46 protein-coding genes and 1 tRNA gene (1 of these 47 cut by a window edge) are annotated in these 57,671 nt (G+C 41.5%); 28 read left to right on the top strand and 19 right to left on the bottom strand.

Annotated features, from left to right (window positions below; translation table 11 throughout):
• Positions 1–12 precede the first annotated feature (12 nt).
• From G2999_RS12880 to G2999_RS04370, 4 genes are all read left to right on the top strand, one after another.
• A complete protein-coding gene (locus G2999_RS12880; protein WP_156780212.1) occupies positions 13–147 on the top strand; it encodes an NADP-dependent isocitrate dehydrogenase in 135 nt (44 codons plus the stop codon).
• 239 nt (positions 148–386) lie between these two features.
• Positions 387–3,971, top strand: coding sequence for a glycosyl hydrolase (locus G2999_RS04360; protein ID WP_010179127.1), 3,585 nt, complete (start codon positions 387–389; stop codon positions 3,969–3,971).
• A 76-nt stretch (positions 3,972–4,047) separates the two neighbouring features.
• A complete protein-coding gene (locus G2999_RS04365; RefSeq protein ID WP_010179128.1) occupies positions 4,048–6,171 on the top strand; it encodes a S9 family peptidase in 2,124 nt (707 codons plus the stop codon).
• 86 nt (positions 6,172–6,257) lie between these two features.
• Complete coding sequence (locus tag G2999_RS04370) at positions 6,258–8,063, top strand: SWIM zinc finger domain-containing protein (RefSeq protein ID WP_010179130.1); 1,806 nt, start codon at positions 6,258–6,260, stop codon at positions 8,061–8,063.
• Between the two features lie 89 nt (positions 8,064–8,152).
• On the opposite strand, the gene G2999_RS04375 is transcribed toward G2999_RS04370, so the two are convergent.
• The gene (locus G2999_RS04375; RefSeq protein ID WP_010179132.1) at positions 8,153–8,665 is read right to left on the bottom strand and encodes a DUF3087 domain-containing protein; all 513 of its coding nucleotides are present in this window, start codon (positions 8,663–8,665) and stop codon (positions 8,153–8,155) included.
• A 126-nt stretch (positions 8,666–8,791) separates the two neighbouring features.
• On the opposite strand from G2999_RS04375, the gene G2999_RS04380 reads away from it, so the two are divergent.
• The 7 genes from G2999_RS04380 (at position 8,792) to G2999_RS04410 (ending at position 16,537) form a co-directional block, all read left to right on the top strand.
• Complete coding sequence (locus G2999_RS04380) at positions 8,792–10,015, top strand: NADH:flavin oxidoreductase/NADH oxidase family protein (protein WP_010179134.1); 1,224 nt, start codon at positions 8,792–8,794, stop codon at positions 10,013–10,015.
• A gap of 389 nt (positions 10,016–10,404) precedes the next feature.
• Positions 10,405–11,103 carry a bacteriorhodopsin-like gene (locus tag G2999_RS04385; protein ID WP_010179136.1) on the top strand — a complete coding sequence of 233 codons (699 nt, stop codon included), beginning with the start codon at positions 10,405–10,407 and terminating at the stop codon, positions 11,101–11,103.
• Positions 11,104–11,160: 57 nt separating this feature from the next.
• Positions 11,161–12,039 carry a polyprenyl synthetase family protein gene (locus G2999_RS11830; RefSeq protein ID WP_010179138.1) on the top strand — a complete coding sequence of 293 codons (879 nt, stop codon included), beginning with the start codon at positions 11,161–11,163 and terminating at the stop codon, positions 12,037–12,039.
• On the top strand, positions 12,036–13,559 hold the full coding sequence (crtI, locus tag G2999_RS04395) for a phytoene desaturase family protein (RefSeq protein ID WP_010179140.1): 1,524 nt from the start codon (positions 12,036–12,038) through the stop codon (positions 13,557–13,559). The genes G2999_RS11830 and crtI overlap by 4 nt, the downstream gene beginning before the upstream one ends.
• Entirely contained in the window at positions 13,546–14,484 is a 939-nt protein-coding gene (locus G2999_RS11835) for a phytoene/squalene synthase family protein (protein WP_010179143.1), read from the top strand. The genes crtI and G2999_RS11835 overlap by 14 nt, the downstream gene beginning before the upstream one ends.
• 2 nt (positions 14,485–14,486) lie before the next feature.
• A complete protein-coding gene (locus G2999_RS04405) occupies positions 14,487–15,680 on the top strand; it encodes a lycopene cyclase family protein (RefSeq protein ID WP_010179145.1) in 1,194 nt (397 codons plus the stop codon).
• Complete coding sequence (locus G2999_RS04410) at positions 15,668–16,537, top strand: Brp/Blh family beta-carotene 15,15'-dioxygenase (RefSeq protein WP_010179147.1); 870 nt, start codon at positions 15,668–15,670, stop codon at positions 16,535–16,537. Before G2999_RS04405 ends, G2999_RS04410 begins: the two co-directional genes overlap by 13 nt.
• A 65-nt stretch (positions 16,538–16,602) precedes the next feature.
• Here G2999_RS04410 and pdsS read toward each other — a convergent pair whose 3' ends face one another.
• Both pdsS and pdsR read right to left on the bottom strand, forming a co-directional pair.
• The gene (gene pdsS, locus G2999_RS04415) at positions 16,603–18,816 is read right to left on the bottom strand and encodes a proteobacterial dedicated sortase system histidine kinase (protein ID WP_010179149.1); all 2,214 of its coding nucleotides are present in this window, start codon (positions 18,814–18,816) and stop codon (positions 16,603–16,605) included.
• Positions 18,813–19,520: a proteobacterial dedicated sortase system response regulator gene (gene pdsR, locus G2999_RS04420; protein ID WP_010179152.1), complete on the bottom strand. Its 708-nt coding sequence runs from the start codon at positions 19,518–19,520 to the stop codon at positions 18,813–18,815. The genes pdsS and pdsR overlap by 4 nt, the downstream gene beginning before the upstream one ends.
• A 209-nt stretch (positions 19,521–19,729) precedes the next feature.
• On the opposite strand from pdsR, the gene pdsO reads away from it, so the two are divergent.
• The 3 genes from pdsO to G2999_RS11845 are packed head-to-tail and all read left to right on the top strand — an operon-like array spanning position 19,730 to position 23,326.
• Positions 19,730–20,479, top strand: coding sequence for a sortase-associated OmpA-like protein PdsO (pdsO, locus tag G2999_RS12595; protein WP_010179154.1), 750 nt, complete (start codon positions 19,730–19,732; stop codon positions 20,477–20,479).
• Between the two features lie 16 nt (positions 20,480–20,495).
• On the top strand, positions 20,496–22,769 hold the full coding sequence (locus G2999_RS04430) for a marine proteobacterial sortase target protein (RefSeq protein WP_010179156.1): 2,274 nt from the start codon (positions 20,496–20,498) through the stop codon (positions 22,767–22,769).
• Positions 22,766–23,326: a class GN sortase gene (locus G2999_RS11845; RefSeq protein WP_010179158.1), complete on the top strand. Its 561-nt coding sequence runs from the start codon at positions 22,766–22,768 to the stop codon at positions 23,324–23,326. The genes G2999_RS04430 and G2999_RS11845 overlap by 4 nt, the downstream gene beginning before the upstream one ends.
• A gap of 24 nt (positions 23,327–23,350) precedes the next feature.
• Here G2999_RS11845 and G2999_RS04440 read toward each other — a convergent pair whose 3' ends face one another.
• Positions 23,351–24,106, bottom strand: coding sequence for an RNA methyltransferase (locus G2999_RS04440; protein ID WP_010179160.1), 756 nt, complete (start codon positions 24,104–24,106; stop codon positions 23,351–23,353).
• Positions 24,107–24,234: 128 nt separating this feature from the next.
• On the opposite strand from G2999_RS04440, the gene rlmE reads away from it, so the two are divergent.
• Positions 24,235–24,855 (top strand): 23S rRNA (uridine(2552)-2'-O)-methyltransferase RlmE, encoded by a 621-nt coding sequence (gene rlmE, locus G2999_RS04445; protein WP_010179162.1) that lies wholly within the window; start codon positions 24,235–24,237, stop codon positions 24,853–24,855.
• Between the two features lie 41 nt (positions 24,856–24,896).
• Here rlmE and fdxA read toward each other — a convergent pair whose 3' ends face one another.
• Positions 24,897–25,223 carry a ferredoxin FdxA gene (gene fdxA / locus G2999_RS04450; protein ID WP_010179164.1) on the bottom strand — a complete coding sequence of 109 codons (327 nt, stop codon included), beginning with the start codon at positions 25,221–25,223 and terminating at the stop codon, positions 24,897–24,899.
• 194 nt (positions 25,224–25,417) lie between these two features.
• On the opposite strand from fdxA, the gene G2999_RS04455 reads away from it, so the two are divergent.
• The gene (locus tag G2999_RS04455) at positions 25,418–27,040 is read left to right on the top strand and encodes an NAD(P)/FAD-dependent oxidoreductase (protein WP_010179166.1); all 1,623 of its coding nucleotides are present in this window, start codon (positions 25,418–25,420) and stop codon (positions 27,038–27,040) included.
• Positions 27,041–27,115: 75 nt separating this feature from the next.
• On the opposite strand, the gene G2999_RS04460 is transcribed toward G2999_RS04455, so the two are convergent.
• From G2999_RS04460 to G2999_RS04475, 4 genes are all read right to left on the bottom strand, one after another.
• Positions 27,116–29,167: a S9 family peptidase gene (locus tag G2999_RS04460; protein ID WP_010179168.1), complete on the bottom strand. Its 2,052-nt coding sequence runs from the start codon at positions 29,165–29,167 to the stop codon at positions 27,116–27,118.
• Between the two features lie 50 nt (positions 29,168–29,217).
• Positions 29,218–31,404 (bottom strand): YjbH domain-containing protein, encoded by a 2,187-nt coding sequence (locus tag G2999_RS12600; RefSeq protein ID WP_010179170.1) that lies wholly within the window; start codon positions 31,402–31,404, stop codon positions 29,218–29,220.
• A gap of 96 nt (positions 31,405–31,500) precedes the next feature.
• The gene (locus G2999_RS04470; protein WP_010179171.1) at positions 31,501–32,556 is read right to left on the bottom strand and encodes a hypothetical protein; all 1,056 of its coding nucleotides are present in this window, start codon (positions 32,554–32,556) and stop codon (positions 31,501–31,503) included.
• Between the two features lie 232 nt (positions 32,557–32,788).
• The gene (locus tag G2999_RS04475; protein ID WP_010179173.1) at positions 32,789–34,057 is read right to left on the bottom strand and encodes an MFS transporter; all 1,269 of its coding nucleotides are present in this window, start codon (positions 34,055–34,057) and stop codon (positions 32,789–32,791) included.
• A gap of 199 nt (positions 34,058–34,256) precedes the next feature.
• Between G2999_RS04475 and G2999_RS04480 the strand changes: the two genes are divergently transcribed.
• From G2999_RS04480 to G2999_RS04490, 3 genes are all read left to right on the top strand, one after another.
• Entirely contained in the window at positions 34,257–34,652 is a 396-nt protein-coding gene (locus tag G2999_RS04480; protein WP_010179175.1) for an adenylyltransferase/cytidyltransferase family protein, read from the top strand.
• Positions 34,653–35,675, top strand: a complete 1,023-nt coding sequence (locus G2999_RS04485; RefSeq protein ID WP_010179177.1) for a CDP-glycerol--poly(glycerophosphate) glycerophosphotransferase — start codon at positions 34,653–34,655, stop codon at positions 35,673–35,675.
• Between the two features lie 166 nt (positions 35,676–35,841).
• The gene (locus tag G2999_RS04490; protein ID WP_010179179.1) at positions 35,842–36,789 is read left to right on the top strand and encodes a PfkB family carbohydrate kinase; all 948 of its coding nucleotides are present in this window, start codon (positions 35,842–35,844) and stop codon (positions 36,787–36,789) included.
• A gap of 110 nt (positions 36,790–36,899) precedes the next feature.
• On the opposite strand, the gene G2999_RS04495 is transcribed toward G2999_RS04490, so the two are convergent.
• Positions 36,900–38,321: a sugar porter family MFS transporter gene (locus tag G2999_RS04495; RefSeq protein WP_010179181.1), complete on the bottom strand. Its 1,422-nt coding sequence runs from the start codon at positions 38,319–38,321 to the stop codon at positions 36,900–36,902.
• 200 nt (positions 38,322–38,521) lie between these two features.
• Here G2999_RS04495 and G2999_RS04500 point away from each other — a divergent pair, with 200 nt between their 5' ends.
• A complete protein-coding gene (locus G2999_RS04500) occupies positions 38,522–39,577 on the top strand; it encodes a metal-dependent hydrolase (RefSeq protein ID WP_010179183.1) in 1,056 nt (351 codons plus the stop codon).
• On the opposite strand, the gene G2999_RS04505 is transcribed toward G2999_RS04500, so the two are convergent.
• On the bottom strand, positions 39,574–39,963 hold the full coding sequence (locus tag G2999_RS04505) for a hypothetical protein (RefSeq protein ID WP_232222418.1): 390 nt from the start codon (positions 39,961–39,963) through the stop codon (positions 39,574–39,576). The two genes, G2999_RS04500 and G2999_RS04505, sit on opposite strands and share 4 nt — an antisense overlap.
• Positions 39,964–40,329: 366 nt before the next feature.
• Between G2999_RS04505 and G2999_RS04510 the strand changes: the two genes are divergently transcribed.
• The 4 genes from G2999_RS04510 (at position 40,330) to G2999_RS04525 (ending at position 43,173) form a co-directional block, all read left to right on the top strand.
• Positions 40,330–40,406 (top strand) — tRNA-Arg (locus G2999_RS04510).
• A 72-nt stretch (positions 40,407–40,478) separates the two neighbouring features.
• Positions 40,479–41,633 carry a DUF6538 domain-containing protein gene (locus tag G2999_RS04515; protein WP_010179187.1) on the top strand — a complete coding sequence of 385 codons (1,155 nt, stop codon included), beginning with the start codon at positions 40,479–40,481 and terminating at the stop codon, positions 41,631–41,633.
• Positions 41,634–42,149: 516 nt separating this feature from the next.
• Positions 42,150–42,689: an outer membrane beta-barrel protein gene (locus G2999_RS04520; protein ID WP_010179188.1), complete on the top strand. Its 540-nt coding sequence runs from the start codon at positions 42,150–42,152 to the stop codon at positions 42,687–42,689.
• Between the two features lie 16 nt (positions 42,690–42,705).
• Complete coding sequence (locus tag G2999_RS04525) at positions 42,706–43,173, top strand: DUF2846 domain-containing protein (protein WP_010179189.1); 468 nt, start codon at positions 42,706–42,708, stop codon at positions 43,171–43,173.
• Positions 43,174–43,270: 97 nt separating this feature from the next.
• Here the strand turns inward: G2999_RS04525 and G2999_RS04530 are convergent, their stop codons facing one another.
• Both G2999_RS04530 and G2999_RS04535 read right to left on the bottom strand, forming a co-directional pair.
• Positions 43,271–44,503 (bottom strand): hypothetical protein, encoded by a 1,233-nt coding sequence (locus G2999_RS04530; protein WP_156780214.1) that lies wholly within the window; start codon positions 44,501–44,503, stop codon positions 43,271–43,273.
• Positions 44,504–44,659: 156 nt separating this feature from the next.
• Positions 44,660–45,241, bottom strand: a complete 582-nt coding sequence (locus G2999_RS04535; RefSeq protein ID WP_010179193.1) for a hypothetical protein — start codon at positions 45,239–45,241, stop codon at positions 44,660–44,662.
• Between the two features lie 94 nt (positions 45,242–45,335).
• Between G2999_RS04535 and G2999_RS04545 the strand changes: the two genes are divergently transcribed.
• Positions 45,336–46,501 (top strand): IS3-like element ISApr1 family transposase gene (locus tag G2999_RS04545; RefSeq protein WP_076611658.1). Its coding sequence is split into 2 segments (ribosomal slippage): positions 45,336–45,582 and positions 45,582–46,501, totalling 1,167 coding nucleotides; the frame shifts between segments, so codons are not numbered across the junction.
• Here the strand turns inward: G2999_RS04545 and G2999_RS04550 are convergent.
• Both G2999_RS04550 and G2999_RS04555 read right to left on the bottom strand, forming a co-directional pair.
• The gene (locus tag G2999_RS04550; RefSeq protein WP_010179196.1) at positions 46,484–46,930 is read right to left on the bottom strand and encodes a hypothetical protein; all 447 of its coding nucleotides are present in this window, start codon (positions 46,928–46,930) and stop codon (positions 46,484–46,486) included. The genes G2999_RS04545 and G2999_RS04550 overlap by 18 nt on opposite strands.
• A 233-nt stretch (positions 46,931–47,163) precedes the next feature.
• Positions 47,164–48,261: a hypothetical protein gene (locus G2999_RS04555; RefSeq protein WP_010179198.1), complete on the bottom strand. Its 1,098-nt coding sequence runs from the start codon at positions 48,259–48,261 to the stop codon at positions 47,164–47,166.
• An 805-nt stretch (positions 48,262–49,066) separates the two neighbouring features.
• Here G2999_RS04555 and G2999_RS04560 point away from each other — a divergent pair.
• The 3 genes from G2999_RS04560 (at position 49,067) to G2999_RS04570 (ending at position 52,911) form a co-directional block, all read left to right on the top strand.
• Positions 49,067–51,865, top strand: a complete 2,799-nt coding sequence (locus G2999_RS04560) for a bifunctional aconitate hydratase 2/2-methylisocitrate dehydratase (RefSeq protein WP_010179200.1) — start codon at positions 49,067–49,069, stop codon at positions 51,863–51,865.
• 234 nt (positions 51,866–52,099) lie between these two features.
• On the top strand, positions 52,100–52,522 hold the full coding sequence (locus G2999_RS04565) for an FKBP-type peptidyl-prolyl cis-trans isomerase (protein WP_369769856.1): 423 nt from the start codon (positions 52,100–52,102) through the stop codon (positions 52,520–52,522).
• A 32-nt stretch (positions 52,523–52,554) separates the two neighbouring features.
• Entirely contained in the window at positions 52,555–52,911 is a 357-nt protein-coding gene (locus G2999_RS04570; protein WP_010179203.1) for an MGMT family protein, read from the top strand.
• A gap of 47 nt (positions 52,912–52,958) precedes the next feature.
• Here G2999_RS04570 and G2999_RS12605 read toward each other — a convergent pair whose 3' ends face one another.
• From G2999_RS12605 to G2999_RS11860, 4 genes are all read right to left on the bottom strand, one after another.
• Entirely contained in the window at positions 52,959–54,893 is a 1,935-nt protein-coding gene (locus G2999_RS12605) for a hypothetical protein (RefSeq protein WP_156780215.1), read from the bottom strand.
• Positions 54,894–54,938: 45 nt separating this feature from the next.
• Positions 54,939–55,241, bottom strand: a complete 303-nt coding sequence (locus G2999_RS04580; protein ID WP_029257382.1) for a hypothetical protein — start codon at positions 55,239–55,241, stop codon at positions 54,939–54,941.
• Positions 55,242–55,340: 99 nt separating this feature from the next.
• A complete protein-coding gene (locus G2999_RS04585) occupies positions 55,341–56,504 on the bottom strand; it encodes a heme biosynthesis HemY N-terminal domain-containing protein (protein ID WP_010179209.1) in 1,164 nt (387 codons plus the stop codon).
• A gap of 2 nt (positions 56,505–56,506) precedes the next feature.
• A protein-coding gene (locus G2999_RS11860; RefSeq protein ID WP_010179211.1) for a uroporphyrinogen-III C-methyltransferase crosses the window boundary here: on the bottom strand, positions 56,507–57,671 show its 3' portion. The gene runs 92 nt beyond the window's last position; only the last 1,165 of its 1,257 coding nucleotides appear in the window; its start codon lies beyond the right edge, outside the window; its stop codon occupies positions 56,507–56,509.

The following is a 57,671-nucleotide window of genomic DNA, read 5'->3' on the forward strand; positions in this document are numbered from 1 at the left end:
ATATGAGCAGCGATTGTATTTGAACTAAATGATGCTCAAGGCCCTGCTATGGATATCAATGGTTATTACTTTGCAGACGCCGAGCTTGCTTCAAAAGCGATGCGTCCAAGTGCAACACTTAACGGCATCTTAGCGCAATTAAGCTAATGATTAATTAAGTGAGTTTGATATCGAAAAGCACCCTACGGGGTGCTTTTTTTATGTGTAATGCCTGATGCTTAACTTATATATTTGGTTTAAGTGAATGTATAGAAGATTTGACAAAACGGTTAAATAAATGTAAATTGAAATGTAAGCGCTTACATTTCTTAATAAATTACTCTTTTCATTAATTGAATTTATAAGATTAAGTCAAAAAATCCATTTAAGATAAGAGTTAAAACGTAATGAAAAATTCTATTTCACGCCTATCGGGTCTAGCATTAACCGCATTGATATTAAGTGCTTGTGGCGGAGGTGGTGGTAATGATGCACCTTCAGTACCACCGGTGAGCACCCCAACAGATAATACCGCACCAGTGATTACCATTGAGGGTGGACAAACAACTATAGAAATCACCCAAGGAGATAGCTTTACTCAGCCAACAGCCACTGCCAATGATGCAGTAGATGGTAATGTTACGGTGTCAGTATCTGGCAGTGTAGGCAGCGCAGTAGGTAGTTATACTTTAACGTACAGTGCTTCTGATAATTCAAATAATACGGCTACGGCGACAGTGACTGTCAATGTCATTGCTGCTCCAGATACTACTCCGCCAGTGTTAACGATAGCCGGCTCTCAACGTACTTTTGAAATCACTCAAGGTGATTCGTTTACACCTCCTAGTGCGACAGCGACCGATAATGTCGATGGCACTATCTTAGCGATTACCAGCGGTACCGTTGGTAGTGATGTAGGTAGTTATACGTTAACTTACACCGCGACAGATAACGCAGGAAATGCTACGACCGATTCCATTACCGTGAATGTAGTCGCGCCTGTTGTCACACCACCCACCAATACAGAAAATGACTTAAGCGTGTTTAAAAACGGCTCTGTAACAAGTACTTGGGATGGAGGCATTAATGCCTTTGACGAAGCTATCAACTATGGTGAATGTAATAACGATGGTGGTGCAGCATGTCCAAGCATGAATTGGTCAGTCGTGAGTGATACCGATCGTGGTGATGTATTACAAGTTGAGCATACTAGTGCCCAATTGGCTGGTCTGTTTTTCAAAAGTAATACCCCGCAGAATTTAGCGGCCTATGCCAACGGCGGTATTGCCTTTGATATTAAATTGGTATCGGGTACTGGCAACATCATTATGAAGCTTGATTGTGTCTACCCTTGTACATCGGGGGATCAAAGCTTAAGCCAAGTGGCGACGAACGAGTGGACCACAATGACAGTCGCGATGAGTCAGTTGCAGACAGCCGGTTTAGATATTACTAAGGTCAATACGGGCTTAGTTATTTGGGCGGCAAATCGAACTAATACTACGTTTTTAATCGACAACGTTCGTTTCGTTGATACGGTTGATGACTCGGTGACTACGCCTGTTCCGCCAACGAATAATGTTCAATATACATTGACAAAACTCGGTAAAGGTAGCTATTCAGATACGATTAACCCTGCTAGTTATCGCTGCGTGTTTGATTATGGTAATTGGATCTACAGTGCTGGTGTCGTTCAACCTGGCGTGAGTGATTGTATTACTGCTACGAAAACACCTGTGGGTGACCCAACACCGTTATCGCCACAAGTGGTAGATGAAGCAGCTGCGCAGCCTTTGGCAACCCATCGCTGGTGGGGTTCTGTTGCATTTTTAGGTGAGATGCAACTTGGCGATCCGAATAGCGCAGCATATATCACGCCGGATCCAATTACTGCACGTGTCAATAACCGTGGTGTACGTATTATGGGTATTCCATCAGGCCTTAATACCACTTCAGACGGATTTATGTATGCTATTCCTGACCCATTCAGTGAGGTCTTTGATGGTATGGCAGTTGGTAGTTCAATTAACACTGACTTACAAGCGTTTGCTAAAGATCATTCTGATGGTTCAATCACTGTCCAATGGCAAAGCAATAACGAACCTGTACTAGAAGCAACGTTTGTGCATGGTTCACCTTATATTTATTTCAAAGCCTTAGAGGGTGATTTAGTTCTCAAAACCTTACGTGAAAACAGTGGTGAGAAAGGGGTATTTTATAACGCTGAGAACTCGTTAGGTGTGTGGACAAGTGTGGCGGGTAATCATAACAACTTCTTGATCACGGGTGAGGGTAACACTACCTTTACTAATGTCGATGGGAATACGATTACGGCCAGCAATACCGCCGGTGAGTTCACTGTCGCATTATTACCGCAAACTGCCGGTGAACCAAATACTGCGATGACCACCTATTTTGCTCAATACGCACGTAATGTAGTGGATAGTGTGCGGGTTGATTACAGTATCGATCGCAGTGATAACTCTGTCAGTGTAACGCATGCGTATTTGAATCGTGATGGTAATGAAATTGAGACATTAGCAGGCATGTTCCCGCTGCATTGGAAAAACTCTACGACAACGACTTCTAACTATAAAGTACGTAGTGCTCGAGGGATGATTAAGTTTGCTCCAACGACGAGCTTTAGTTATGAATTACCGTATATCGGTGTATTACCGACGATGCCGACCTTGCCTGATAGCATGGATACAGCAAAGTTGACACAGCTAGTTAATGAGTTTGTTAATACCCCAGAGAGCACCTGGAATACACGTAATGGTGAAACACAACGAGATGCGTATTGGTCAGGTAAAAACTACGCTAAGGTGGCTGAACTGTTAGCAATCGCAGATACTGCAGGGTTAACGGTACAAAAAGCGCAGTTACTCACTTATCTTAAAGCAGAACTGGAAGACTGGTTTACAGCAGAGACCGATGGCGCGTTAGATAGCGATAAATACTTCATGTATGACGAGCAGTGGAATACGGTGCTCGCCATGGAAGAATCGTTTGCGTCACATCAACAGCTCAACGATCATCACTTTCATTATGGATATTTTGTCCGCGCGGCTGCAGAGGTCTGTCGACATGATGCGCAGTGGTGTAGTGATGATGAATATGGGGCGATGGTCAAACTATTGATCCGTGACTATGCAGCAGATAGAGATGATCCACAGTTTCCGTATTTACGTCATTTTGACCCAGCTAATGGCTTCTCATGGGCTTCTGGTACGGCCAACTTTGCTCGAGGGAATAACAATGAATCTACTTCAGAGGCAGCCAACGCCTATGGAGCGATGGTGTTATTTGGCTTACATACTGGAGATCAGGATTTAGTAGATCGCGGGATTTATCTGCATGCATTAACGGGCGCAACGTATTGGGAATATTGGAATAACATTGATGGCTATAATAATGTCAGCAGTGATGCAGATAATTTCTTACCAGGTTATAACCAGATCACTACTTCGATTATTTGGGGTGATGGCGCGGTATTTTCTACTTGGTTCAGTGCTGCTTATGCCCATATTTTAGGTATTCAAGGTTTACCGACGAATCCATTAATTTTACATGTTGGCTTGCATAAGCAATACATGGCTGACTATGTACAAGTCGGTTTAACCGAATCAAGTAATAATATGCCTTCAGGATTGATACCGGATCAATGGCGTGATATCTGGTGGAATCTAATGGCAATCAATGATGCGCAGGCTGCTATTGATGATTACAACACCGTCACTAGCTACGTGCCAGAGCAAGGTGAAAGTAAAGCTCACACCTATCATTGGATCAACACGTTTAATGCCCTGGGCACAATGGAAACAGGTTTAGGGACGTTGACAGCAGATTATCCTGCGGCAATGGCATTTATCAAAGATGGCGTAATGAATTATGTAGTATATAACTTTGGTACGAGCCCACTTACCGTGACGTTTAGTGATGGGGTGACTGTCACTGCCGCGCCAAATACCTTTGGTATGGAGAGTCGCTAACCTAGCATTTTGAACCAAAACCGTTCACTTCTGCGTATATAAATTAAATAATTTAAATACAATGGAGTGAGCGTGTATGCTTTTTATCCCTACTAAACGTAACTTACTAGCCAGTGCTTTTACAGCACTGTTTGCTATCTCTGCTAGTCCAGCACTGGCACACAATCACAGCGCTAAATCTGCTGATAAGGCCCCCTTCACGATTGACCACCTAGCCCATATGGCAAACGCCGGCAATATCACGGTGTCCCCGGATGGCAGTGTTACTGCGTACACCGTATCTAAACCACGCAATCTTAAGGCAGGCGATGATAACGGTAGTCCAGATACGCATTTATTTGTTATCCGCACAGTGAACGGTATCCAAGGTGAGCCGGTACAATTCATTGGCACCCAAGGAAGCGTATCAGCGTTAACATTCAGCGGCGATGGGCAGCATATCTTCTTTAAATCAAAGCGTGATGGCGATGAAAATACGTCGCTTTATTCGATTGCGTTAGCTGGTGGTGAAGCGACTAAGCGATTTGAATATGACACCAGTATCGGTGATTATGCCGTGTCTGATGATGGTAATACCTTGTATTTTGTCGCGCGTCCCAAAGACGAGACACCGGATCTAAGTAAAAAAGGGTTTGCCGCCTATGCATATGAAGAAGACGTCCGGTTGGCGTCATTATGGCAAGTTGCGTTAAATGAAAAAGATGCTCAGGCGACCGTCCTATTAGATGGTGGGCATGTATCAAATTTTGAGTTATCCAATGATGGCAAACATATTACCGCTGCGGTCGCACCAACAAACCTCGTCGATGATTCATTAATGCGCCGTGATTTAGTGATATTGGAAACGGCGACGGGTAAGGTCAAACAACACATCGATATTCCTGGTAAATTAGGTGCTTTTGAATTTTCTGATGATGACAAGCACTTGGCCTTTTTGGCCGGTACCGACGTTCATGATACGGCGACGGGTGTGTTATTTATCGCGAAAACCAACAGCAACGAGTTTACGCGCTTAACCCCAGATACATTGCAACACATTCAAGATATTGATTGGTACAACGGCGATATTTTGGCTGTGGCTCATCGCGGTGTAGAAACTGAGCTAGTCGTGTATGACACCAAAGGCAATGAAAAAACCATCTTGCCTACACCTGATGATATTGCGGTGCGTGCTGCTGATATTGGTGGGACAGGTTCAAGTAAAGTCATTCGTTTCATCGCTGATAGCCCTAAACATCCTCGTGAAGTATTTGCTGTGACTGCCAATGGCACAGAGAAATTATCTCATCATAATGTGTGGTTAGATGGTGTGAAACTCGCTGAACAAACTACCTTTAGCTATGAGGCGCGAGATGGTCGTAATATTGAAGGCTTATTAATTACGCCACATGGCGATGTGCCTAAAGGCGGATGGCCGTTAATTTTAACGGTACACGGCGGGCCAGAAGCGCACTTTAGTGATGGTTGGATCACGCGTTATTCAAACCCTGGTCAGTTTGGTGCCACCCAAGGGTATGCGGTATATTACCCGAACTATCGAGGCTCTACCGGCCGTGGTGTTGCCTTTGCTAAAGAGCATCAAAACGATTATGCCGGTAAAGAGTTCAATGACTTAGTAGACGGTGTGGATGCGCTGGTGAAAGCGGGGATAGTGAATCGTGATCGCGTCGGCATTACCGGTGGTTCGTATGGTGGGTATGCATCTATGTGGGGAGCAACGGCACAAAGCGAGCATTTTGCTGCATCGGTTGCCTTTGTCGGTATTTCAAACCAAGTCTCTAAATTTGGTACTTCGGATATCCCGAATGAGATGCACTTAGTGCACTCATTGAAGTGGCCTTGGGAAGATAACTGGATGAACTTGATGAAGCGCTCGCCACTATATCATGTGGGTAAATCCACGACACCGACGCTTATTTTACACGGTGAAAAAGATACCCGTGTCCATCCAAGCCAATCAATGGAGCTGTTTCGTTCGATGAAAGTGCGCACGCAAACCCCAGTAAGGTTAGTCTTTTATCCGAATGAAGGGCATGGTAACCGTAAAGCCGCGTCACAATATGACTATGCACTGCGTCTTATGCGATGGATGAACACATATTTAGCGGCTGATGCGTCTCGTACTGATGCAATGCCTGAGTTTGATTTGGATATTGAGTCGTTATTAAATGGCGATGATGAAGAAAAATCTGACGATTAAATAGTTTGTTGTTAGAGTAAATAGCGCGGCCTGATATGATTGGGTCGCGCTTTTTTATTTATATCAATTACTTCGAGATACTTATCATGATGGATGCGGCATCGGCACTAGCAATAATTGAACGCCTAGCGGGACCTGCGACATTTGAGCGTGGTCAGGCCCTGTTCAACGATCAAGCTATCCTGAGTTATGCCAAAAACCGTAACACCATTACTAGTAAGGTACAAAGCGCCTCATCGCTAGGTGGAAAACATTATAATGTTGAGCTTACCGTGAATCCCAAAAGCTATGATGGAGGTTGTGATTGCCCTGCATCTGAGGGGTTTGATTTTTGTAAGCATTGTGTAGCAGTAGCGCTACATCATGCAGATAAACTGAAACAGCTTGAAAACGCTCAAGGTGGTTCAGCGGTAGATGTCATTGCTGCATATATTGAGAATATCGGTGAAATTGAAGCGAAACAGGCTTTGCTCAAGTTAATTGCTACCGATGAAGAGCAGCTCACCAAGTGGCAGTTATTGGCACAAATCACCTCGGAATTTGGCGTAATCAACGAAGATGGGCACCATTCGGTGGTCAATATCCCCGTTCCGGTGAGTCGCTCAGGTAAAAAAGCGTCAGTGATGACGCCGCTTAAAGCTATGATCACTAAGGCGCTACCTAGCCGCGATGTTTGGCAATACAATAAAGTTCGCGCCTATTTCCAGCAAGCTCAACAAAAACTCTCTACATTGTTTGAGTTATTGCCACATTTGCCATCTGAACAAGCCCATGCGTTGTCTTATCAAATTATCAAACGTTACGACGGGATCATTGAACGAGTTGATGATAGTGGCGGGTTTCGGTTTGTGTTGGAGCGGGAGATAGAAGATGCGTTTGCCCGTAGTGTACAACGTTTGGAATGGCCTGCTCAGACTAAGGCGCAATACTTGTTACAGCTTTACACGCCTGAGCTAGATGTGCATGAGTTTAAGAATATACCAGAGCGGTTTTTAGTATCAGCATCCAGTGAATATGACGATGCGGTGCGAGAGGCGTTCTACCAAGGCTTAGCAGAAAGTGTCACGCGGAATGACCTATCTGATGATGTGATACAAGAACAACTCCAACATTTATGTGCTTACTATGAGTCTCAGGGAGAATACCAACAGGCTATTTCCGTATCTGTATCACTGGCAAAACATCCACAAGACTTCCTTGCGCTGATAAAATGGGCATTAGCGTTAGGTGACGCGCAACGCGCAACAGAGTTTTTGAAGCAGGCAAAACAGGTCGACACAATGTCTCGATGGACCGCGGAATGTTTGCAACTAGAAGTACAAATCGCCCAGCTTAATGCCACTCCCGACACGGCAATAGAATTACAGTGGCATGCTTACATGCACTCGTTGGTGTTGGATGACTATATTCAAATGAATGTGTTGATTGAGCAAACAGTGAAAAAATCACAATTAACTGCTACGAAAGCTAAGTGGTTAGAGATAACTCTAGTGCAGTTAGAGGCGAAAATGGCCGAGAAAAAACTCACCGGTGATGCGCTTGTCGAACTGTGTCTATATAGTGGCGAGCTAGAAAAAGCGATGCAGCATGCCAACACTTTCCCGATTGATCGCGAACTGCTTCACCAAGTCGCTAAAGTCAGTGTCAAACAAGCGCCTGAACGGTGCTTTGAATTCTATGAACGCTTAATCAAAATTTGGGTCAAAAGTGCCAAAGCAGCCGATTATAAACGGGTGATTAATTTAATGATGGAATGCAAAGATATATTGCATTTCTTACCAAAGCGTATCAAAGCCGAAGCCAAGTTCGAATTTTTGATCAATGAAATCGCTTATGATTATGCCCGTAAACGTCAACTGCAAAGCATGATCAAAAAGCATTTTGTAGTGTGAACATCCAGTGATTTTTCACTACATCATCGTTATTCTTGTGTTTGCTAAACAAATGAACAAAATGACGATTAATTAATGGTAAGTCGAGGTTATTCGGGGATCTTATCTAATGTATCACGTGAATAATCGGCCACATCAACACTGATGTTGTATTGGGTGAGTAAGGCATCGAGTTTAGCTTGTTCTACTGCCAGCTCATCCATAATGATCGTATTATCATCTAGCTCCCATAATAAACGCGACCCGGCATAGTTAAATTGCAGAGCCAGCAGAGCATCATAGTTACCGAGTTCGGCGGCAGCTTTGACCTTCTTCATTGAACGTGTCACGCGATTTAAGGCTTGTTTTAAATCCCAAACATACACCACTTCAGTCATAAAAGCATGGTGTCTTATTTTGACTAAACCAATTCCGATCATGATACTGGTGATGATGACACCGGTTAAATTCCAATGGAAATGACTGCCACTCGGATCAGGGTAAAGCTGAATTAATGTTTGTGAGATCCCTAGGCAGCCTGAAATCAGCAGAACAATACATATCATAATCACGATATTTAAATGTTTACGATAGCGAGCTTTATCGATTTGGATGAGCTGCATGTAATTTAGTGTCCTATTCAGAGCAATTATGTCCGTTAATATTGTAACAAAATTGGAGCAAGATACAGACTTTTCCCTAAACGAAAGATATGATGATTTTACAATAACAACAAACCAGGTTACCCCATGTCTCAACCTTACACCGCATTCACTTTTCCTAACGGACAAACAGTCAAAAACCGTATCGTTAAAGCGGCAATGGAAGAAAATCTCTCTGATCCACAGTTGCAACCTAGTGACACCTTGATCCAGTTGTATCGCACATGGAGTGCCGGTGGTACGGGATTATTATTAACCGGTAATGTCATGGTTGATGCCCGAGCGATGACTGGACCTGGCGGGGTAGCATTAGAAAAAGATACGCCACTTGAGCGATTTATTATCTGGGCCAAAGCGGCACAAGCTAATGACACCAAAGTGTGGATGCAAATTAATCACCCTGGTCGTCAAGTCTATGCCAATATGAATGGTGTGGTGTATGCGCCTTCTGCCATAAAGGTGGATTTAGGTAAATTATCCAAATTGTTTGGCGAGCCTGAGGCTATGACTGAGACGCAAATTGAAGACGTGATTACACGTTTTGGTGATACGGCAGTCAACGCACAGCATTCGGGCTTCAATGGAGTACAAATTCATGCTGCTCACGGATATTTGCTAGCCCAGTTTTTATCACCATTGGTAAACCAACGCACCGACCAATGGGGGGGCGATTTGGTTAATCGTGCCCGTTTGTTAATGCGGATTGTCGATGAGATCAAAGCACGAACGGCCCCTAATTTTGCGGTAAGTGTGAAACTGAATTCTGCTGATTTTCAACGCGGTGGCTTTGATGAAATCGATGCATTGGGTGTGGTACAGATGTTGGAACAAAAAGGCATTGATCTGGTGGAGTTGTCGGGTGGCAGTTACGAAGCACCAGCAATGCAAGGGATGACTAAAGATGGACGCACTCTAGCGCGGGAGGCCTACTTTTTGGCGTTTGCTAAAACGATCGCCCAACAAACTTCCCTACCTATCATGACAACAGGCGGGATTACGCAACTTAAGACAGCTCAGCAAGTATTAGCGGATGGGGTGCAATTAGTCGGTTTAGCGACCGCTTTGGCTATGCGTCCCGATTTACCGAATCATTGGCAAAATGCCCCCGCCTATCAAGCACCGAAACCTCAAGTATCATGGCGCAATAAGAGCTTACAAGCTTTAGCCGTCATGGCGATGATTAAGCGTAACTTACAGCGTATTGGCCGAGGTAAAGCGCCTAAAGTGTTCATGTCACCAGTGTTAAGCTTAATAAAGGATCAGTTACGCAAGGCAAAACTAACGAAGCGATATAATAAGAGACAAAGATAATGTCATTGAAAACCTTATCTGTTCAAAGCACCTAAATTACCTTTGAAGTGTACGTTATTTTCGAAATAATTATTTGTAAATAATTGATTACAAAAGATGATTATTATCAGATTTTTACCTAAATAAATGAAAATATTTATAAATAATAAATACTGCTTAACCCTATTATTTATATGGGTTTTGCATATTTAAATGTAAATAGATTGTAACATTTGTAAACAAATAGTTGATCTAACATAAAAATGACTCCGTAAATACAATATCATTTCATACATATATCGGAATGATAACAGTAATATCAGTAGATGTTTTTTGTCTACATGTTCTCCGTAGTTTCGTGTAAATAATAATAACGAAATTCGGATTCACTAAGATTATCTGGAGTTAATATGAAAGATGTAATGTTGAATCCAACCGACTACGTAGGTATGTCGTTCTGGATTATTTCTGCCGCGATGCTTGCTGCCACATTCTTTTTCTTTATGGAAAGAGACCGTGCTGTAGGTAAGTGGAAAACCTCATTATCAGTAGCTGCATTAGTTACCGGTATCGCTGCACTTCATTATTTTTACATGCGTGAAGTGTGGATTATGACAGGTGAAAGCCCAACCACATTTAGATATGTGGATTGGCTATTGACTGTTCCACTACAAATCATCGAGTTTTACCTGATCCTCACTGCTATTGCGGTAGTGCGTGCAGCATTATTCTGGAAGTTGTTAGTAGCTTCATTAGTGATGTTAATATTTGGTTATTTCGGTGAAATTGGCACAATGAATGTGTGGTTAGCATTCGTTATTAGTATGGCTGGTTGGTTATATATCATCTATGAAGTATTTGTGGGTGAAGCCAGTAAGATCAGTGCTGCGAATGGCACGGCCGCCAGTAAGAAAGCCTTTAATGCGTTACGTTTAATTGTGACTATTGGTTGGTCAATTTATCCGATTGGTTACGTATTAGGGTATACCGCTGAAGGTACCGATGATGCACTTAACTTAGTCTACAACTTAGCAGACTTTGTCAATAAGATTGCATTTGGTGTTGTCATCTGGGCAGCCGCCACATCTGGTTCTGAAGAGAAAGCCTAATGAACGATGGCAAAAGGAGTATTGTCTCCTTTTGCCATACATACTGAGGTGAAAACTATGCATGTTTGCTCAATAATAAAAAACCACATTGGCGATGCGTTAGCATTAGTCCAGCATAACATGAGCACAATAGATGAAAGCCACGATGACCGACTTTTATCTCAAATGATTCAATATCACGGGACTTCTCAGGGTAATGCGACACGTGCATTAATCAGTTTATATGCCAGTGATGCATTACATTTACGCCAACAAGACGCTGTTGCAGCTGCCTCGATTGTAGAAACTTTACATACCGCATCTCTCATTCATGATGATATTCAAGATCGAGAACCACATCGCCGCGGTAAGCCTTCTCTGTGGCATCAATTCGGGGAAGGGCCTGCGTTGTGTGCAGGTGATTTTTATTTATCAAAAGCGTATTCACATTGTGCTGATATTTCACAGCCAACCCAAATTCAACGATTAATACAATTAGTGCATCAGTCTATTACTCAAACGATTAGCGGACAAACGAGTGATATTACCAGTACTGATATTCGAACTACTTCTCAAGATTATGAAACCATTGCGATTAATAAATCGGGTCCACTACTTGGATTAGCCCTTCGCATTCCTTTGTTGTTAGCAGGTTATGACGACGATGAAACACAAGTTTGGATGAAACAATGCATTGAACCATTTGCACTTAGTTACCAAATTGTGGATGACTTATTTGATACACAAATTGATGCTGAGCAAGGTACGTTAAATCTCGTTAATTTATTAATGAGAGATATGTCTTCTCAAGAAGCGAGCGCATACGCGAAATCGCGAGTCGAATTATTATTAAGCCAAGCGCGTGCTAACTTAGCATTAGTGCCTAACTATGCTGGTATATATATTGATTATTGCATTGACCAATTACAACTTAAAGCGCAGCAGGTGAAGATATGAAACAAGCAGTCGTTGTAGGTGCTGGTTTCGGTGGTATAGCCGCTGCGTTGCGCATGCGAGCGAAAGGTTACGATGTCACATTGTTGGATAAACAAGGGCAATTAGGTGGCCGAGCGCGAACTTTTGAGAAAGAGGGTTATCTATTTGATGCCGGTCCAACGGTAGTAACGGCCCCATTTTTATTTGATGAGCTTTTTACGCTATTTGACAAATCCAGAGAAGATTATATTAAGTTTGTGCCTGTCGAACCTTGGTATCGGTTTGAATATCCTGATGGTGACCATTTCAATTATGGTGGTACAGTCGAAGATACATTAGCTGAAATTGAACGCATTGCGCCTGAAGATAAAGACGGATATTTACGTTTGCTGACCGCGTCTAAAGATATTTTTGATGTAGGATTCACAGAATTAGCAGATAAGCCGTTTCATGAATTCTCATCCATGCTGTCCCAAATTCCAAATTTAATGCGTTTAAAAAGTTACAAATCGGTTTGGCAACTTATTTGCGACCATTTAAAAAACGACAAAATTAGACAAGCATTCTCGATCCAACCCTTACTGGTAGGTGGCAACCCTTTTGACACCACATGTATATATAATTTGATTCATTTCCTTGAACGTGAATGGGGGATCCATTTTGCATTAGGTGGTACTGGTGCGATTGTTCAAGGTCTTGAAGTATTAATGCGAGAACAAGGCATTCGTATTGAGTTAAATCAAGATGTCACTGAATTTGTTTACCAGAATAAGCAAGTGACGGCGGTTAAATGCGCTAATGGAAGTGAATTTTCGTGTGATATGTTGGTATCTAATATGGATCCTTCGTATTTATACAAAAAAGTTATTCCTAAAAACAAACAAGCGTTGTCGGCAAAAATTAAAACTGCAACAGCTAAGCATTCGATGGGTTTATTTGTTTTATATTTTGGCACCGACAATACCTATCCTGATGTTGCGCATCATACCATTTGGCTAGGTAAACGATATCGTGAGTTGTTAGATGATATCTTTGATAAAAAAGTATTAGCAGATGATTTTTCATTATACGTCCACCGTCCCACTGCGACTGATGCTAGTTTTGCTCCCAAAGGATGTGATTCTTTTTATGTCCTAGCACCTGTACCGAATTTGCAAGGGGGACAAGACTGGGATGAAATTGGAGAGCAATACGCTCAACGTATTTTAGATGCTTTAGACAAAACGATGCTACCGGGCGTTAAAGAACATGTGACAGTACAATTCCACAAAGCGCCGAATGATTTTGAAACGGATTATCATTCGATGCATGGCTCAGGTTTCTCTATTGCGCCTTCATTAACTCAATCCGCTTGGTTTCGTTATCATAATAAAGCAGAAGGATTGAATAATGTTATTTTAACGGGTGCAGGCACTCATCCTGGGGCAGGTATGCCGGGCGTATTATGTTCTGCAAAGGTGATCGAGCATTTAGTTGAGCCCATCACAGAAAAGGTACCTTCAACGACACCTGAATTAAGCTTATCTCATGGCATCCGCTGAATTAGGTTATGACGAATTCGTCGATGCGATTGGCGAATTTGCTGATGCTCAAACGACGCTCGTTCAGCATGGGAAGACGTTCCGTTTTGCTCAGAGAATGTTAGCGCGACAAACGGCGACTGACGCAGCAAAATTGTATCAGTTTTGTCGTATTTGTGATGATTTAGTCGATGAAGCACCTGATACTGATACTGCAATAGCACGTCTTACACAGTTAAAATCCTCACTTTCTCAGTCAAACTGTGGATTACCATCAATTCAAAGTTTTCAACAATTAAAAGCCGACTATGGAATTTGTGATATCGCAATTACGGGGCTATTGGATGGGATGGCATCTGACTTAACCGAAACGACTAAAGCGGATGAGAATGAGTTATTGCAATATTGCTTCCGTGTTGCGGGTACTGTTGGGTTAATGATGTGTCCTATTTTACAGGCACCCAGAACAGCAGAGGCGTTTGCGATAGATTTAGGCGTAGCGATGCAGTTGACCAATATTTCACGAGATATTTTAGAAGATGCTCATAAAGGTCGAATATATTTGCCTCAAACCTGGTTAGGTGGCTTATCACCAAAACATATAATTTATCCATCGCCAACCCAGAAGTTAGTTATCCAACAGGCTCAACAGCGTTGCTTAACTTTAGCTGAAAAATACTATTGTTCTGCAGAGATTGGCTTAAAAGCGATACCTAGCCGAAATCGCTATGCAATGTTTTGCGCTTTACATTTATATCGTGAAATTGGTGTCGAAATTGCCCGTCAAAACTATGCTTTTGATGATGGCCGAGTGGTCATTTCTAATCGCCATAAATTGGGTGTCTTATTAAAACGAGCCTTCTATAATCCATTAAATAGCTATGGTGATGTTCATCAGGCTGAACTTCATAATAGTTTTAGACATTTATATCAAAGTGATGCTTAAGTGTGACTGTGACCTCAAAAGCTATCGATTTTAGTGAATTTGATTTAGTTATCATTGGAGGTGGTTGTGCAGGGTTATCCTTAACATTGGCACTACTTCAATATAATTATGCGGGCAAAGTGCTTGTAATTGAGCGCCGCGAACAATATGAACATGACCGCACTTGGTCTGGCTGGTTTAGTCAAAGTGATTTAGCGTTATTAACAAACCTATCAATGCAGACATTTCCTGGATGGTCCATATCAGACGCACGTCATTGTTATTGTCATACCTCAACTTCACATCCCTATTATTCAATCAGCAGTGAACATTTTTATTCATACGCAATACAGAAAATCCATGCATCTTCAAATGTTCAATTACTAACAGGCGCTGCACTGAGTGTTAATGATTTATCCGCTATCACCCACAGTCATATCATTGATACAGTCGGGTTAGGAATTGAAATTACTCGGCCACGTTATGGTTTGTGGCAGAGTTTTGTCGGAGTGATGGTGTCATCATCATCGGTATTGTTTGATGTGAATACACAATCACATGCCACACTAATGTCAGACATGTCTCAAGATGAGAATGGGTTTTATTTTACTTATATTATTCCACAAAACCCTCATCAAGCTCTTGTTGAGGTGACTTATTTTACCAGCAAATCATTAACACGAGATTATTTAACTGAGCGATCAACCCATGCTGCTCAACGTCTTGTCCAAACTAAAATCACTCCTTCTCTAAATGATATAACAATTACAGCTATTGAGTATGGGCATTTGCCTATGTGGGATGTAGTAAGTCACCAAACACCAAGATCACAAACCCATCACCACATTACTTTAGCGGGAAATATTAGTGGTGCTTTACGCAGTTCATCTGGATATGGTTTTGCAACTATTCAAAGGTGGGCAAATCAAACAGGAAAAGCGTTATCACACACGGATAAATTGTCTACAAAACCGTTACTACATACTCGACATTATTCTCGTTGGGTTCAATGGATGGATAATATTTTGTTGGTGGTATTAGTGCGTTATCCTAAGTTGAGTTCGACAATATTTTTGCGAATGGCTAATCGATTAACGGGGAGTGAGTTTGCTCAATTCATGTCTCATCGAGCGCCATTACGCATATGGTTAAAAGTCATCATGGCAATGCCTAAGTGGGCATTTATTAAGGCTGTGTGGTGGTCATGGTTAGATTAGCTTTTCGCCAATGGCAAAGTGTCCTGTTGGTCATTGTTGCATCAACATGTTTGTTATTGTCTTTTTTTCACATCAATCTTGGCGTTGATAACCCAGCTGTAATGTTTATCATGATCTGTTCAATCATGGTACTTGGAGTCCCCCATGGCGCACTTGATTACTCTTTAGCGGTTAATGGACTTGGTTTAGTTTCGATATCTCGAAAGATCCAATTTTTACTGTTTTATTTGGCGATAGTGTTATTGAGTATAGGATTATGGTTACTTTCCCCCATTAGCGGTTTCTTGTTGTTTATGTTTATGTCGGTATGGCATTTCTCTGAAGACTGGTCTTTTGACGTGGGTGATAGGCGACATTGTGCTATAGCAGTATGGCTTATAACGATGCCGGCTTTATTTAAACCTAATGAATTTAATGACATCTTATCCGTACTTTGGCTGACTACGGGACAAATTGAAATAGTGACTATTGCGAGTCAATTCGGTGCAATAGCAGCATCGGCATTCGTGTTATTTGGATATAAACGCGAAAACATAGTTTTGTACTTAGAGTTAATTGCTTTACTAATTATATTAACTCAAGGTGGGATTTTGCAGTACTTTACTGCGTATTTTTGTATCATACATAGTCCATTATATGTCAGACGTTTTGTGATAAAAGTACCGATGAAACGAATTGAAATGCTATTTCAATTGATGGCAATTATGATAGCAACAGTGATGCTATTGAGTGCCTTATGGTGGCTCAGTGATGTTTATCAGATTGATGTTGGGATTTATGCATGGTTATTTATAGGGTTATTTGCACTGACCGTACCGCATATGCTGTTAGTCGAAAAGTGTTTTATTAAAACCTAATTTAAGGCTTGAGCAAATGGCGCTGATATATAAACATAAATATTATGTCTGTCTCTTAAAATTATTTACAGGCTAAAAATAAATGTGACGACCACGCCATCATTCTCTGGCGTGTTGTCGATTCTCATTTGTCCACCATGATACAACGCCAGCATGTTAGCGATATATAAGCCCAAGCCTAAATGCACTTGTTGATCGTCATTGTTGCGCACTGACACCATGGATTCTTTGAGCTGAGATTGCATACCTTCGGGTAACAGTGGACCTGTATTGGTAATGCTTAGAGATAATGTGTTTGTCTGCTGGGTTAAGGCTAATCTAATATCACTATCAGCATGAGCAAAATCTACAGCGTTACTAAGCACTTTATCGAGCATTTGAGCAAAAAGTTCTGGTGCGCCTTGGAGTGTAGTGTCAGAATCAATTTGGTTATCCAATACAAAATGCCGCTGACTTGTCATACGCATGTTCTCAAGGACATTGTCACACAAGCTCACCACATTCACCGGTTCAGGTTCGCTACTTTTGAGCGTATGCTCTAAGCGTGTGGCTTCACTCATATTATTTAAGATCAAGCTTAGGCGTTTAATGCCATCTTGAGCACGGTGAATAAACACATTATCGTGATGATTGGTTGTGTTACTTATTGCTAAATTTTCCAACGATGAATTGACGATAGCGACAGGTGTTCTGAGCTCATGTGATAGGCGCGATGCCATATTTTCTAAGTAGTGATTATATTGGGCTAATCGGTCAAGGACTTGGGCGAAACTACGACCCAGATCGCCAATTTCATCACCTGCGGTTTGCTTGGGAATACTGCCGATAATCTTGCCTTGGGCATCAATGGCTTGTTCTGTGTCATTGCGTAAACGCCTGACACGTGAGGAGATCCGTGACGCAAAGATAAACAGTGCTAAAGTACCTAACACTAAAACACTTAAGAAAAAATGAAACTGTTCTTCTAATGCTCTATTTCTCAAGGTACGGATGCCGTTTGTTGTTTGCTCAACTACCACCGCTCCCATGACTTCCCCAGCGACAAAAATAGGATGTGCCGCAGATAGGATGACGGCTTGTTTGTCGCTACTGACCCGCCATAAGGTTTCGGGTTTCCCGGTGAGCGCTTTGTCAATATCACTACCCACGAGTTGATAGGCATCTGCTAAATCATCTACAAATGAGCTTGGCGGTTTACTCAATATCGTATAGTACAAAGGAAGTAACCAATTTGATTCGATATGAGTTACAATGCGACTCAGTATGTGAGATGACTCTTCCTTAGTTGAGGAAGCTACTGTAGAGAATCGGCTGTTAGCATTGTCATATTTATCTGTAACATCTAGTCCTTGAGCACTTTGAATATCTCCCGAACGGGCTAATACACGTTTGTGTTTATCCACTACCCACACCCTAGCATTGGCGTATTGGAGCCCTTGGAGAATTTGTTCAATTTCAGGTGAAGGGATGAGTACAGTGCCTAACGCATCTGATTGCATTGGATTAGCGGTTCCAATAGTGAGCTCATGTTGGCGGGTAATGCGATCATCCACATCAGTAATTGCAAAAGCAATGTTACTCGCTAGCATGTTAAGCGGGATCCTCATCTCGATATGATAGCCATTAGATGATTGTAGCCATTGGCCTTGAATACGTGTTTCTAGTTTAAGCGGCACAAACGTTTCTTCACTGTTATCCAGTAAATAGGCATTGACCCAACCTGACTGATAAGGCGCAACTACATATCGTTGAAATTGGCCGGTGGCATTGATCATGGCGATTTGTAAAAAATCATTACGATCGATCCTCAACGCATTTTCATTACGAAAGATCACTTCGTCGTCAAGTACATCAAACACCACATACAAATAGCGACCATACTGTCCCACCATGTGGGTAAATCTCAGTGATGTCGGATCGTAATCTTGCCCAGGTTGCTGTTCAATGATGTGAGCCTGTCCATAATGCATAAATTGCGCCTGATAATCTCCCCAGTCGGTCAGTTGCCCATCCAATTGGATAGGATATTTAATGGGGTGAGCATAGAGATCTGTGCCTGGTTTAACAGTGTTGACCAGAGCTGATTGTTCGGTAAATATCACCGGACGTTCATGTAAAGCCGTGGCGACGGCACGGGCTGTGCCCACCATGGTTTGTTCTTGGCCAATCCGCAGATAAGTCTCCAACTCACCGACATATTGATAGCCTAAATAGGGTATACAAAAGAGAAACGCCGAGAAGAAGAGGAGTTTTGCGCGTAAGCCTAACCGGAATATCATGATTGAGCGCCTTGTTTCCAGCGATAACCCATCCCGTAAACAGTTTCGATATAGTCAAACGAAGGATCAATGGCGCTGAATTTTTTACGAATCCGTTTGATATGCGAGGTGATCGTCGTGTCATCCACCACCATTTGCGATTCATCCATGAGCTGTTGGCGAGTTTTTACGTGGCCTTGATGTTTGACAATAGCATGGAGCATCCAAAATTCAGTAACCGTTAAATCAATAGATTGGGCCTGCCAACTCAATGTCATTCTCAAGGTATCAATGACGAGCTCACCGACGGTTAATGTGTCATGCGAAGTGTTGGTTTCAGAGGTTTCTTGTAAGGCAGCAGTACGACGAAATAATGCAGCGATACGCGCGAGTAGATGCATTAAACTGATATCTTTGGTTAAGTAATCATCTGCGCCAAGTCGTAACCCACTGATGGTATCGACATCATTGTCGCGCGCCGTAAAAAAGATAATGGGTAATGTAGTGGAAAGTGAGCGCAGCGGCTGACACAAGGTAAAGCCCCCGTCCATTTCATCCCCCAGTCCAATATCAATAATCGCCAAATCAGGTAGCGCTAGATTAAACGCATCGTGGGCGGCTTGGCGTGACGCATAAGCATCAACTTGATAGCCATGCTGGGTGAGCGCAGCGATATAGTTTTCGCGTAATGCTAAGTCATCTTCTACTAAGGCGATCCGTTTCATGGTATCTCGTTCGTTTACTGCTTGTATTCACTATACCCAAAAATTGCGCGATGAAAAGTGATTGTGAATGATGTAGGGATATTTCCATTTTTTCGCCACAATTGATCGCAAGATTGCCATGTTCTGAGCCAAAAAAAGCCCGATCTGCGTGTTTTACTATGTGTGTCATTTACGACAAACCATAGATTACTTTTGAAAAGGAAACACATATGAAACGATTTACACATTCAGCATTGGCACTTTGTGTCTCGACATTATTTTCATTCACCTCAATATCAGCTAGTGCCCAGGTTGCAGATGCTGTGACGACATATAAAAATGAACCGGCTACCACTCATACCAACATTGGCTTTGGCACAGGGCTAGTCGCTGGAGCTGCATTAGGTGGCCCTGTTGGTGCTATCATTGGTGCAACGTTGGGCGTGTTGATGGTTGAAGAGCATAACGATGATCAACACATTGCTACATTAAAAACCGATTTATTGGCTGCATATGATCATCATCAAACCCAAGCCCAAACCATTGCACAGTTACAACAAATGGTGGATGAACCTGTTATTCAACAGGTGAATTACACCACGCCAAGTGTGTTTGATTTTCCTGAAATGCAGAGCCATATCCAGTTCACCACAGGGATAAGTGAGGTTGCTAGTGCATATCATGGACAGTTAGCGTTATTAGCTCAGGTACTCACTAAACAACCGCAGTTGCAAGTAACTTTGACTGGCTTTGCAGATTTACGTGGTACTGATGATGATAATTTAGCGTTATCTAGTGCGCGTGTTGCAGCGGTGAAGAGTATGTTAGTCAAGGAAGGTGTCTCTGAGGATCAAATCAAAACGATTGCATTAGGTGAAGCCAGAGCACTGCAAACATCAAACTGGGATGAATCTTTAGTCTTTGATCGACGCGTGACAATTGATTTGGCACCCAATGTGACAATGACGGCGTCTAATTAGACTAAGGGGAAAAATTATGCGGGTGACATCATTTAATACGTTAACCATGAAGTTCAAGACGCTCTTGGTATCAGGAGTAACAGCTGCGGCAGTATTAACAGGAGTCGCCTTAGCTAATGTGGGCTGGCTAGATGAGGCAGATATCCCAATAGACAGTGTGACACCCATAGCGTCATCCACATCACTTCAGCGTGCGTCTAACACGTCTGTCACGAGTCAGCCTGTTATTATTAACGTGGATGGTAACTATGGCCTAATCAATCGCCAAGCCCCTATTGTGACGAATATTTTTCAAGTAGAAGAGGGGACGTTATTTATTCCCGTAGCGCCTAAGTCAAGCGAGACAAAATCATTGACTGGAGAATCGCTTGAAAGCCAACCACAGATGTATGTCCCCAGTCCAATCATAAGTACTGACGTTGAGATGAATGTGACTGGTGTGGTAGAGCGGACGCGTATTACTCAGTATTTTGTCAATACAAGTCAAGAGTGGATAGATGCGACTTACGTATTTCCTGTCCCTCTGGGGGCGGCTGTTGATGAGTTATACATGCAAATAGGTACACGGACAATTGAAGGTGTAATACAAGAAAAAGCCCAAGCTAAAAAGACGTTTAATAAAGCGAAAGCCGGTGGTAAAAAAGCCAGTTTGGTGGAACAAAAACGTCCCAACTTGTTTACCAATACTATTGCTAACATTGGGCCTGGCGAGCATATATCGATCACCATTTCCTATCAAAATATCGCGCAATATACTGATGGTGAGTATTTGGTACGATTACCTATGACGTTGTCACAGCGCTATGCGGGAGAGCTTAACAGTGTTGATGGGAGTGGGGAGTCGCTCGATCCTGTCGATCCCGATTATGCTCACAAACAATATGCAATGGATGTTGTGTTAACGTTAAATACACAGTCAGCTGATACGCGCATCACATCGACGACTCATCACATAGAAAGTGAAGCGATTGATAAAGGAATATATCAAGTTCGTTTAGCTGAAGAGGATGTGGCGAATCGTGATTTTGTCGTATCCTGGTCACTAGGAAATACAGATGATGCTGTGGTAGGGCATTACCAAGAATACATTGACGGTACTACTTATGGTCTCATCCATGTGGTGCCACCGGTAATATCTCACGATCCTTCTTCAATGGCTTCAACCGTGACACCATCGATTCAACAAAATACAATATTTGTTCTCGATTCATCGGGTTCAATGCATGGTACAGCCTTAACACAAGCTATCGATGCCATCAGGGAGGGAGTCTCATATTTGACAGAGCATGACACGTTTAACATTGTTGATTTTGATAGTGAAGCTCGTGCTTTGTGGCGTCAAAGCCAATTTGCTGATGAGGTGAGTAAGGCCGAAGCAATGAGGTTTTTGCGTCATGTTGATTCAGATGGGGGGACCAATATGCAAGATGCTTTGGCCCTATCATTGACGCAGTTATTAGATAGTTCAACAGGTTTGACTCAAGTCATATTTGTGACTGATGGCAGTATCAACAATGAGCGTGAATTATTAAAGCAAATCGCTGAACAGCTCGGTGACAAACGCCTATTCACTGTTGGTATTGGAGCGGCGCCGAATAGTCATTTTATGGAATACGCGGCGATGTTAGGTAAGGGCACGTATACGTATATTGATGATTTAACTGAGATTCAACCTAAAATGGCGTATTTGTTCTCGCAATTACGTTCGCCGATGATCACGGATATTCAATTGACTCCAAGTGAGGAGCTATCCTTATATCCACAAGTATTACCGGATATCTATCTGGATCAGCCGGTGGTGCTCAGTTATCGCTATGATGGGGTTGCGGATCAGCCTGAGCCGTTAACCATCAAGGGGCGTTTAGGCTCAGATGAAACAGGGCTTGAGCAAATATGGAGTCAAGCGCTGCCGGTGTCATCGCATCTTACTATGGGCTTAAATAAGCTCTGGGCGCGCGCAAAAATTAAAAACATTGAATCATGGTGGCATACCAATACTGAATATCTTCCTGAAGAGTTACCTGACATCATGCAGGCTAAGATCACAGAAACGGCCCTGTCAGCAAAGATAATCAGCCGTTTCACGTCACTTGTCGCGGTCGATGTTACACCGTCTAAACCGATGGGCAAGCAATCAAAAGCAGTCGATGTATTGAATGCTAAAGCACAGCACTTAGTCGGCCAACTGCCTCAAACTAGCTTAGGTTTGGGCATATATGGTTGGTTGGGATGGATCGGATTAGGCTTTTGGGGCATAGGCTATTCAATTATTAAGTGGATAGTTCGATGAAAATGATTATACATTACAGTGCAGTAGCAATACTGATGCTGCTTCTCACTTCTACGTGGGGACAGGCGGGATATTATGTTGCTAAAGCACACTTGGCACAACATCTCATTGCTCAAGCATGGGAACAGCAGTTAAATCATGGCGAGATTGTCGCTCCGTGGTCTTGGGCGGATACTTATCCAATCGCAAAATTGACATTGGATGATGGTTATCCTTTGTATGTGTTAGCGGGTGCGAATAATCGAAATTTAGCATTTGGTCCAGTGTTACTGACCTCGGATATCACTTCGCCAAATATTGCAATTGCGGCACATAATGATAGTCATTTTGCATCGTTAGAGCATGTCGCGGTAGGTGATACGATACGGTTAGAATTTGAAGATATGCGTAAAGTGTATCAGGTGGAGCATATCCGTATAATTGATCAACACGATGTACATATATTATCTCAATATGCAGGACAGCAAGTGACATTAATTACCTGTTATCCATTTGAGACAGAAATGTCCTCGACGGATTTACGTTATGTAGTACAGGGAAGTCTGGTGAATTATTGATTTGAGACTCTCTGTAGCAATGCATTATCTGCCCATCAGTTCATACATGCACATATTGACGGCACTGGCTAAATTCAACGATTCAATATTGCCTGCACCTTTGATAGTAAATGCGGTGGCAGGCATCTGCGTCAATGCGTCTCGCGGAACGCCGCGAGCTTCATTCCCAAATACATAACAAGGCATCGTCTTAAATGATGTGGCAGCGATAGACTCACCATTCATATCTAGATAGGCAAATTCATCAAAGCGTTCATTGAGTTGAGCTAAACTAATATCTTGCTCGATAGGCACATAGAAAAGTGCTCCCATACTGGCACGCACCACTTTGGCATTAAATGGGTCAACACTGTTAGGGCTGAGTAATAACGTAACATCACCAAACCATGCAAGGGTGCGAATAATCGTCCCGAGGTTACCCGGATCTTGAACCTCATGCAGATATACATAACGTTGGCTATCCGCTGATGTTGTGGTGTTGGTAGTTAATTGATCGGTTGATTCAAGGGGGACACAGGCGATAATCCCTGGGGGAGTCTTGGTATCACTGATATTATTCATTTGCTTCGTTGTCAATTCAATGACATTAAAGCTTATCGGTAAATCATGCGCCCATTGAACATATTCCGGGGAGACATATAAGATACTTTTTAAAAGATGCGGTTGTCGTTCAGAGGCTTTGACTAACTCCAAAATGAGATGCTCACCTTCTAATAAGTAATGCCCGAATTCAGCACGGTATTTTTTCTGGTGGAGCTTTTTAACGTTGTCGAGCTTCATGTCAACTTCCTGAGTGCAATAAGATGGATACGCGTAAATCTGATATGAAATGAACGAGTCGTTTGCAAATCTAGTTGGGCAGTTTACAATATGACTCGTCTTAACGAAACCACAAGCACCGATTATCCATGGCAAAACCTAAACCCAGCAAAAAATGGATGGAAGACCATCTGAATGATCCTTATGTCAAAAAAGCCCAAGTTGATGGGTATCGTTCGCGTGCCAGTTATAAGCTGATTGAGATCAACGAAAAAGATCAGTTAGTGCGTCCAGGCAATATTGTCATGGATTTGGGATCTGCACCAGGTGGTTGGTCGCAAGTACTTGCGCCTATGGTTGGTGATGCAGGGCGTGTCATTGCGTCAGATATTTTACCCATGGATAGCATTGTAGGGGTATCTTTTCTACAAGGTGATTTCACTGATGAGGCCGTTTATAACGCGATTTTAAAAGAGCTTGGCGATGATCGCGTCGATACAGTGGTATCAGATATGGCGCCAAATTTAAGTGGCAATAATACAACCGACCAATACTCCTCAATTTATTTAGTAGAACTGGCGCTAGATATGGCACGCAATGTATTGAAGCCAGGTGGTGGGTTTTGTGCCAAAGTATTCCAAGGCGTTGGGTATGAAGAATATGTTAAAGAGGTGCGTCAATCATTCTCAAAGGTCATTATCCGCAAACCTGCAGCATCGCGTCCACGTTCTCGAGAGGTCTATGTTGTCGGGAAAGGTTTTAAAGGTTAGTACGTTTCTCAGTCTAGGGTGTGGCTATTAGCGTAGTTTAGCTATTCGATTAACAATAATGGGATTTTATTCGCCACGCCGTTCCATTTGTCTGCATCGGCAGGGGCAGGTTTCATCTCATTAATATTGGGCCATTGTTTGGCAAGCTCTGCATTCAGTTCAAGAAATTGGGCTTGATCAGGAGATATCTTTTCATCTTGAACGATCGCATCTGCCGGACATTCAGGAACACATAGCTCACAATCAATACAGATATCGGGGTCTATTACCAGAAAATTGGGGCCTTCAAAAAACGCATCCACAGGACAAACTGCCACACAATCGGTGTATTTACACTTAATACAATTATCAGTAACGACAAACGTCATGGGCTTACACTCTTAGGTGATATGGATGGTGTTGAATTATAAAGTGCTCTTGTTAAAACTCAAGTATCCTTGATGATCCTGCGTAATTACCATCATGGCTGTTGTAAACTAGACTATCTAAAGCAACCTAACTGCTTTAAAATGGACACGCCCTGACAGAAAGGCTGTCCGGCATAGTGATGAGAACTTCCAATATGTTACGTTTGACTGATATTAAACTTCCCCTAAATCATGATGAGCAGGCCATTGAAGCTGCGATTTTAGATAAACTCCAAATCGATAAAAGCCAATTACGTTCGTTTAATGTTTTCAAGCGTGGTTACGACGCGCGTAATAACAAAAACATCATGTTGATTTACACGCTAGATATCGATACCGAATGTAACGCTGAATTACTTGAACACTTTGCTAAAGACCAATATGTTCGTGCTACCCCAGATATGACCTATAAGTTTGTCACGCAAGCACCAGCAGATTTGAGTGAGCGTCCTGTAGTGGTAGGCTTGGGTCCTTGTGGATTATTTGCTGCACTCATTTTGGCGCAAATGGGCTTTAAGCCTATCGTCCTTGAACGGGGCAAAGCGGTGCGTGAGCGTACTAAAGACACCTTTGGATTTTGGCGTAAGCAGCCACTTAATCCAGAATCCAATGTTCAATTTGGTGAGGGCGGCGCGGGTACGTTTTCAGATGGGAAGTTATATTCTCAAGTGAAAGACCGTAAACATTATGGCCGTAAAGTGTTGCATGAATTTGTGGCAGCTGGTGCACCTGAAGAAATTATGTACGTCAGTAAACCCCATATTGGTACCTTTAAGCTGGTGAATATGGTGGAAAAAATGCGTGCGGAGATCATCTCTTTGGGGGGTGAAATCCGCTTCAGTACGCGTGTCGATAAACTCGATTTAGTCCCAGATGGTGATGATCATGCGATTCAAGGCTTACACCTGTCTGATGGCAGTTATTTAGCGGCCAAACATGTGATTTTAGCGGTAGGTCATAGTGCTCGTGATACGTTTAAAGCATTGCATGAGCAAGGCGTCTATGTCGAAGCTAAACCCTTCTCGATAGGTTTTCGCATTGAGCATGAGCAAAGCATGATTGATACGTGCCGTTTTGGTGATAATGCCGGCAATCCCATCCTAGGAGCAGCTGATTATAAGTTAGTACATCACTGTAAAAATGGCCGAACTGTGTATAGTTTTTGTATGTGTCCTGGAGGCACTGTCGTGGCTGCCGCTTCTGAGCCGGGTCGCGTCGTGACGAATGGCATGAGCCAATATTCACGCCATGAACGTAACGCCAATAGCGCGATTGTGGTAGGGATTACTCCAGAAGAAGATTATCCTGGTGATCCGTTAGCAGGTATAGAGCTGCAACGTCGTTTGGAAGAAATGGCGTTTGCCGCTGGTGGTGAAAATTATCATGCCCCTGCTCAGCTTATTGGCGATTTTTTGAAAGGCCAAGCCAGTGAAGACTTAGGTGAGGTCAAACCCTCATATACGCCAGGTGTGACGTTAACAGATTTGAGTAAAGTGGTACCAGATTATGTGACCCATGCTATTCGTGAAGCGATCCCCGCGTTTAATAAACAAATTACAGGCTTTGCCAAAAAAGACGGTCTACTCACAGGCGTGGAAACACGTACCTCGTCTCCTATTTGTATTAAGCGAGACAAAGACTATCAAAGTGTCAATGTTAAAGGACTATACCCCGCCGGTGAAGGCGCTGGCTATGCCGGTGGTATTTGGTCTGCAGGGATTGATGGTATTCGAGTGGCAGAGGCAGTAGCGTTGTCTGTGGTAGGTGAGACAGTGTAACTACGCAAAGTTGTGAGCACTTTTTACTTACCTTTGCGTCAATAAAAAGTGCTGACGAAAAAAGATAATTACTATTTATTTTGCCTCTTTATCACTATCAACTGTCTTATATTTATCAAACCACGTGATAATGTGCCCAATCTTACGTGCAAGATTCGATGGTTTCACCGCAATGCCATGATAGGCTCCTTGAATGCGCACCATCGCACTTTCAACTTTCTGTAGTCGCAATGCCCCATAATATTGTTCACTTTCTGCCATTGGGGTGCGCACATCCAGCTCGCCCGTTAACACCATAGTTGGTGTGGTGACATTACCGACAAGGCGTAAAGGCGAGCGTTGCCAATACTGATCAATATCGTTCCATGGTAAGTCGGTGAACCAATATTTGGTCATAAAGGTGTAGATATCGGATGTGCCGATCATGCTGATCCAATTAATCACGGGTTTAGCGACCACTGCAGCTGTGAAACGGTCGGTATTGCCAATGATCCATGCGGTTAGTACGCCACCGCCTGAGCCGCCGGTCACAAATAAATTATCGGTATCAATATAGCCTTCATCAATCACCGCATCGACCATATCCATGAGGTCGTTGTAATCTTGAGAAGGATAGTTTTTATCAATCAGGTTAGCGAACTCAGCACCTTGTGAGGTCGAGCCGCGCGGGTTGCCATAGACTACAACGTAGCCAGCGGCAGCAAACATTTGAACTTCAGTAGAAAACTCAGGGCCATACGCGGTGTGGGGACCGCCGTGGATCTCTAAAATAAGTGGGTATTGTTTCTTAGGATCAAATTGCGGGGGTTTAACGACCCACGCCATCAATTCACGTTCATCGACCGAGCTTTTCATTGTGATAAGTTCTGGCGCATTGAGTGTTTTATGTCCCAATACATCACTGTTTAAATCAGTCAAGGTAGTGAGTTTATCACCCGAGAGTACCGCTAAATCAGCCGGACTGATACCGGTAGAATGGGTCAACACCACCTCACCAGCACTGGTTACAGCAAAGTCACCAGAGGTATATGGACGGCCAATACTTTGCCCTCCTAATGCGCGTGATAACACGTTCAATTCACGAGACAAACTCACATTCGCAACGAGTTTCTCACCACGATCATCATAACTGATATACAGTGACTCACTATCAGCAGCCCATTGCACATCATCTACCGCACGGTCGAGTGTTGGCGTGAGTGCTCTAGTACCATTATCGGTTAAATTCATTATAAACAGCTGTTCGAGTTGATTCGATTTACCATTATCGTCAAATCCAGTAAACGCAAGATATTGTCCATCAGGACTGAGTGCTGCAATATTCTCAGGACCTGTGTTGTTGGTTAACGCCGTATATGTGCCGTCACTCAGATCCACTTTTAATATATCTGTATTAAAGATATCAAACTCACGATCATCGCGAATATTCGCCGACATCAACACCGATTTGCCGTCTGCTGCCCAGATGACCTTACTAGCAAAGTCATATTGCCCTTGTGTAACTTGTCGCGGTGTTCCACCAATCGTTGGTACAACATAGAGATGAGTATTGCCAGGAGCTTTCATTCCTGAGCCATCACGTTGAAATAAGGTGTTATCGATGTAATGCGCATCTTCAGCCCATGTTGCACCTTTCGGTTTGAACCCGAGGCTGAATTTGGGCTTAGCATTGGTTGGGGTGAACATCGTAAATGCGATGTGTTTATCATCAGGTGAGAAACTGATGTTACTCGGTGAGCTTTGCACATTGGTCACTTTTATAGTGGTGTTGGAGGCAAAGTCATGTACATAAATTTGTGGCGTGCCGGAGCGAGTCGAGATATACGCTATTTTTGAAGCGCTGTTAGAAAGTACCGCAGAATAATGATTATATTCATCTGAGATAAATGGAAGATGCGCAGATCCATCTAGTTGCACCGTCCATAGGTTAATACGTTTATTATCCGCCATAATATTCATACTATGACGCTCGTATAAGACGGTCTTTTGATCGTTTAGTATGATGGGATTAGCGCTGAATTCTAAATGAAATAGATCTTCATAGCTGAGGGTGTCATGTTCATCGGCAATGGCATGATAACTAACGCTTGACGTAAGAAGGGCAAGGAGTAGAGCTTGCCAGTACATTAAAAAGGGTTTCTTTATCTGATGTAGCATGCTCGACTCCTGTTCTTATGTTAATGTCTGTCGCGGTTATAATACGCTTGGTTAAGATTATGATATAGGGATGGTTCTTGACCAAATCCCGTGGTTAACGAATTCGGATTACCTGGTGTCGTTAATACCGTTTCTACGTTGTAACTCCATTGTTCGATCCCTTTTACTTGGAATCCATAATTGGAACGCATCGAACGATTCAAGTTTAATGGAATTGAGATCCCCAATGATACAAACTCGGTTTCCTCACGGTTACGATCCTCTTTGAAATCAGTACGGCGGTAATTAATATTTATCTGAGTGTCACCAAACCAATGTGACGATTTCACTTTAAACCCAGTATCACCTTGTAAAAATTCACCAGCTGTCACTTCAATATCCCAGTTTAATGGAGCAAAACGATAGCGATACTTGAGTAATCTCGGTTCATATTTGTTCACTTGCGTATAATAAAATATGCGTTTCAGAGTCACCGTTTCAGTTAATTCACCGGCTAATAACGTAACGCGGTGCGCACCATCATCCGTTTGAAAACGTGTTTCATTAATCATGACATCCGTCATATTAAATGCTTCACCAAATGAAAATTGCGTCGAAATATTATATGGTAAAACAAACGCTTGATGGAACAACTTACGGTTGACGCCTTCTGGAATAGAGAAACGATTACTTATATATTGTCCTTCTTCGAAATCATCTGTATTAAGTAATGTATCACTCATATAGCGTACATCGATGACGGCCCCAGGCCATAAAGACATCTGGTAGTTTAGACTGGCGAGCAGTTGAAAATCAAACGAACCATATTCAGTACCTACTAAGCTGGAAATAGCCGGTGCAACCGTAATCCGCGGGACGAAATAGGCGCTGGATGCATTATTGACAAGCCATTTTTTATCAGAAAAGTCTAACCAATCTAACAAAATATTATCAGGCGCAGTAGGCACGACATTATCGATTGACAATATTGCTGGCTGAGCATATTCAAGCTCGATATTCTTCACCACTAAACCAAAGTTTAACAATTGTAATTGTGTATTCACATGCAAACGTTCTGTGATGAGACGTGACATGACGGCAATGGCTTGGTCTTCATTTCGGTTATATAAATTATTCTCAAACTGAATGACCAAACCCGCATTATTATCTGCTAAACGAATGCTGACTGACTCAAATCCATATTCAGTCACATACTCAGCAAACGCATCAATATTCTCGCGAGTCACTGTGGATAATGCCAAGGATGCAGGTGCATTGGTAGATTGTCGTAAGACAGAATCGTCAATATTAGTAGCGTGTTCAGGTGTTGTTACTTTGACAAAGCCATGGTTTGTAACGGTTGATGAATTATTTGACTGTGCGTCATTAAGAGCATCATTCGCCGTTTGTTGAGACGTTTTACGCCTCGCACCATCACTTAATGGGACATTCATATTAAGACTAAACCATTTATTTTTTTCGTTAAGCTCTGATTCGGTGGAAAAGAGTTGTAAAGCCGCAGATACTTGCCACCCTTCAGGTAACCACTGTTCTGGTGTAATAAATTTAAAACCAGCGTTTAGTGCATGTCCATCGTGCTCTGTGGCAATTTGTAAAAATTCAAATGGCTGGTATTCAACCGATGCAATGGCACCGTTCATATAATCACTCACGTAATCTGACGTGGCGACACCGGCACTGACTTTTAATAAGCCAAATTGGTCTAAATCAAAATCTTTAGATGCTACGGCATAAAAGGCTTGTGAATTAACCGCTGCTCCACCCAGGTCCTGCCCACCAATAGCCACTTTAAACCAATCTTCAGGGATCAAAGGTAAGGTATATTTGATGGACGCTGACAGATCACGTGGTCCACTACATTCTGGGCGCGTATCAGTATAAAGGTTACAGTGCCATTTTCGTGTCGCTAAACGGCCAACCAGTTCGAGACCCGGCATTAACCCTACACCAAACTTCATATCGCTTGCGGATATTAGCTCTCTTCTGATGTAAAAATTATCACTATAACTAAAGAGACCATCACCATATTTTATCACATCAGCATTTGGTGTATTGAATACACCCGTATAGCCTTGCATAGAGAAAGTATGCATTACGCGTTTATTCGTTGGTTCAGCGTTATCAACTACGAAGTCGTCTGACGCATGTATACCCGTTGAGAGCGTACAGGTCGAACCTAGCAGTAACGTTATCAAAGCTTTTTTCATCTTAAGACTTCACTTATATTCATCCGTATTTTAAGCCAAAAAAAAGCTAAAAGTCAGACTTTTAGCTTTTTTTAAGAAGTATCAATGGATAGTTAATTAACCACCTGTACCGCCAGTACCACCAGTACCACCAGTACCGCCTGTAGCACCAGTGATATCTACACCGTTGAAAATATCTTCGATGTCACTAGGGTTAACTTGGTCAGCAATTGGGTTAAGAGTTACTGTAGTACCGGTATCTTGACCAATTTCAGAAGCGATGTCTTGTACTAATGTATTAACTTGTGCTTGGATTGTATTGATTGAAGCAACAGCGGCTGCTTGCTCTGCACCCAAGTCAGCTTCAGGGTCAGCAATTAATGCTGCAGTGATATCATCAACAGCATCCACGTAATTTGCAATCGCACCACCAAGAGTCTCACCGTCAGCAACAGTTAAACCAGATAAAGAAGCATTGATTAAGTTTAGTGTTGCACTTAATGCGTCCGTAGATACTGCAGCAGAATCAGACGCATCAACAATCGCTACGTCAAATAAATTAGTCTCACCGGCGTCGACACCTAAAATAGCCGCAACAATTTTAGATGCAGCTTTTTGCGCTTCAGCAAGGCTCGTAGGGTTTGATAAATCGTTAGCAGTGCTTGCACGAGCTGCAGATACTAGTGCGTCTGTCGCTAATGATGTTAATGCATTGGCGTTAGCAGAAGCAATAGTACCAGTACCAGTAGAGTTAGTAATCGTACTAAGTGATAAGCCAGTTAATGACGCTGCTGGAATCGCTTCTCCACGAGCAACATCACCACATGCTGCCGCATCACAAATCATAGTTGTATCATCATCCGCAGAAATACGTACGAAGAAAGAACCAACAATAGCAGCACCAGAAGTATCAGTTATAGTTAACGTGTAATCACCATTAGCGTCTGTTTGCGTAGTTGCAAGTACATTTGCGAAGTCTAAGTCAGCAGCAGCAAAGGCTTCAACGGTTGCATTTGCTAATGTACCTTTTACGACTTCACCAGAAATGGCTAGAGTTGAAGGCGTAGGGATAACAGGCGTTGATACAAACTCTGCTTTATCACTTCCGCTAAAACAGCCGGTTAATGACAGAGCAATGACACTTAGGGGTAACACTTTCAGCATAGTTCTCATGGAATTTCCTTTTAATTTATCAAAGGTCCCTCTTTATTCAAGATGACTTTGAAGTTAATTCGAGATTTAATAGATTAAATTGTAACACTCAAATATTTAGGTGACAATTGTGGTTTTATTTTATTTGCCATTTTGGGCAATTAAAAATATATAAGTAATACTTGGTTAATATTAAAGCATATTTTTTCGAAAAAGAAAGTAAGAATATTTCTTAGTCATCAAACTTTAATATTTAATCTGCTAAGCGGTACTTAGGTCTCTCATCAACAGGCAAGTGTATCAGCGCTGAGAATGCACCGACACCAATCCCAATCCACCACACCATCGTGTAATCGCCATAATAATCATACAAACTACCTCCTAACCAAACGCCAAGAAATCCACCTAGTTGATGGGAAAAAAAGACCAGTCCATAAAGTGTCCCCATATATTTAAGCCCGTAAATATGTCCAATCAAGCCAGCCGTTAGCGGGACGGTCGCTAGCCATAAGGCTCCCATGATAATAGAGAACAACACCACAGATTCAGGCGTTATTGGGTTGATAATGAAAATGATTGATATCAATGTCCGTAATGTATAGATACCTGCCAGTAGGTATTTGCGTGAATAGCGATTACCCAGCCAGCCTGCGTAAATTGTGCCACCGACATTAGCTAAACCAATTAATGCAATGGACATGGCGCCAAGTCCGGATGTAGTTGTCACGCCTAAGCTTTGGATCAAGCTTGCTGGGCTAATGGCTGAGCACATTTCAGTAATGAGTGCGGGAAAATGTGCAGTAATAAACGCTAACTGATATCCACATGAGAAAAATCCGACAAATAAAAAGATGAAAGTGGGGTCTTTCACACTCCGTTGTACAACAACAGACAATGATTCTTCCGTCACGTTATGGCATTCGTTTGGTGTTATTTTTGTTGCAGGAGCCTTCAAAAAGCTAACAGCAAAAATGGATAAACAAATTATCCCTGCAAATATAAGAAACACATCCTGCCATACAAATGCTTGTAACAAACCTTGTGCCACGGGAGGACCGATGATCTGTCCAATCGAACCTGCAGCAGTGGTGATACCTAATGCTAATGAACGGTGTTGATCAGAAGTTGCTCGCCCCACAATCGCTAAAATTAGCCCAAACCCGGTCCCCGCAATCCCAAATCCCACTAGCATTTCTAATATTTGATGTTGCCCTGGCGTAATAGCAAAAGCAGATAAGCATAACCCTAGTGCATAACAGCCAATGCCGATTATAATTGCTTTACGATCACCGTACTTTTCGGCGAAAGCCCCAAATATCGGCTGACCAATGCCCCAAAACAAATTTTGTAGAGCTATCGCTAATGAAAATTCGCTGCGTAACCAATTAAATTCTGTAGCAATGGGGATCTGAAATAGGCCAAATGAAGCACGGATGGCGAAACTCAGCATAATGATGACGCAGCCAGCGATTAAGATCGGATGAATTAATGTTGTATATTGTTGCGGTGGTGTTTGCTGCATAGGATGATAATTTAATGGTATTAATAAAGTGATTATACCTAACTCCTTATTAGTTAATAGTGAGTTTTACCATCATTAAAAAAGTGTCTTGAGTACGAGTGAATCTCTGAAATATTGCATTTTTATGACATCATTATATACTTTGATTGGTCATACACCTTTCTTATTGTATTAATCTCAAGCCTAAATAGGTATTCATTTGCGCAAAATCATTACATTTGGGACATTTGATGTTCTGCATATCGGTCATATCCGCATTTTAAAACGCGCACGCGAACATGGGGATCACTTAATAGTTGGCTTGTCTTCTGATGAATTGAACTTTAATAAAAAAGGTCGTAATCCTATCTATTCGTTCCAAAGTCGAGAGGAATTACTCTCTTCGATGCGTTTTGTTGATGAGGTCTTTAAAGAAGAATCATTGGAGCAAAAACGAGAGTATATTCTTAAGTACAATGCTGATGTGCTTGTTATGGGAGATGATTGGGCTGGAAAATTTGATGAATTCAAGGATGTGTGTGAAGTCATTTATTTACCACGTACGCCTTCTATTTCAACGACAGAAATTATTGAAATTATTAAGGAAACCTCATAAATGAGATTTCTTTTATATCTATCACAAAACTACTCGTTTGAAATCATGCGCCCATTAGCAAAAGTCATGCTTGAAAATGGCCATGCAGTGAAGTGGTTTGTTGATGGAAAAAAAGTTAACCAAGCTTTATTCCTCGACGATGAGGTCGTATTAGATTCAGTGAAAGCGACCATTGCCTACCAGCCTGATGCAGTGTTTTTACCAGGAAATGTCGTACCTTCATTTATTCCTGGTTTAAAAGTGCAGTTATTTCATGGCTTTGAATGGAAAAAGAAAGGACACTTTCGGATCCGTGAATGTTTTGATTTGTACTGTACTCAAGGGCCATTTTTCACGGATAAATTCTTAGAATTACGAGAACTACATCCGCATTTTTCGGTAGTAGAAACCGGCTGGACGAAACTTGATGCTTTATTCCAAATGCCTAGGGTCAACCGCGCGAGTGATGAACCCGCTCACATACTCTATGCACCAACATTCTCACCAAGTTTTGGTTCAGCAACGGCTTTACTATCTCAGATAGTGACGTTGAGCTATGAACAGGACTGGGTATGGAATATTAAATTTCATCCTAAAATGGATCCCGACGTCATTGCTCAATACGAAGCTATGCAACATGATAAACTCATCGTGGTAAAAGAAGCGTCTATTTTGCCATTATTAAATAGTTGTGATGTTATGGTCTCAGATACCTCTTCAGCGATTACGGAGTTTTTATTACTCAACAAACCCGTGGTCACATTCAACAATGCACAGCCAGAAGATGTCTTAATTAACATCACTGAACCAGATGATTTAGCCGGTGCTCTCCAAAAAGCGTTGAGTGGTGATACCCAACTTAACGATGCTATCAATACTTATCGTCATATGATGCATCCTTATACTGATGGTCAAGCTGCGCAGCGAGTGCTTGATGCTACGCTTGCCGAAATCAAAGCGTTTCCACGTGCCGAAAATGTTGCTAAACCACGTAATTGGTTGAGGAACTTGAAATTAAGAAAACGTCTTAATTATTGGTTTTAAATGGATAAAAAATAAGTGTCATTTTGTATTTTTACAGACACAACCTTGTTGCATGTCCTTTATTAAACTCGGATAATAGTGAATTATTTGTTCACTTATGAATATCTCGGTGAGCAAAAACGGAACAAGTGACACAATAAATTAACCGTAGGACAAGGAACTAGGTATGACCATAAAAACTGCTGTATTTGGTGAAGCATTATTTGATTTGATTGAACAAAGCGACGATCAACTCTCTGCGCATATCGGTGGTTCACCGTTTAATGTGGCGCGTAGCTTCGCCAAGCAAGGATTGGATACTCATTACCTATCACCATTGGCGACCGATAGATATGGTGAGCGTTTATTCGAATATGCTGTATCCGAGGGTATTCAGCTTCCTGCCGATAACCGTTCATTTTTACCCACTTCTTTGGCGTTGGTGTATACCGATGCTGATGGTCAGCCAGACTACCGCTTATATCGTCAATCAATTGCTGATTTAGATATTGATGCACAGCAACTCATCGATCTTATTCCTGAAGATTTAGCGTTATTTCATACAGGCTCATTAGCCTTAGTACCTAGCATGGTCGATGTGTTAGTCCCGTGTTTTATCGAATTGAAAAAACGTAATGTTCTGATTAGTCTCGATATCAATATGCGTAAAGGGGTAGAGCGTGATAATGAAAAGTATATTGCAGCAGTTTTATCGTTAGTGCCCTTTGCTGATATCGTAAAGGTCAGTGACGAAGATTTATTGTTACTCGGTATTGATACTGCGCCATTAGAAGGTGCACAACAAATCCTTACTCAGCTTAATAATGGGATAGTGTTATTGACCGAAGGAGCAAATGGCGCGACATTATTAACGTCGACGCAATCAATTGCTCGACCTGTTTATACGCCAACAGTATTTACTGATGCAGTGGGTGCTGGGGATACGTTCTTTTCTGCGTTTTTAGCGCAGTTATTGCGTGGTCAACAGGAAGCCTCTGATGATAATTCATGGTCAGAAGAAGCCCTTATTAAAGCGCTTCACTTTGGTTTAATGGCAGCGACCTTGAATGTCGAACAGCAAGGGTGTCAGCCCCCTTCACAGGAAGACGTCATCGCTGCGTTAAAAACGCGTTAGTCTTTTACCTTCCTTACCAGTACTATTTTGAAATAGCGCGAAACTTTATTGGATTCGCGCCTTTATTATTTGTGAGAGAGCGTCTATGTATGTTAACGCCTTTATTGGCGTTACATTTGTTCTAAGCTCGCTCCGCGCGTTTCTTTGACATATTTAACGACAAAGAACACACTGATGAGCGCCGACAAAGCATATAAGCCATAAGCACCCGACAGTCCAATACTGCCTAGTAGGATTGGGAATGTCATGGTGATGGTGAAGTTTGCAATCCACTGCGCGCTTGCTGCTACGGCGAGTGCCGCACCACGAATGCGGTTATTAAACATCTCGCCTAATAGAACCCATACAACGGGGCCCCAGCTTGCGCCAAAGCACACGACAAAAAAATTCGCCATCACTAGTGCCAATGTTCCCATAGAGTCTGTGAGTGCTAACTGACCAGCTTCATCTAGCCCCGCGGTACCGAAAATATAAGTCAAACTACCTAAGCTGACAAACATGCCGATGCTACCAAATAGCAGCAGTGGCTTTCGACCAATTTTATCGACCAATGCGATCGCGATAAATGTTGATATAATATTGGTCGTGCCGGCAAGTACATTGATAAAGAGCGATTGGGATTCATCAAAACCTGCGGCTTGCCATAACTGTGCGCCATAATAAAAAACGACATTGATCCCAACAAATTGTTGGAACACAGATAGGGTGATCCCCACCCAAATAATGGGATGGATTTTTTTACTACCATCAATAAACAGATCACTCAGGCTAGGTTTCTTTTCTCCTTTGAGAGAGTCTTGGACGGCTTTAATTTGTATGGCTTCGGTGCCTTTAGTGATGCGTTTGAAGATGGCTTCAGCCAGATGGGGTTTACATTGAGCCACCAAATAACGCGGTGATTCAGGGATAAATAACACGCCGACGAAAAATAGCGTTGCGGGGATAAGCTCTACCCAAAACATCCAGCGCCACGCTGCTATCTCCAGAAGAAACTGTGCTTCTGCTCCACCAGATACCGATGCAATCACATAGTTACTTAAAAATGCGGCAAATAAACCTAATACAATGGCCAGCTGTTGTAGTGTGGCTAATCTTCCACGGATGGCTGCAGGGGCGACTTCTGCAATATAAGCTGGCGCTAAGACGGATGCTGCGCCGATGCCTAATCCTCCAATAAGTCGATAAAAGATAAATTCAGCAGAAGAGTCGGCAATACCTGAACCATAAGCGCTAATAGCGAAAATTAATGCGGTGATAATCATGATGGGTTTACGACCAGCACGGTCAGCAATCGGACCTGCAGCTAATGCACCGACTGCGCAACCTAATAACACTGATGCCACATTAAAGCCGGTGCCAATATCATCGGCATTAAAAGCATTACTCAGTGCACTAACTGTGCCGTTGATGACTCCCGAGTCAAAGCCAAACAAGAACCCACCAATAGCTGCCACGGCAGAGATAAAGAAGACATAGAGCACAGACGTATTCTCTTGAGCTGGTGGTTGAGGAGGGGTTAATGGTGAAGTCATGAGTATCATTACCTTATTATTTTATTTTCACATTCTATCGTAAATATTATCCATTGCGGGGAAATTTTTATACGTTGAGGGACTATAGTTAACTATATTGGTATTCAACGCTCATCATCTATAATGACCTTAACAGCTAGCTTCACAGTATAATGTTTATCAAAACCAATTAATGTCATTATAAAAAAGGAAGTTGTTTTTTGGATTCTTTAACACAAATAGCGTTAGGCAGTGCCGTGGGTTATGCGGTGATGGGTAAACAAATGGGGAAGCGCGCAGCGTTGCATGGCGCTATTTTAGGTACCATTCCTGATTTGGACGTATTCATCAATTATGGAGGCGATGTCCAAAACTTTACCTATCATCGGGGGTTCAGTCACTCGTTTATTGTGCATGCATTGGTGGCACCACTATTTGCTTGGTTGCTGTTAAGGTTAGAAAAAATGGTGCCAGCAAAACTCACTGCAGATGACATCGTGCTTCCCCATAAAAAACAATCCTTGCTGAGATGCACATGGATGGTGTTTTTAGTTTTAGCAACACATGCGTTGATTGATGGGTTTACTGTGTATGGGACGCAATTTTTATGGCCTATAACAGAATATCCTTTTGCTATTTCAACGTTATTTATTATTGATCCACTCTATACATTGCCTTTATTAGTATTATTGGTGATGTTTTTTATCCCGAAGATTAACCCCGCCACTTTATTCAAAACATGTTCGGCTGCTCTTATCATTAGCACGGTATATTTAGCATGGAGTGTGGTAGCTAAGTGGCATATTGAGCAACTGAATAACGCCGCATTTGCTCAAGCTAATATTTCATCAGATTTGGTTATCAGTACCTCTGCGCCAATGACTACATTGTTATGGCGGACCGTGGTCATGCAAGAAGACCATTACTATGAAGTCTTTACATCTGTGTTTGATCGGGCTGAAGATGTCAGTATTACTCGTTATGAAACTGATCCCAGTTTGCTAGCGAGTATTCAAGATAAATGGGAAGTACAGCGGTTGATTTGGTTTACAAAAGGAGCTTATTCGGTTCGCCAAGAGGAAAAGCGTATCATCTTGTCGGATTTACGTATGGGAATGGAGGGCGCGTATGTGTTTACGTTTGAAGTCGGTCAGATAAGTCAAAACGGCCAGATTAGCACTAGTGATTTCGCACAAGTTAGCCGTCGTCCTGATATCAGTGACTTACCCAAGGTATTTCAACGTATTATTGACCCATCAATTAGGATTAGCCCTTAACTAGAAAAGTTAAAGAGTATATCCACTGCTTCTTTGTCATTATATTTGGCACCATGGAGAAGCCAAAAGTGTTGACGTTCTTTATTAGGGTGTTGATAAAGACGTTTTATAATAGCTTTATCACGTTCGAAATTCGGCTTTGTCATTGCTGCTTTATCTAACCATGTAAAGCCTTTATATTGATTAAAAAGCTCAGTATCATTATCTAAATATAAGTTACCGAGTTTTATCATACTCAATTTGTCATTATGTTTGGCTTGTTCCAACAGGCTAGATTCATGTTGACGAAGGTCTCTTATATTGGAATATTCAGTGGTCTCGACTTCCCAAGAAGATGCGCACAATAAAATTACACCTAGAAACATAACTGTGTTTAATAGTTTCAATGTCTTTACTCTGTATAAATGATAGCTACAAAATGATGCTATTAGTGGTTATTTTGTCAGGTAAAATTAATGTGGTATATAAGTTAATTTCCTAGGAAAAATGCTTAGGCGGAATATTGAAAGTCGAAAAAAGTGTCTTTACTGAAGTGCCCGGCTATACAGTTCATTGTTCTGTACTTTTGAGTTAGTTTCGTTACAATACGCATCGCTTTGATGCACCCGTAGCTCATCGCTGCGCGAGGCGCATGAATAGAACGCAGCCCTTCGGAGGCAGAGGTCACTTGAAAGAGTGGTTACGAGGGCGAGAGTCAAAATCAATATTTCAAGCGTAATGCTCGAATGATACAATTTACTGCGTTTCACAACGCACCCGTAGCTCAGCTGGATAGAGCGCTGCCCTCCGGAGGCAGAGGTCAGAGGTTCGAATCCTCTCGGGTGCGCCATCTTATTTCTGAATAGGGCTCTACAGCCCCTATTTAGCCTGCATTCCTTATGATTTGCAGAGGCTCGAAATTATGACTGTGGAAGGATTTGTAGAAGCGAAATACGTATACTGTCGCAACAATATCTATTATTTTTGTCGTTGGATTCCTAGCGATATTAAACCTTATTACACAAAGCAGAAGATTACTCACACTCTTAAGACTAGGTCGCTCAAACGAGCACTAATGATGGCTCGCTCTATTAATGCCAAGATTGAAGACTACTGGTTAGGCATAAGACTCAAAAACTATGAAGTGCCAACTTCCGCATCGATAGAAAATGAACAAAAACACGATACACCTACGATTGTTGAATGCCTTGAGCATTACTTGTCAATCAAAGGTAAAGGTAAATCCAAAGCATTTGAAAATAGCTCAAGACGAGCAGTTAAATATTTTGTATCTCACACTACAAATAAACCAATAAGTGCATATTCAGGAACTGAGGCAGTTAGCTTCCGTGATTCTCTTGTTGCAAAGAACCTAAGCCCAGCAAGTGTCAGGCGAATACTTGCAACTTTAAAAGCCATAATAAACTTCACTATCAGCGAGCTCGGACTTGATATCAAAAATTCCTTCACAGGACTTTATATTCCAAGAAACGAAGAGGAAACAAAGCGCTTAAGCATTAACCCTAAATTAGTATTTAAAGTACAACAAGAATGCTTGTATATAGACGATGATTTAAGATGGATTGTAGCATTAATATCCGATACTGGCATGAGATTAGCTGAAGCTGTTGGACTTAGAGCTTGCGACATTAATTTAGAGCATGAAATACCCCATATAGACCTGATTCCTCATAAAGCCAGAACATTAAAGACACCTTCAAGCAAAAGAAAAATACCTTTAGTAGGAGCTTCTCTTTGGGCTGCCAAACAGGCATTAGCAACATCCACTGGTGAATACATATTTCCTAGATACACCAACAGCAATAAATGCAACAGTAACAGTGCAAGTGCAGCCATTAACAAATGGCTTAAGAAGTTAATAGGACAAGATTATGTTATACATGGATTTCGCCACGGCTACCGAGATAGACTAAGAAACATTAATACACCAACAGAAATGATAGACCAGCTAGGTGGATGGAGTATGCAGACTGCTGGACAAAATTACGGCGCAGGGTTCAACCTAGAAAACCTTCACAAACAAATGCAATTACTAGAAATAAGGAATGCAGGCTAAATAGGGGCTGTAGAGCCCTATTCAGAAATAAGATGGCGCACTCGAGAAATGTCGATACACCGCTAAGGAGTCTTATTTAGCCTGCAGGTTAGTAAAATCAACACTATCACGAGCTTAGTTCACACTCAAGATGCGTATTCTCTTCCACAGTTTCTTCCACACTGACTTCGCAGCCTAATCATCCACTCAACAACCTGCTCACCCTTACCTGAACAGACTTTGAAGCCTAATTAGCCCCACCACTTCCAACTGATAACCATCAAATGTATATGTAGACTAAGCAGCTTACCAGAGCCTCTGTATAGGTCTGTGCAGCCTCGAAACTCCATTAATAAACGTAATTACTTAGTGATTTTATTGGGGCTTAGAATGACTCTGAAGGGTACGGGGTAGAGATGGATTGGCTGTTTAGGCTGTGTAGCTTGATAGACTTGCTAGAGGGCTTGTAAGAAAAAGTCTTATATAAAGTACGAATAATGAGTGGTAGAGTTATTTCTCCAAATAAAGGAATTCAAAATGAATAAAAAATTAATTAGCTTAGTTGCAGCGGCAACATTATCAACTTGTGTTTACGCAGAAAGTGATAACAAAAGGGGTCTATATTCTGAAATATCTTATGAGACTTTCAATGAGAGTAATGATGATTTCCCAGATATAAACCTTTCCTATGCATCACTTTTAACCGGTTATCAATTCAGCCGTAACTTTAGTGCTGAAGCGGTCATAGGAACAGGCATTGGTGATGAGGTAACAAATGTTCAAAATATTTCAGTTTCAAGCAGCATTGGAAGTATTTACGGAATTTCTTTAAAAACGCAGTTTGATATCAGTGAAAATATTAATGCTTTTACAAAATTAAAATACTTCAATATTGATGTTGAGGCAGAAGCAATGGGGTTTGAAGCGGCAGCAAGCGATTCCGACTTAGGCCTGTCAATTGGCTTGGAGTTTGTTTCTGAAAGCTCTTTATATGGCACTGCCTCATTATCTTTGTGGGGGGTTGATGATGAAACAAGCCAAACAGGCCTAAAAATTGGCGTTGGTTATAAATTTTAATGAGTAAGGGTTTAAAATGAAATTAAAAAGTACATTATTAATTTTAATTGCATCCATTTCATATGGCTGTACATCAGTACCGACCTTAAGTGAGAAGGAAGCAGTCATAGCAAAAAGCACACCTTCACCCAAGGAAGGCAAGTCGGCAATTTATGTTTACAGAAGCGGCATAATTGGCGGCGCTTTAAAAAAAGACATCTGGATAAATGGTAAATGTATTGGAGAAAGTGCTCCAGATGTATTCTTCCAAGAAGAGGTTGAAGGCGATACAGAACATCAAATTTCCACAGAGTCAGAGTTTTCTCCTAATCACATGAATCTATTCACCAAAGCAGGTGAAAATTACTTTATTGAGCAATACATCAAGATAGGCGCTTTTGTCGGAGGGGCTGATTTAGAGCTTGTTTCAGTAGATAAGGGTAAGAAAGCAATTCAAGACTTGGACTTGGCGGTTAAGGGGAATTGCAGCTCGAAATTTGAGTAGGACTTTATTTTGCACTAACAAATCTACGAGGGCTAAATTACTGGTTACGTAGATTTGTTAGGTATGAACTAAGATGTCAAAATTAGCCACTTATAAATCAACCAGCTTCACAGGCGTCAACACCTATTACTTCAGCCCAAATCCTAATCATTACCCCTTCTGCCCAGGATTGATGCATTTTCTGAACAGCCACTGCATCATGTATAGGTAGAACAACAATATCATCCTCAACACCTTGAAGCATGACTCTCTTAACAATTTCACCTTCAAGATTCATAGCTTTCTTAGACCAACCTTGGTAAAACGGAATATCAGGAAAGCGCTCAAGTAGATGGTTTTCAATCGCTAAAAAATCTTTTTCAGATGACACCTTAGATTTAAATGCACTCAATGCATCTATTTTACTCTCACAACTGAATGCAAACTGACAGAACGATTTAACTTTAGATTCAAACACATTAGTAGCATCGAAAACATTCTTATAAAAATCACGCTCAAGTTTCTGATTAAAAAACAAGGCGACCGCCATTCTCATGTGGCTTGATTTGATATCCACTTCGGATATTTCCTCTCCATCTATCAGGCAATTCTGTCTAACTTTGATTCTTCGTTGCGGGAGCTGCTGAAATGCACAATATATCCGACCAGAAAGACCCACCTCACCAGAATAGAGTCTTGTCATAGCTGACTTTGCAGCCCAGGAGTGACTCGATAGGAATCTATTTATCCTTTCCAAGTCTAACTCATCCCGCTCCATAATCTTTATATCGCTATCCGTTAGTGTATAGCCAGTTCTTTTATTATTTAAATTAACAAAAGGAGGTTGCGGCTCTTCAGACGATTCCAGATAAGCCATCAGTGAATCGATATTCAGTAGGCTTTGGGGCTGAATAGCTGTTCTTAAGGGCTGCTTGCTGTACTTTTTACCTTTAATGACACGAATGAAACCCAGTTTCTCCATGGTTTTAATAGCTCTTGAGAAAGACCTGTAGCTTAAGTTTTCGAAAGCACCTTTACCAAAGGCTTTGCTGTCCATTGGTATCATGCACCACTGCCTGTGAAGAACCGCTTTAGCAAGGTTAAGAATAATTATTTGAAGGTGGTGTCTATATTTGCTTAGTGCCTTAGGCTTAAGATTTGCATTAGTATGCTCAACAATTAAATCAATGATTCCATCTAAACTTGGAGATGTGCTGCTTATTTGTATGCTTGCTTGAAAAAAGAATCTGTACTGCTTATCACCTATCTGGTTTACGTGACGTTCAAACTCCTTTTCAAGCTCGTTGAATAACTCAGGAGAACCTTTGAATACTTTTAAAGTGTTATGCATAAGTACTGGGCAGTATACAAAGGTTATTAGCTGCAAAGGTATCATATATTATAGTCATTACCTTACCTCTTATTAGACTATGGCTGCTCAGTATGAAGCGTAAAGCTTATTAAGTGTAAGTGCACAATCTTCATTGACTATAAACCCTTAATGTGACTAGTTGGTATTAAAAAGCTGTCTGTGTAAGCGCTCTTTTCTTAGCGCTCTTCTCATGCCTTTTCTGGATGCCTCTTCTATTTTTTTTAATTCTTTTTTTGTGTGTCTCGTTTTGTATTCTAGTTTTTTCTTTTCAAAGTATAAGTCGACTGCAGTGTCTAAAATCTTACCGAGTAATCCGCTTTCATTACTGCTTGCTTTTGGCTTGATGTTATTATTGGCCGTTTGAGGTCGCCTCGCCTTGGGTGTGTAGTTCTTTTTTGTGAGAGGCGCAGTTTTGGATTTTAAACTGGGTGACAATAGGTCGTCGACGAATGCTTTGAAGTCAGTTTTAAAAACATCATCTTCTGAATCAAGTAATGCTGTGCGTTCGGGGCTTGTTATTACACCTTTGGCTTGAGGAGCGGCATTCCTCCTTTGGTTTGCTTTTGCCCTTTGAGTTTGAAGCTCCCGCCCTTCTTTAAGCCACTCAATATAAGCAAGCCTTGGGTACTTGGTTAGTCCTCGCCGTTCAGCTACTATTTGAACCTGTTTTTTTCGCAACCTTTCGGACTCATAAACAGCGGCACTTACAATTTTCATTAATTCCTGGTTTTTACCTAAAAGCTCACTATGAGGTGGTAGATTTGATTCGGACACTCTAGATAAGAGATAATTCTCAAAACTGGAGTGCATTATGAATGCTAGAAAAAAATATTCAAAAGAATTTAAGTTAGACGCTATCAGCCTAGTGGTTGATCAGAAGTTCAGTCGAGCTGAAGCGGCAAGAAGCTTGGAGATTAATCCAAATCTGATTACCCGTTGGATGAAAGAACACGAACAAGATAATGATGGTCAGGCGTTTCGTGGTAATGGCAAGCTGACGCCAGAGCAAGAAGAAATTAGGCAACTGAGAGCAAAGGTTCGCCAGCTTGAAATGGACAAAAACATTTTAAAGGAAGCAACGGTCTTTTTTGCCAAAGAAATGAAGTAAAGTACCGCTTCATTGCCCAAAATAAGAAGACCTATCCCGTTGACAGAATGTGTCAATTGTTAGGGGTGAAGCGCAGCGGCTTTTACCGTTGGGCGAAGATAGAACAAGAAATAGACCCTACTCATGCTGATATGATCGAGTGGGTGAAAAAGATAGCTGTCGCTAGTGATAACACGTATGGCAGCCGCAGAATGAAGCATGCCCTGAATTGTTTAGGCTATCCAGTGAGTCGCCAAAAGGCGAAGAAGCTAATGCTTGAAGCCAAGGTGTGGGTTCGTTATCGCAAGAAATATAAGGTGACAACAGACAGTAACCATAACAAGCCGTTGTTTGATAATGTGCTCAATCGTGAGTTTACTGTGGATGCGCCTAACAAAGCGTATGTTTCTGATATTACTTACATATGGACGCGAGAAGGTTGGTTGTACTTAGCCATCGTGATTGATTTGTACTCGCGTAAAATCGTTGGTTGGAGCATGAGCTCAAGGATGAAAGCAAAGCTGGTAATTGACGCGCTGAGAATGGCAATATGGCAGCGAAAACCAGAGAAAGGATTAATTGTGCATACCGACCGTGGCTCGCAATATGCCAGTCACGAGTATCGTAAATTACTTAACGCTCATGGCCTAGTTGGCAGCATGAGCAGAAAAGGCGATTGTTGGGATAATGCCGTTGCTGAAAGTTTCTTCGGCAGCTTGAAAAACGAACGGGTTCATTGGCGAAACTACCAAACTCGATACGAAGCACAACAGGATATCTTGAATTACATCACGATGTTCTATAACAGCTATAGACTGCATTCATATCTGGGGTATCAAAGCCCAAATCAGTATGAGCAGGAAATGGTAAAACTACAAAAAGTTGCTTAACTGGGTTGTCCGAAATATGTTGACCACGTCACTAGGCTTTAAAGTCACTAGAAGCTCTCCGTTTCCCATCCATTTGGTTAGTTTACCTGGAAGAAATTTACTTTTTTTTCCTTCGGCAAAAACTCCGCAAAACCCCGATGATGAAAATGGGCATTGATTCGGCTCGGTGACATTTTGAAAGATTATTATCGTATCTTTATCTCCTTCGTTCCACCACATTTCTTTTAAATTTTGGTAAGCCTCAATATTGGTTTTAGGATTGTAATATATGCGATGTAATTCCAAAGAGGTTGACATGGTATTAAAGAATCTCTCTTTGGTCATTCCCGCATGAGTGTCACTTTCTATGTTTTTCATTCTTGTTACGCAGCCTGACAAGAAAAGCAATATAAGCCCCATAAAGAAAAGTCTCTCAACTAATTTTTTCATTTTATTATATTCCAGTTCATAATCCTTTTTTCTAAAAAACCTCTGGTAAACCTCTGCAGGTTTGTGCAGAGCCTCAGATAGTCTGCTTAATCAACACATCCATTATGTGCTTTAAATCCTCTCAATCCGCATCGCCTAAAATTCATCACTATTTTAGTGGAATAATAATTAGCGAAAACCTTGAATGTGAAAGTAACTTTTAATGATTAGCTCCTAAACTAAATGGTGCTTATTTAAATTGCCGCACTCTTAGAGCTCATCAGTTCTGTTACGCAAATAATTGGTGGGGTATCATTTTTTCTTGCGTAATGTGACAGGTTTTCTATTAATGCTTCATATATTTTTTTATTGGAACGATTTATTGTTTTTTCATTCTTATCTAAATAAAGTGAGTGCTTCATTATGTCGGGATGGTTAGAAATGACTACTTTTTTCTTGTTATCGGTGGCTGTATTGTTATTAACAAATTCTAAAAGCCCTTTCAGGTGAAAAATATACTCTTCAACGTTATTCTTTTCTAATAGCGATATAAAGTATTTATCACCATATTCAGCGTACATGCATTGCCCTGATGCAACATAATCGGAAAACCTTTCATATGCCTTTTGCAATCTTGCTCTTTCTTTAGGTCCAACCTCATTACCTGAACCAACTCTTATCTTTATGTTAGGGAAAAAAGCGGGAGTTTTCTTTCTTCTTTCTGAACCGCTTTTTTTCTTTGTTGAAAACATAGTTGCAACCATAGCAGCATCTTTGCTTAAACCTGCGCCTCGAAATAGTAACTCCTTTTGCTCTTCTTTATAGCTCTCCGCCATATAGTTACGCGTTAACTCTTCAAGATTATTTAGTGCTCCATGATAAGAAAAATAACAGCTGCGTAACGCTTGAAGCTCATTAATTGTTGTTTGTGATTGTTGATTCGAGTTAATTAACTCAAGTATTTTACGTGCACGTTCAGAAAAATTATTTCTAGCGGTTAAGAAGTATTTTCTAGCGTTTCTTTTTTTTATGATTTTTTGATAATAAGAAGGATATGTAGACAAAACTTTTCTGAGTTTTTTGTATGATTTTTTTGCTTTTTTATTTTCAGTGATAATTTGATTGTCAGAGTTAATGAAAGGAGTGATGCACGCGTTATGCTGCTCGATTAGTATTTTTTCGTTTCGCCATATTCCAGCCTGTGTTCTTTCTTCTTCCAGTTTAAATAGTTTGTAATCCAAATTGTACCCAAATTTTACAACCACGTTATTCTTTAATTTGATTTTATCTTTTGCATGCGCATCAAAGATAAACAAAGATAACAAAACTACCAGAGTAGTATAAAATTTCATGTTTACACCTTGTGATTAAATCTGTTTTTCTTACCATCATAATCAGTAATAAGCTAAATCTATCGTAATTGTTATTTTAATTTATTAAAGCTTGTTTGTAACATTATCAGTCTGTATTTGCTTTGTCTCTAAGACTTTTTCTTACAAGCCCTCTAGCAAGTCTATCAAGCTACACAGCCTAAACAGCCAATCCATCTCTACCCCGTACCCTTCAGAGTCATTCTAAGCCCCAATAAAATCACTAAGTAATTACGTTTATTAATGGAGTTTCGAGGCTGCACAGACCTATACAGAGGCTCTGGTAAGCTGCTTAGTCTACATATACATTTGATGGTTATCAGTTGGAAGTGGTGGGGCTAATTAGGCTTCAAAGTCTGTTCAGGTAAGGGTGAGCAGGTTGTTGAGTGGATGATTAGGCTGCGAAGTCAGTGTGGAAGAAACTGTGGAAGAGAATACGCATCTTGAGTGTGAACTAAGCTCGTGATAGTGTTGATTTTACTAACCTGCAGGCTAAATAAGACTCCTTAGCGGTGTATCGACATTTCTCGGGTGCGCCATTTCTTTAAATGTGTTCTATCATGTCATTATAAATATCTAGATCTAGCCTAACCTTTACTCACACTTATCATCTGCAAGAAAGAAAATACAAAAAAGTATTTAGCATAAATCATTGATATAAAATACTTTCCCACCATTCATGGCGTGAATTATCAGTATCACGCGCCTAACCTATGGGCATTGATGTGTTTTTTACTTATAATCATACAGTTAATCATTAATGGATTTAAAAAAGGCGTTACAAACGATGAGTTACTATTCTGAATATTTGAAAGAAATTGAAGTTCGTAAAAATGAACTTGGTCTTCACCCAAAACCGATCGACAGCGCTGAATTGTTGTCAGAAATCATTGAACAAATCAAAGACACGGGTAATGAACACCGCGAAGGGTCACTGAATTTCTTTATCTATAACACCTTGCCAGGCACAACTCCTGCCGCAGTTGTAAAAGCCGCATTTTTAAAAGAGATTGTGTTAGGTGACAGTGTTGTCGCTGAGATTACGCCTGAATTTGCACTTGAACTACTTTCTCATATGAAAGGCGGCCCTTCAGTAGAAGTATTACTTGATGTGGCTTTATCAGATCATACACAAGCCGCTGCTGCGGGTGACATTTTGAAATCTCAAGTATTCCTTTATGATGCTGATACTGCTCGTCTAGAACAGTCTTATAAAGCAGGTAACGCTATCGCTAAAGATATTTTGGCAAGCTATGCTAACGCTGAGTTCTTTACCAAACTTGATGATATTCCTGAGCAAGTCAAAGTCGTTACCTATATTGCAGCTGAAGGTGATATTTCAACCGACCTTCTTTCGCCAGGTAACCAGTCGCACTCACGAGCAGACCGTGAATTACATGGCTTATGCATGATTTCTCCGGAAGCTCAAAAAGAAATCAAAGAATTACAAGCGGCTCACCCTGATGCCAAAGTTATGCTTATTGCAGAAAAAGGCACTATGGGTGTAGGTTCATCACGTATGTCGGGTGTAAATAACGTGGCATTATGGGCTGGTGAAGAAACTTCTCCATACATCCCATTTGTAAATAATAAACCTGTTGTTGCAGGAACAAATGGTATTGCACCTATCTTCTTAACAACAGTTGGCGTTACTGGCGGTATTGGTCTAGATCTGAAAAACTGGGTCAAAAAAGTCGACGATAATGGTGATGTGGTACGTGATGAAAATGGCGATCCAGTACTTGAGCAAGCCTATTCAGTTGCGACAGGTACTGTATTAACAATTGATACCAAAGCGAAGAAGCTTTACAACGGTGACGAAGAGCTTGTTGATGTTTCTGATGCGTTTACACCTCAGAAAGTCGAGTTCATGAAAGCGGGTGGTTCATATGCAGTTGTTTTTGGTAAGAAGTTACAAACCTTTGCTGCAGAAACATTAGGTATTGAAGCGCCGGTTGTTTACGCGCCTTCAAAAGAAACTTCTATCGAAGGTCAAGGCTTAACCGCAGTTGAAAAAATCTTTAACCGTAATGCAGTAGGTGTAGCGTCTGAAACTCCTCTTCATAGCGGTTCAGACGTTCGTGTCAAGGTGAATATCGTTGGTTCTCAGGATACAACTGGGCCGATGACATGCCAAGAATTAGAAGCGATGGCTGCTTCTAAGATCTCACCAAGCGTGGATGGTGCATTCCAATCAGGTTGTCATACTGCATCAGTGTGGGATAACAAAGCGAAAGCGAATACACCTAAGTTAATGGCCTTTATGAATGCTTTTGGTGTTATCACTGCACGTGATCCTAAACACGTTTATCATTCAATGACAGACGTTATTCACAAAGTATTAAACGATATTACTGTGGATGATCGCGCTATCATCATCGGCGGTGACTCACACACTCGTATGTCTAAAGGCGTTGCTTTTGGTGCTGACTCGGGTACGGTTGCGCTTGCATTAGCAACAGGTGAAGCAGCAATGCCTATCCCTGAATCAGTCAAAGTTACCTTTAAAGGTAGTATGCAGCCACATATGGATTTCCGTGACATTGTTCATGCGACTCAAGCACAAATGTTAAAGCAATTTGGTGGTGAAAACGTCTTCCAAGGCCGTGTAATTGAAGTCCAAATTGGGACCCTTTTAGCTGACCAAGCCTTTACATTCACAGATTGGACCGCTGAAATGAAAGCGAAAGCGTCTATCTGTATCTCGACTAATGAAACCTTAATTGCATCATTAGAGCTAGCTAAATCACGTATCCAAATCATGATCGATAAAGGTATGGATAATGAAGCAAATATGTTGCAAGGTCTGATTGACCTAGCCGATAAGCGTATCGCTGAAGTTAAGTCAGGTACAGCTCCTGCACTTGCTCCAGATGACAATGCAAACTACTACGCAGAAGTGGTTGTCGATTTAGACACAATCGTAGAACCAATGATTGCCGATCCAGATGTCAACAACGATGATATTTCTAAGCGTTACACTCATGATGTGATCCGTCCTGCTTCTTATTATGACGGTCGTAAAGTTGACTTAGGTTTTGTGGGTTCTTGTATGGTGCATAAAGGTGATATGAAGATCATTGCAGCCATGCTACGTAACCTAGAAACAAAAGGTACTATCAGCTTTAAAGCCCCTCTAGTCGTCGCTCCACCGACGTATAACATCGTTGATGAGTTAAAAGCGGAAGGTGACTGGGATATCTTGAAAAAATATGCTGGTTTCGAATTTTCAGACGAGAATCCAAAAGAAGCTGCACGTACTAAATATGAGAATATCTTATATTTAGAGCGTCCGGGATGTAACTTATGTATGGGGAACCAAGAAAAAGCGGAACCAGGTGATACTGTTCTTGCGACTTCTACACGTTTATTCCAAGGTCGTGTTGTTGAAGATAGCTCTGAGAAGAAAGGTGAATCTCTATTAGGTTCAACACCAATGGTTGTTCTTTCTAGTATCCTAGGCCGTTTCCCAACGTTGCAAGAGTATCAAGAAGCTGTTGCTGGGATTGATTTGACCACGTTCCAACCGCCACAAGAAGATTTGGCAATAGCTGGTTCTGACATCATTCCTGCGGTACGTGTATAGTCACTAAAGGCTATACGTTAAAGAACTAAAAGCCAATGAGTGTCATGCTCATTGGCTTTTTTGTGCCTGTTATAAAATGCGTGTCACAAGCAGTGACGGGATGACTTATAAACTAGCTTAAATACTCATATAAGCTGTTATAATGACAAAACAATTTACTCAAACATGAATCAAAATAGAGGTCAGATGAAATTCATAGTTATAGGTATCATCGCTGTTTTTATTATCTTTTTTATGTATAACAACGCAAAGAACAAGAAATTAGCGGCAGAAAATAACGCTATCGGCGAGCAATTTTTGTTAGCTAATAAAGCAAAAGATAACATTCAAACCACAGCATCTGGTTTACAATATGAAGTACTCAATCAAGGTGATGGCACAAGGCATCCTAGTGCAACGGATACTGTGAAAGTACATTATCATGGTACATTATTAGATTGTGTGGTATTTGATAGTTCCGTTGACCGTGGTACACCGATTAGCTTTCCATTGAATCGTGTGATCAAGGGGTGGACTGAAGGCGTGCAGTTAATGAAAGTAGGGGATAAATACCGCTTCTTTATTCCTGAAAATCTAGCATACGGCAACAGCGCTACTGGCAGTATTACGCCCGGTTCGACACTAATTTTTGAAGTAGAATTACTCGATATCGAATAAGTACCTTGCCCCATGTCAATACGTAACAAAGAATGTATTTAATTGAAGATGCTACGCCTGCTGAGAAATACAAAGCCATTTTGGGTGTGGTAAAACGAGTACCCAAGGGCTGTGTTGCGACTTATAGTCAGATTGCAGATATTGCGGGGCTGCCGGGTCGAGCTAGAATGGTAGGCAAAGCCCTCGGTGCTACCTTTGCTAGCAGCGAAATTCCTTGGTTTCGAGTTCTTCGTGCGGATGGTCGCATTGCATTTGGGGCTGATACACATATTGGGAAAGAACAAGCGATGCATCTTAGCAATGAAACTATTGAAGTGAAAAATATGAGGGTTAATCTAAAGTTATATCAGTGGCGTCCAGAGTCATTGTGGGGCGATTCAACCGATTAACGTATGACTGCCCCACACTGAGATGTTACTAACAATCTGACTAAATACTACTGCGCCTCAGGATTGATCCGTAAGCTGGAATTGAAGCGCACCTGACCTCTTAGTACCGCGTTCGTAGCGGATTCACAGTTTTGTACAAAGTCCACTGACAGTTGCGAGAGCACTCCCTGAGCGTCATAAGCAATTTCTAAAATTTCAAAACTGGATGATGATGTGTTACAGCCGCGTCCATCACCAGAAAAATCAAACCCAGCAACACCTGGTGGTTGAAACGGCCAACGTCTCGCTTCTTCATAAACACCAATTGCTAACGGGCCATCATCAGGACTTTGAATATGCATAGACCAATAGCCATCGATTCCATCATAGTTTAAGACGAGCTCATTTGGAGAAGTATTCGTAGCGTCGGTATTAAAACCTACGGCGCGATCCATGAACCACATTTGACCTTGACCTATGTAATCACCCACATCACTATCCAAACTAATGTAAGAGGCTGGAGTAGACTGGTGTGATAGCGTAATTTGTGTTTGTGCCATTCGACCACTTTCATTACTCACGGTTAAACGGATTTCGATATCATCAGTCACTGAATTGGCGACATTGTTCGGGATGCTTATTGACGTAATTGCTGCGGTTACATCCGTAAACACGATACCGACATCGCTAATTTCTTCCCAAAGATAATTGATTTGAGTCCCTTGATTGATTTCACTTTCTGAGGCATCAAGGATAGGATAATCATTTTGACGATAAGCCCGTGATGATGCGGTTAATTTGGGGATCACTGCATCACTGGTCATAAATTCGTAGAAAAAGTTGTAAGCGCTTGTACCAAATTCATCGACCATTGAGAAGCTTGATATGGTGTAATTAGTCGCAGGTAATAAAGGTCGCGTCGGTGTTAAGGTAACTAGTCCACCGTCAATGCTGATAGTAGCAGGCACATTATCTTGTATAAATGAACCCGAGCGGAACTGTATTTCTGTTTCTAGTATGCGCGCAATAGGGCGATTCATCGCGAACCTCACTAGCGGTGCATCGATATCTGAGAATACTAAGAAATTATCAATCACACCTAAATTTTGGAAATTGTCAACGCGATATTCACTGAGGAAACTGTCTTTGCCATCAAGAGAAAAAAGTGTCCCTTCCAGGATATTATTCCAACGTTGTTTATATTCAATACCATCGATAACGAGATTAAAATTATCAGAATCAATGACATTGTTCGGTGTAAACCCAAATACTTCATTAGAATCTTTATCGGTCATTCTAATTTCACCTATATTCGGGTATTCATTAAAGAAACCAGAGATAGGCGTAATGGTATCAACGGTAAAGCTTGCATTAGTCAGAGGCTCAAATAGTTCAGCATCGACAGTGATACTGTAACGACCAGTTCGCAAATCTTGCGACTTGACTACGTCCAATTGTGAGATTTGAAGAAACGGCACGTTTAATAAACTAAACGTCAGCGTCTGTGGAGTATTTGCAGTGTAATTACGTGTGGTATTTGTCTCAGACAAGGTAAATTCGATGATGTTATCAACGGTAATCGTTGCTGCGCTATCATAACGGTCAGAGATGACTAAGTCGTCAAGATTGAGCGTCCCTGCGATAGTTTTATCTCCAACCGATGCTAGCGTGATGTTAATCGTTAATGAGCCTTGGACATATGCATCCAGCACCGATGACAAACAATCTTCATAATCCACTCTAAGGGAGTCGCCGGTACTGACCAAACCATTACTATCAGTATCGTTGTGAGTGATAGTTTCTAAACCCCCATTGTAACAAACCACCCGATTTTCATCGTTTATTTGGGTAATGTTATTGATACTTTGACGCGCTAACTCTGTGAGTTGTAGATAACTTTCTTTGGCTGAAAATACTGCCGTTGTGTATAACTCCGCATTATCTTCAAAGGTGTTTTTGCTCTCTACGTAGATGTCATAAGCAATCATATCCCGTGGTGTCATTACCATCCGATGCAACAACACCAAATAAAGACATATTCTGCGCCATTACCAAAAACACCCAGGGGTTTGAAATGTGAGTTGATTACCGTTGACAGTATGCTCTACTGGTTTGCCATCTAACTGTTGCCATGTATAGGTGACATTACCAGTTAAGCTTGTTTCTGCAGTCAAAGTCACGGCAGTTTTTTCTAATATACTCCCTTGTGGTCCGGTAATGTCTACGGTAGGTGCCGGAGGAGGTGTTGTCGTTGGTGGTGGAGTGCTAGGTGTAGAACTGCTTCCGCCACCGCCACCACATGCAGTTAATACACAACAAACTAATAATAATACTAAGTGATTGATTTGCACAGTGGATATCTATTTCTATATAATTTGGATAATTATTATTATAACAAATATTCTCATTCAAAAGTGAGTATGAGGTAGCATAAATGATGATGAACAGGGTTAATTAGCACTTAACCCTTGCTTGTATAATGCTAATGCTTCATCTGAATTAGCTTGTTGGGCTTTAATTTCAGCAAGTAACAATATGTCTTCTTGATGATTATCCAACTCTAACGCTTGATTAAGTGCTTTCTCTGCTAAGATTGCATTGCCTGAGTGAAAAGCAACGTGAGCAAGTGTTGAATATAACACTGCATTTTTATTATCTTTCTTGATCCATTTTTCTAATAGTTTAATCGCCGCAGTTGGTTTGGGTAACTGCAATAATTTGAATAACGGCAGTAAGGTTATTTCGGGCCCTGATTTTTGTGCGGTAACCAGTGCTTTTTCAGCTTCTTGGTGCATCCCTTGAGCAATCAATTGTTCAATGTAAGCTTTTTGATGCGGGATCTCTTTTTTATAGCCACGGGGGAGTTTTTGCCATTCTTGCATCAGTTCATTGGCACCATCTCTATTGGCAATCTCAGCGAAGTCGGCTTTCGATGCTAGTTCAGCCCAATAAGGATAGCGTTGACCTAATGGCTTTTTCCAGCCACTTTCTAACCGTTCACGTAGTGCGTGCCACTCGCCAGCCGCAGCTAATGCACTCGCCCAGGTCTCGATGACATTGGGTTTTTGTTTTTGCTGAATAGACAAAGAATCAATAATGCTGAGTGCTTGCTTACCATGATTTTGAGTAATTTCAAAACGCGCCATATTGAGTTTAGCTGCAAGCTCACTGCCCTTGATTGCTGCTGCTTGCTCCCAATACTGCATCGCTTTTACTTGATGACCTAGTTTGGCTTCAACGTCTGCCAACGCTAATAAATTGATACCGTCAAAATCGGCTTTAGTCGTCTTACTTAGCCATTTCTGAGCATGATTTAAATCTCCTTCTGCTAACGCTTGCATTCCAGAGGTATAAAAACGTTGACGACGACGCTCTCCCCAGCTTCCGAGCCAATGATGTGATCCTGAGATCGCTCCCACTATTCGTTTAACAGCCCATTCAAGTATCAGAAAGCCGATAACAGCGATAAAGACCATGATCCCTAAGCTAATGACGCTCATTTCAATCGTGGTGTGCTTTAGAGCAATCAGCACATAGCCTTTTTCACCGACTAAATTAGGCCCTATCATCAGCCCGGCTACTAAAAATACTAATAACAATAGTACTCTGATCATGATTATTGGCCCCCTGCGAAGAGGGTCTGGATACGCTGTTCGATAATTTCAGCTAATGGTTGCTGGGCATCTAGTTGGCTTGGCAATTTTCTAGAAGTATCGATTAAAATCAGTTGCTGGAGTGAATCTATATATGCTTCGACTCCTACATTATCTAATTGATAATGGGTAATCACAATATCTAGACTTTGTTGAAGTGCCTGTTGATATAATGTTGTTTGATGATTTAGAACTGCTTGTTGAGCATTTAATAACGCGAACTTGAGCTGCTCGCGTGCAAGCCATTGCTGCTTTGTTGAAATAAATGGCGTGATTTCTGCGCTGCGTTTTTCAACTGAGATAAAATCATCAACAATTGCATTCCAGCTTGATTTTAAGTTAGCCTGCCAATCTGTGACATCATCACTGAGTTCAGTCTTGGTTTCAGCCATCTCTGCCTCTGGCAGTTTTAATGTTTCTAGCGGTAAATTGTCGACTTGTGCAATAAGCGCTGAAACTGACAATGCGATCGATTCGGTAGAGACTTGATTCACTTGCTGTAAAGTTTGGATATCTTTAGCTAAAAGGGCACGAATTGGAAGTAATGATGCATCGGCAAGGTCTGTGATTCTTACATCAGCAGATTTAAGTAACATAATTGCACTTTTAACATCCCCTTCTAACCATAATTTCTTGCCTGCTAATTTAACTAAATAATCAGCTTCAGCTAATAACCAATCTGCTGGACGACGGCCAGAGACATCGGCAATGCGTTTAGCAAGTCCTTCATTTTTTAATGCATTTAAATTTACACGTTGTGCTAAATCATCTAAGTTTTTAATCTGTTGTATCGAGGTATCAGTTAATTCTGATAATAATGTTTGCTGTTCAATATTCTGCGTTTCAGTTGCTACGAGTGTCGATGATAGTTGTGATAAGTCCGCATTTATAACTCTCACAGCGTTTTCTAATGCGATGATTTTAGGGTTCGGTTGCGTTTCTTGGTTTTGTTGTTGCATCCAATACCAATAGCCAGCTGCTGCGAGTGACAGAATTAATATGAGGTTAAAGAAGCCTAAAAACCATACGCCTTTATGTCCACTCCCTTTAGTATCATGAGAGGTGTCGGATGGTACCGCCGTTTTCGTCGTTTCAGGCTCATTTTGAGAGCGCTCAACTACCGTCGCT

It is taken from the genome of Glaciecola sp. HTCC2999 (genome assembly GCF_000155775.1).
In the GTDB taxonomy this organism is placed as follows: domain Bacteria; phylum Pseudomonadota; class Gammaproteobacteria; order Enterobacterales; family Alteromonadaceae; genus Opacimonas.

What these genes read in the sequence shown, in the direction of transcription:
- G2999_RS04370 (WP_010179130.1), top strand. Translation starts at nt 6,258, where the DNA reads ATGATGGATGCGGCATCGGCACTAGCAATAATTGAACGCCTAGCGGGA.
- crtI (WP_010179140.1), top strand. Translation starts at nt 12,036, where the DNA reads ATGAAACAAGCAGTCGTTGTAGGTGCTGGTTTCGGTGGTATAGCCGCT.
- G2999_RS04535 (WP_010179193.1), bottom strand. Translation starts at nt 45,241, where the DNA reads ATGAAAATTGTAAGTGCCGCTGTTTATGAGTCCGAAAGGTTGCGAAAA.
- G2999_RS04455 (WP_010179166.1), top strand. Translation starts at nt 25,418, where the DNA reads ATGTTACGTTTGACTGATATTAAACTTCCCCTAAATCATGATGAGCAG.
- G2999_RS04585 (WP_010179209.1), bottom strand. Translation starts at nt 56,504, where the DNA reads ATGATCAGAGTACTATTGTTATTAGTATTTTTAGTAGCCGGGCTGATG.
- G2999_RS04360 (WP_010179127.1), top strand. Translation starts at nt 387, where the DNA reads ATGAAAAATTCTATTTCACGCCTATCGGGTCTAGCATTAACCGCATTG.
- G2999_RS04550 (WP_010179196.1), bottom strand. Translation starts at nt 46,930, where the DNA reads ATGAAAAAATTAGTTGAGAGACTTTTCTTTATGGGGCTTATATTGCTT.
- G2999_RS04495 (WP_010179181.1), bottom strand. Translation starts at nt 38,321, where the DNA reads ATGACTTCACCATTAACCCCTCCTCAACCACCAGCTCAAGAGAATACG.
- G2999_RS04530 (WP_156780214.1), bottom strand. Translation starts at nt 44,503, where the DNA reads ATGCATAACACTTTAAAAGTATTCAAAGGTTCTCCTGAGTTATTCAAC.
- G2999_RS04560 (WP_010179200.1), top strand. Translation starts at nt 49,067, where the DNA reads ATGAGTTACTATTCTGAATATTTGAAAGAAATTGAAGTTCGTAAAAAT.
- G2999_RS04385 (WP_010179136.1), top strand. Translation starts at nt 10,405, where the DNA reads ATGAAAGATGTAATGTTGAATCCAACCGACTACGTAGGTATGTCGTTC.
- G2999_RS11845 (WP_010179158.1), top strand. Translation starts at nt 22,766, where the DNA reads ATGAAAATGATTATACATTACAGTGCAGTAGCAATACTGATGCTGCTT.
- G2999_RS04565 (WP_369769856.1), top strand. Translation starts at nt 52,100, where the DNA reads ATGTATAACAACGCAAAGAACAAGAAATTAGCGGCAGAAAATAACGCT.
- fdxA (WP_010179164.1), bottom strand. Translation starts at nt 25,223, where the DNA reads ATGACGTTTGTCGTTACTGATAATTGTATTAAGTGTAAATACACCGAT.
- pdsS (WP_010179149.1), bottom strand. Translation starts at nt 18,816, where the DNA reads ATGATATTCCGGTTAGGCTTACGCGCAAAACTCCTCTTCTTCTCGGCG.
- G2999_RS12600 (WP_010179170.1), bottom strand. Translation starts at nt 31,404, where the DNA reads ATGAAAAAAGCTTTGATAACGTTACTGCTAGGTTCGACCTGTACGCTC.
- G2999_RS04520 (WP_010179188.1), top strand. Translation starts at nt 42,150, where the DNA reads ATGAATAAAAAATTAATTAGCTTAGTTGCAGCGGCAACATTATCAACT.
- G2999_RS04380 (WP_010179134.1), top strand. Translation starts at nt 8,792, where the DNA reads ATGTCTCAACCTTACACCGCATTCACTTTTCCTAACGGACAAACAGTC.
- G2999_RS04470 (WP_010179171.1), bottom strand. Translation starts at nt 32,556, where the DNA reads ATGAGAACTATGCTGAAAGTGTTACCCCTAAGTGTCATTGCTCTGTCA.
- G2999_RS12605 (WP_156780215.1), bottom strand. Translation starts at nt 54,893, where the DNA reads ATGACACCACGGGATATGATTGCTTATGACATCTACGTAGAGAGCAAA.
- G2999_RS04410 (WP_010179147.1), top strand. Translation starts at nt 15,668, where the DNA reads ATGGTTAGATTAGCTTTTCGCCAATGGCAAAGTGTCCTGTTGGTCATT.
- G2999_RS04430 (WP_010179156.1), top strand. Translation starts at nt 20,496, where the DNA reads ATGCGGGTGACATCATTTAATACGTTAACCATGAAGTTCAAGACGCTC.
- G2999_RS11835 (WP_010179143.1), top strand. Translation starts at nt 13,546, where the DNA reads ATGGCATCCGCTGAATTAGGTTATGACGAATTCGTCGATGCGATTGGC.
- pdsO (WP_010179154.1), top strand. Translation starts at nt 19,730, where the DNA reads ATGAAACGATTTACACATTCAGCATTGGCACTTTGTGTCTCGACATTA.
- G2999_RS04490 (WP_010179179.1), top strand. Translation starts at nt 35,842, where the DNA reads ATGACCATAAAAACTGCTGTATTTGGTGAAGCATTATTTGATTTGATT.
- G2999_RS04525 (WP_010179189.1), top strand. Translation starts at nt 42,706, where the DNA reads ATGAAATTAAAAAGTACATTATTAATTTTAATTGCATCCATTTCATAT.
- G2999_RS04570 (WP_010179203.1), top strand. Translation starts at nt 52,555, where the DNA reads ATGTATTTAATTGAAGATGCTACGCCTGCTGAGAAATACAAAGCCATT.
- pdsR (WP_010179152.1), bottom strand. Translation starts at nt 19,520, where the DNA reads ATGAAACGGATCGCCTTAGTAGAAGATGACTTAGCATTACGCGAAAAC.
- G2999_RS11830 (WP_010179138.1), top strand. Translation starts at nt 11,161, where the DNA reads ATGCATGTTTGCTCAATAATAAAAAACCACATTGGCGATGCGTTAGCA.
- G2999_RS04365 (WP_010179128.1), top strand. Translation starts at nt 4,048, where the DNA reads ATGCTTTTTATCCCTACTAAACGTAACTTACTAGCCAGTGCTTTTACA.
- G2999_RS04460 (WP_010179168.1), bottom strand. Translation starts at nt 29,167, where the DNA reads ATGTACTGGCAAGCTCTACTCCTTGCCCTTCTTACGTCAAGCGTTAGT.
- G2999_RS04515 (WP_010179187.1), top strand. Translation starts at nt 40,479, where the DNA reads ATGACTGTGGAAGGATTTGTAGAAGCGAAATACGTATACTGTCGCAAC.
- G2999_RS04555 (WP_010179198.1), bottom strand. Translation starts at nt 48,261, where the DNA reads ATGAAATTTTATACTACTCTGGTAGTTTTGTTATCTTTGTTTATCTTT.
- G2999_RS04375 (WP_010179132.1), bottom strand. Translation starts at nt 8,665, where the DNA reads ATGCAGCTCATCCAAATCGATAAAGCTCGCTATCGTAAACATTTAAAT.
- rlmE (WP_010179162.1), top strand. Translation starts at nt 24,235, where the DNA reads ATGGCAAAACCTAAACCCAGCAAAAAATGGATGGAAGACCATCTGAAT.
- G2999_RS04475 (WP_010179173.1), bottom strand. Translation starts at nt 34,057, where the DNA reads ATGCAGCAAACACCACCGCAACAATATACAACATTAATTCATCCGATC.
- G2999_RS04440 (WP_010179160.1), bottom strand. Translation starts at nt 24,106, where the DNA reads ATGAAGCTCGACAACGTTAAAAAGCTCCACCAGAAAAAATACCGTGCT.
- G2999_RS04485 (WP_010179177.1), top strand. Translation starts at nt 34,653, where the DNA reads ATGAGATTTCTTTTATATCTATCACAAAACTACTCGTTTGAAATCATG.